We start from the raw sequence: 56,079 nt of genomic DNA on the forward strand, positions 1-56,079 counted from the left end.
TGTTGTTTTGTTTGCTTGATGTTGTCAATAAAGGAAGTTAAACGGTGTTAATGGCAAGGGTGAACACCTCTTATCCATTCCGAACAGAGTCGTTAAGCCCCTTAGCGCCGATGGTACTGCGGTCAAACGTGGAAGAGTAGGTCGATGCCGGATAACTATTATCACAAAAGCCTCTTAGAGTCAAATCTGAGAGGCTTTTTTGTGTTCAACTCCCAAGAGAAACCGGAAGGGGGGCTTGCCAAACTATTTGCGATGTTTTCTTGTTTTGGTTTTATGCTATTTTGACTTTATGTATTGTGTATATATGATTCAGGGACATCCGTGTGTGAATGATGCTAGTACAGGGGGTGATATCGGACTCCAAAGGGCAGACTCCAAGAAAATCAGCACTCTGTATCAAGGCTACCCCATTAATCGACTTTGTAGAGGCTGATGTTTATAGCCAAATGATGTACAAGACATACGCCCCCGTAAGGGTCTTACACTCAATGAAAACCCTAATGTGCTATGAATACTTCATCCCTTTAGGATATTAGGTACACGCACCGCTATTTAAAATCACTTGATAATAGTAATTTTTTTCGTTAATAAAAATATGAAAAATTAAGTATTACATCAATATAATAGTATGTTTCAAGCCTTGACTTATGGGTATCTCACTGCGGTGCTGTATTTTTTTAATACATTCAATGTCCAACAACATGTTCGAGATGTGATGACTACTAAGTTGCCAATTGTGGACACAACAAATTATTTAGCCCTCTCACAGGAACTCCTCTATGATGCCCGTACTTTCGAAGACTGTAGGGAGCATCTCATACAGTTGAAGAACGCATCGCCTGAGCAGCTTAAAACCCAATTAGCTGATGATGCCAAACGAAAGGCTTTTTGGATTAATCTATACAATGCGCATGTACAACTATCTTTGCAAATAGATAGCACACAATATCAACATAAATCACGTTATTTTGGTATCAAGCAAGTTGCAGTAGCAGGCTATGCCCTAAGCCTCGATGATATAGAACATGGGGTGTTGCGATGCTCCAAAGTAAAGCTGAGCTTAGGGTATCTGAGCAAATGGTTTCCATCCAAATTTGAGAGGGAGTTTAAGGTAGAAAAATTGGATTGGCGGATTCATTTTGCGCTCAACTGCGGGGCGAAGAGTTGCCCTCCGATTGCTTTTTACAAGGCAGAAATCATCGACAAGCAACTTGATTGGGCAACGGCTTCTTATCTCAAACAGGAATGTGTTTATGACACCAATACGAATACGGTCTGGATTCCGAAGCTATTTTTGTGGTTTCAGGCAGATTTTGGTGGTAGAGCCGGTATCCGGCAGATTTTGATGGATGAGCAAGTTATTCCCGAGGGCAAACGGCCTAAACTTCGATTCAAGGAGTATGATTTTTCTTTGGAGTTGGACAACTTTGCCGATAGCCAATAAGATACACAATGGAAATAATGCCCAAACAGAATTGCTTGGGGAAATGTGTGCTGAAAATCTTTGGGCATCAAGAAAATCAAACCCTGTGAATGCTGAAATCAAGCACATCTTGGTATAAAACAATTGTTTAGATACCTAACTCTAGTTGAAACATGACAAGTAGTCGGTTTTTGTAAATATAAGGCAGCCCTTCTTGTGTTTGGGGGTTGATACGGTCATCTAGTCCGACATAAGTTTGGGCTTTGATGCGGTGGGAGCGCAGGTAGTAGCTGTGTGCAAGTGCTTTGGTTTGATAAAAAGGCTGAAAATCTGGGTTTTCGGGATGAATGGCTGTATAGCGGATACTCAGCTCGTGTTTTTTCCCAATCATACGACCTAGCTGCCAATTGTAGGCATGCCCAGAAGGTACACGGCGGCGGTAGTCTTCTGTAGGCAACTCAAAGCCAGAGCTTAACTCCCACTGTCGGTAAAAATACTCTCCCAAAAGCGACCATCCTCGGTATTTGAACATCATATCGGCAATATAGGTCTGTAGGTCGATGGGAGTGTCGAAACTGCGACCTATCTGTCCACCGCTGCGGGTAGTACGGTGGTTGAAGCTATACGAAGTGCCCACAGAGAGCTTTGGGTGTGGCTCTCTTGCCAGATCTCCTTCGCTATAATCTCCCAAGTTGGCAAACTGACCCAGTGGCAACCATTCTAGGCGTGCGCTATAGGCCAGTCCAATATCTGTACCAAGGGCGTTACGACCTTCGCCACTGCTTACTACTCCGCGCAACTGCCACCATTGTTTTCCGAGAGGGATATTTTTGTAAATAAAAACCCCAAAATCACGATCGAGGTTAAAAAACTGGTTGGCTACTGAGCGGTCAGGCATCTGTAAATTGCCTGATGAAATCACCCGTTGGCGGTTGCCGGGCAGCTTGCTTTGACCAAATCCTAAGTAGAAATTATCGGTAAAAAAATAATAAACCATCGCATCACGAATGACTTGAGCTATTTCGCCATCTACCAAATCTTGGTCAGCTCTCGAAAATGAAAGTTGAATGTAATAGGCCAGCTTGGGAGAGCCCAAAAACCCGTCGATACGTAACCGCAGACGGCGCACGCGGGCATCAAAGCCGCCAATAGGCTCGCTGTCTAGTTGGTCGAAATAACCAAAGCGGTTTTGCATCCGGAAACGAAAATTGATTAAAAAGGTAGAGTCACGCCTAATGCTCAAACCTTGGCGCATATCGAGCAAAGGAGCTTGATCAGATTCAGTTTGCGCAAGCACGATAGAAGAAGATAAGCCTAGTAACAACCCGCTTATCAGAACACACAAGAGCTTTCTCATTGATTTTCAGGAAAAAATGGCCGCAAATTTACGCAAAAGCTGGTTTTTTTTCAACTTGTGATAAAGCTCACACACAAAAATTACTGTTTGTATTATATTTGAAAACAAGCTCTCTTGCATAGCTGATGCAAGTACCGCAGCTCCAGTATATTCGAACCTATTTCACCCTAAGCCAATGACCGTGATGAAATCAACCTTCTTATTGTTTTTGCTAGTATTTTGTAACAGCGCCTACTCATTTGCACAAGAACACAAGCACCATCAAGGGGAAGCCAATCAGTATATGCACCAAACCGAGTTTGAGGCATTGGTACAGCGTTTTGAAAGCCCTGAGCGCCGTGCTTGGCAAAAGCCTGAAGCGGTCATCAGTTTTTTGGGAAAGCTGAAGGGAAAAACGGTTATGGATTTGGGGGCAGGTACAGGGTATTTTGCCGTACTGGCTGCCAAAGCTGGCGCAAAGACCGTCATCGCTGCTGATGTAAACCAACAGTTTTTGGACTATATTGCTGTGCGTTCCCAACAAGAGCAATTGCCTCAAATCCATACCCGAAAAGCCGCCTATGAGCGAGCACCACTAACCCAAGCTGAGGTTGATTTGCTTTTTATGGTCAATGTGTATCACCATATCGAGCGCCGAACGGCCTATTTTGAGGAAGTGGCCAAGGGCCTAAGAAAAGCAGGAGAGGTAGTAGTGGTTGATTTCAAGCGGGGAGATTTGCCCCACGGCCCACCAGATAGGCTCAAGTTATCTCCTCAGCAGGTACTCGAAGAGCTGACCCTTGCTGGGTTTGAGTTGGTCAGTTTAGACGAAACAACCCTTCCGTATCAGTATATGCTCAAGGTGCGTAAGAAATAATATTTACATAAGCCTCAAGGTAAGAATAGCCAGAGGCCTTTGTCATCAGCCTAACACTACACATTCCTATGAATATCAAATACTACTGTCTGCTTGTATGTACAATGATCATACTTTTGCCGGCTTGCCAATCGACCACAACCGATAAACAACAGGCTGGAACGCAGGCTTCCCCCATAGATTCGACCCTGAGTGATTTGGAGTACCTTACAAAAGCAGATACCATTGCCTTGGCAGCACAAAAAAGGCTCATACAAGCACTCTCCAAGGCCATTGATGAGGGCGGGATACCATATGCGATTGATTTTTGCCATACCAATGCCCTAGTTATCAAAGACTCGCTTTCGGGTATTTATGGGGCAGAAGTAGCCCGTATTTCAGCACATTATCGCAATCCGGTAGACAAACCCAACGCAGCAGAGCTGGAAATATTACAGGCTTGGCAACAGCTTCCTGAAGGAGAAACCCTTGAAATGAAGATACACTATGCCACACAAACGGTAACGGTATACAAACCGATTCTGATTGGGATGCCCACCTGTCTCAAATGCCACGGAGGGGCAGAAGATATGGATGTGGATACACGTGTAGCCATTCAGCAAAAATACCCCGAAGATCTTGCCACGGGCTATCGCTTAGGAGAACTGCGGGGAGCTTGGAAAATCAGCTTTAAGAGATAATCAAGCACTAACAACGCCAGCCAAGCCATAAGATATCGTCCCTTTGGAGGGTATCAGCAGCGTGATGCTCTAAGAGAGAGATGATGGCCTGGGCTTGTTTATCAGGCGGATATGTGTGATATTGCTGCATTAGGTAAAGCAGTGCGGCTTCACCCAAACGCTTACGTTTTTGGTCGTTTTGGTCGGGAAGGCCGTCGGTACCCAGATAGCACATACTGCCTTTGGGCAAGACAATGGTTTGACATTCGAACTTCTTACGTTCATTTTGCCTCCCCCCCAACAGATTTGCGTGTACCTCTAAAAGTGATTAACTCACCATTACGCTTGTTGAGGGTGTGTAGGCTGAGTTTGGCACCAGAAAACTGAAGTTGTACCCTAGTATTGTCTATGGGTTGGATAGCCACCACGGCGATATCCATCCCGCTATTGTTGCGGCTTTCAGGTTGCTTGAGCAAGGCCTGAATCTCATAATGCATACAATCAAGAACCTCCGCCGGATTGGCAATACGCCCCATCTGTACAATTTTGTCGAGTAGGGTATGGCCTATGAGTGTCATAAAAGCTCCAGGGATACCGTGACCGGTACAATCAGCCACAGCCAAGAGGGTGGTATCGCCGAGCTTGTGTAGCCAATAAAAATCTCCAGAAACCACATCTTTAGGCCGATTGATGACGAAAAAGTCCCCAAGTAAGAGGCTAGCCTTGTGTGTTTCGGGCAAGATTGCTTGTTGAATCGCTTTGGCGGCTTGTATACTATGTCTTATTTGTTGGTGTTGTTCTTGGAGTTGTTGGTTGCTTTGTTCAATAGCCTCTTGTTGGTTCAATATCTTGGCCTGTTGTTGGTGTAGGGCTTCGTTTTGAGCCAATATTTCTTGTTGCTTTTCTTGCAAAAGTATATAAGTACGTTTTTTGTATTGATAGTTGTTGTACAAAATTGACAACAAGGCCGATAACAAGCCTATGATGGCAATGCTGCCAATGCTCAAGAAATACCAGCGCTCTATCTGAGCCTTGTTCAACGCTTGCTCTTGCTGGAGACTTTCTATTTCGAGTTGTTGTTTGGCTACGCCAAAAGCTGTTTGGATATTGGCTAGCGCAAGTTTTTGTTGGAAAGTGCGGATGGAGTCTTCTAGCTGCATCCACTGGCGCGTCCAGCGGTAAGCCGCAGCATAATCACCTATTTTGGCATAATATTCAGCATATCGCTTGGGGACATTGAAATGTGCAGGTAATTTTCGTTGTTGCAATGCCCAAGCGCTGTCAAGATAGATTTTAGCCTTCTTGAAATCCCTCATGGCCATATAGGTCTCTGAGAGCATAACGGCGGCATTGCTGGCACTTTGCCACTCGGATGCTTTCATACTGAGGTAAAGATCTGTTTTCAGCGCTGTGATAGCCTCTGGATAATTACCTTGAGACAAGAACACACTTCCCATATTGCCGCTCAAAATCCCTATCCAAGTACTATCGTTTTTTTGTAAAGCAATTTGTAGCGCTTGCCTAAAAAAATAAAGTGCAGAATCTTGAGCGAGGCTGCTTGAGGTCTTGCCCTGATGACGAAAAGTCATCCCAATACTATTGAAGGTATTGATATACACACGAGAGGGCAGGCTGTCTATAGGTATACTACAGACTTGCAGAAAGTGCTTTTTTGCTTGTTGGTAATTTTGGCTGTCATACAATAAGCCTCCGGCCTCATAGTGTAGCTGAGCCAATAAAGCCTGATAAGGGCTGTTATGGAGTAAATGTATTGCCTCAAAACATTTGTTTAGTGCTTGGTCATATTGATAATAGGTCTTATACCAATCTATTTGTTGTTGAAAACATCTGGCTTTCCAATATAGGTGTTGAGCTTGGGAGGCCTCTTGGTGTGCTAAATGAAGAGCTTCTTCGGCTAGAGCAGTGAATTTATATTTTTTGCTGAGGTGTATAATCAAAAAATAGGCCTGCACGCGGTTAGTCCAAAATGGATTTTGTGGGATTTTATCCGCAAAGTATTTCAAATGCTGGTGTAGAGCTGTACTATCAAGTGCTTGTGTTTCTTTCTCAAAGCGCTGGAAAACAGCAGCATGGTCGGGGTATACCTCACGCGCCAAAGCCCTAAGCCAATCTTCACTAAGGGAGGTCTGAGCAGTCAACCCACTGCTCAAGAGGCACAAATACAGGAGTTTTTGCCAAAAGCTGCCTAAATTCCTCATCATAAGCATTTATCTAATAGGGTGGTTTGTCCTGAGCAAGCGCCTATTTATTCGTCTATTGTTTGGCCTGTGTTGTACTTTGAAGCTCAAAAACTTACAACACCTCTCGGTTTTTACCCAAAAATACCGTTTTTTGTAAGTTAATAAGAACGCGCTTACCAACCAAAGTTTTATGCTCTCAAAAAAAGCTAAATACGCTATAAAAGCCCTACTCGTATTGGCAGATGCCTATGGCCAAGGGCCATTGCTGATTTCGGCAATTTCTGAAAAAGAAAGTATGCCGAAAAAGTTTTTGGAAATTATCTTATTAGAGCTCAAAAATGCCGGTATACTTTCGAGTAAAAAAGGTAAGGGAGGGGGGTATTACCTACGTCAATCTCCCCAAGAGATTAATTTGGCACAAATCATCCGATTAGTTGACGGCCCTATTGCGCCCACACCTTGTGTGTCGCTCAATTACTACGAACACTGTGATGACTGCCCCGATGAACACGCTTGTCGCCTGAGGCAAGTGATGATACAGATACGGGACGCTAACCTCAGTGTGCTCGAAAACACTAATTTACAGGATATGCTCAACCAACCTGATATGCCACTAGATACCAATACCGAGGACTAGGCTTGCTGAAAAATAGGAAATTTTGACAGATCTTTGGGTGTTTTCAGTATTGGTGGGTAAAGCTCCTGCTTTGCGCTATTTTCTGAAACTGTCCAGAGGTCTGATATGGGTTGGGTGGAGTAGCAGCGTTATTCGGAAAACAAACATTGTGTTTAAACATTCAAGCCAACTTGGGGGTTATATTCAAGGCACACTATTTTTTCTATCGCTATTTTTTAAACCCCTAATTCTATGCGCGCTTATTATTTCCAACAAACTTTCGGAGAGTTGTATCACGACACCGACAAAGACTATTATGTAATCGCTCCTAAGGGCTTTCTCAATCTCGACAAATGGAAGCAGTTGATGACCGCGACGCTCAAATTGGTAGAAACCAAAAAGTTCACAAAGGCTTTGGCAGACCATCGTCAGATGGAAATCATTAACCAAGAAGGGCAAAATTATATCGCTGGAGAAGTATTCCCGAAGCTATTCCAGCTTGGATTGCGGTGTGTGGCAGTAGTCGAAAACGAAAATGTGTTCAGCCAAGTAACGGCTGATAAGGTATATGAACAAGCCGAGCAAAAGGCGGCTAAGAGCAATATCAACTTTCAAGAGGCGCGCTTTGTTACGATACAACAGGCCGAAAATTGGCTCAATGCGGCCCAACTAGCCAAGGCTATTTAGCCAAACAGCTGAAGTTGCCCGTGAAATGTTGTCAAGCAAGGGGCTTTTTGGGGAGAGGCTTCAAAATTAGAAACCTGTAAGCCCAAAAGCCTAATCCCTACGCCACGATTGGGGATACGCGGTACGAGCTGCGCAGCCGCTTGAAAGAGCGCATTGTTATCAGAAAGCGGTTGTTGGAAAGTCTGGCTGCGTGTGATTTGCACAAAATCTGTAAACCTTACCTTGAGTGTCAACGTATGGCCGCAGAGTTGTTTGGCAGCCACTTGTTCGCCCAACAAACCACTTAGTTTGCTGATAGTCTGAAGGATTTCGGCCTCTTGATAGAGGTCGGCTTCAAAAGTTCGCTCTGTCCCGATTGATTTGCGGATGCGCTCAGGGTTTACTGGCCTGTCGTCTACCCCGTGGGCAAGGTGATAGTAGTTGCGCCCTGCTTTACCAAATAATTGCACCATTTTTTCGAGGGGTTGGGTGCAAATATCGGCTCCTGTATGAATGCCTAAGACAGCCATTTTGGTAGCGGTAGCCTTGCCTATGCCGTGGAATTTGTGTACGGGCAAGTTTGCCAAAAACTCTGGAGCTGCCTTGGGCGTAATAACGAAGAGACCATTGGGTTTACGATAATCAGAGGCGATTTTGGCCAAAAATTTATTGTAAGACACCCCGGCAGAGGCTGTCAGTCCAGTTTTTTGTTGAATTTGTTCCTTGATTTCAGCCGCTACAGCTGTGGCAGTACATTGTTGTTGGGCGCAATACTGGCTTACATCCAAGTATGCTTCATCAAGAGAGAGCGGCTCTACCAAGTCGGTATAGGCTAAGAATATTTGTTTGATTTGGGCAGATACCAGCCGATAAACCTCAAAGCGAGTGGGTACTATTACCAGTTGGGGGCATTTGCGCAGAGCTGTCTGGGTAGGCATAGCCGAAAAGACCCCAAAGGCGCGCGCCTCATAACTGGCTGCGGCCACTACTCCCCGCTTACGGGAGCCACCTACAGCCACAGGCAAGCCTCGCAGCGCGGGATTATCGCGCTGCTCGACTGCCGCAAAAAAGGCATCCATATCAATATGTATGATTTTGCGCACTAGGCTTGGCTATTATTCTCAAAAACAGCAATTTACCCCTTCATATTCCACTCATTGAGAATGCTGAAGCTGTGGTAGGCAGTCATATCAAACTGACAAGGCACGACAGAGACGTAGTTCTGACTGAGGGCAAACTCATCGGTATCACTACCTTTGTCTTCGTTGAGGAAGCGACCTGTCAACCAATAGTAACGACGGCCATAGGGGTCTACCCGCTCGTCAAATTCCTCACCCCAGCGCCCCTTGGTTTGGCGGCATATTTTCACTCCTTTGATAGGCTCATCGCTCAATGCCGGAATGTTGACATTCAAGGCGATGCCTTTGGGAATACCCCGCTCTAGGGCTTGCTGTGCAATTTGTTTGATGTAGGGGCGGGCGTGCGAAAATTCGGCATCGTGGCCATAATCGCAAAGCGAAAAACCTATTGCCGGAAGGCCTTCGATGGCAGCTTCGATGGCGGCAGACATCGTGCCCGAATACAATACACTGATAGAGCTGTTGCTCCCGTGATTGACTCCGCTGACGACTAAGTCAGGAACACGGTCGCCAAAGATATGATGTTTGGCCAATTTGATGCAATCGGCCGGAGTTCCTGAGCATTCGTAAGCAATTACACCATACTCTGCAAAAATATCAGACTCATCTAAACGAAGTGCATTGCCAATGGTAATGGCGTGGCCTTTGCCTGATTGGGGGCTATTGGGAGCTACCACAATGACCTGACCCAGCTCACGCATTACTTCTACCAAGGTACGTATACCCTTAGAAGTGATACCATCATCATTAGAAATTAAAATTAGTGGAGTTTTTGCCATAAAGTCTACCCGTAGGCTATTTGTTAGAAGTATCCAATATTTCTTTTACATCTGCCATCAGCTTGTTGATGAGTGCATTGGCCGGAGTAGGGGACTCGGCTTCGGCATAAATCCGTACGATAGGCTCGGTATTGGAGCGGCGGAGATGTATCCACGCAGTATCAAAATGGATTTTGAGCCCGTCGATGGTATTGATGGGTTGTTGCTTGTATTTTTCTTGGAGTTGTGCCAGCAACTGATCGAGGTCTACCTCTTCGCCAAGGGTGATTTTATTCTTGACGATGACATATTTGGGGTATTGGCTACGCAACATAGCCGCTGATTTGTTGCTGCGAGCCATATAACTCAACATCAGCGCCACACCTACTAAGGCATCGCGGCCATAGTGTAGTGCAGGATAGATAACCCCTCCGTTACCTTCACCACCAATGACCGCCTCAACCTCTTTCATCTTCGCCACTACATTGACCTCGCCCACAGCAGCGCTGTAATAGGGCTGGCCGGCTTTTTCGGTGATATCACGCAGGGCCTGGGTAGAGGATAGGTTCGAAACCGTGGCTCCGGGAGTATGTTGGAGCACATAGTCGGCGATGGCCACCAGTGTATATTCTTCTCCAAACAGGCTGCCGTCTTGACAAACAAGCGCCAAACGATCTACATCTGGATCTACGACAATACCGAGGTCATAATTGCCGCGCTGCATCTCGCCGGCAATGTCTGAGAGATGTTCGGGTAGAGGCTCCGGGTTGTGTGGGAAATGACCAGTAGGCTCACAATATAGTTCTTGTATCTTTTTCACACCTAGAGCCTTGAGTAGCTGAGGGATAGCAATGCCGCCGCTAGAGTTGACCCCATCGACAATGATGCTAAAGTTAGCTTTCTTGATAGCTTCTACATCTACCAAGGGTAGCGCCAGTATTTGCGCTATATGCGCCTCCAACGCAGCCTCGTCAGTAGTATATTTGCCGAGCTGCTTTACTTCTACAAAGTCGAAATCTTCGGCCTCGGCGCTGGCTACAATAGCGGCACCTTCGGCAGCCGAAATAAACTCTCCTTTGGCATTGAGCAGTTTGAGGGCGTTCCATTGTGCGGGGTTGTGGCTGGCCGTAATGATGATACCGCCACCGGCTTGGTGAGCCACCACGGCCATCTCTACCGTAGGAGTGGTCGAAAGACCTAGGTCTATCACATCAATGCCAAGTGCTTGAAGGGTAGCGGCTACCAACTGGCTGACCATCGGCCCCGAGAGGCGCGCATCGCGGCCTATTACCACGGCCTTGGAGGCGGAGGGCTGGGCGCAGAGCCACTGCCCATAGGCTGCCGTAAACTTGACTATATCCAAGGGGGAGAGGGTGTCGCCAGGGCGACCGCCGATAGTACCACGAATACCAGAGATTGATTTGATTAGGGTCATATGGGGTGTTGTTGGGAAAATCTACTTTGGCGGGTTTCATTGGAAATAAGGCCAAAATGATTTCCAAAATCGTAACTGAAACAGGCTTGGCCAACAGTGATTGGTTGGAGCTTAACATATATACTACTCAGCTGCCAACCTGAAGGCCTACCTTTTGCGAAAGGTTTGACCGCCGTTAGTTGCCTGTATTTTTTTTGGTCGATGGTAGTTCTGTCTCACAGGTGCCTACTTCTTTGCCACAAACACCGCAGGTGATGCCGTTTTCGAGCAAAACGGCGCTCTTAGAGGCGCAAGTACCAGTTAGGGGTTTGTTTCTAAATATTAGCCCGATATTGAGCATTACAGCAAACATAAGCATGATGCCTATGGCCAATCCGATAGTCATTAACATATAACAAAGGGTTTGGTTTCAAAACAGACAGGAGTTAGTCCCCTGTTTTGTATGTAAAACGTTACAAACTACAGAATAGTTTGCTTTGCAAAAATAGCCATTCCCTTAACCTCAGACAAAAAACTGGCAGGATAAATATTGGTTTGAGGTTGCGCAAGCCAACTAAACAGGATACAATCAGGAAGTTAGGCACCTCTGAGTGTTTTATAAAAATTGCCCAAAGCTTTAGCTTCAGGCAATGAGAGATTTTAGAGGCCTCATTTTTGGGGTAAAATGAGACTAAGCCCACAGTTTTAACTGTGGGGTTTGAAAAATGTCCAGTGGCGCAAAGTCAACCTGAAAAAAAGTTAGAGTACATCCTGCCGCCAGCGCACGAGTAGTTTCTCTACTTCAGGCAGTAGATGCAGCTCTTGGGTACACATTTTCTCGGCTTCGCCAAAGAACTTTTGCATAAACACCTCAACAGTGCGGCGATATTGGTCGCCTCCAGCCCAGAGGCGATACAGCCCCGGGATAACTGCACGAGGAGTATAGCCCATTTCTATCAAGATAGTTTGGGTTACGGTATGCATTGCCGCACACCACCCGAAGGCCATCTCTACGCCACTGCGTTCGAAGAGTTGGTCAGATGCACGCAATATTTCACGCCCCAGGCCCTTTTCTTGATGGTCTACGTGGCTGGCGATGACGAGGTGCTCCCCACGGCGCAACATTTTGGCCAAACTGCTGATAAGGCAGCAAGCCAGCTTTTGGGTGGCTACATGCTCAACGACCAACATAAAGTTGTTACCTTTGTTGAAGGCAGCACCTTCGCCCAAAAAAATAGGGAAGCCTTCAGGCCTAAAAAGTAGTTCGAAATCACAACCTCGCAAGGCCGGAAAGCCGCTGGCATATACCTCGGCGGCTTGAGCCAGTTCTTCGGGGGTATTTCGGGCTTCGCGAATCACATATTCACCGTCCAAAATGGTTGTTTCGGGGAGGGGAGCCCAATCGATGGGCGTGGCATCAGTGCGAGTGTGTACATCGGAGGGCATTTCGAGCCAAGCCTCGTACATTGTTCTGTGCGTCATGAGTGAAAGCGGGTTTAATTATTGGAAAGAAAAAGGACAAGGTAAGTGTATAGATGTTGTGATGCTTTGATACCCAAACAAAACTAGTTGGGGCAATATATGCAGTGCAAATCTGGGCATATCAAGAAAATCAAATCCTGTAAATACCCAAATCTTGCGAATCTTGGTATAAAATAAAGAAAGCCTATGGCGGGTAAGCGTCTGAAATACCAGCCATAGGCTTTTCCTATTGTTGAAGCAGTATGATTATGCTGTCAACCATTGACGTGCTAGCTTTTCGTTTTCAAAGTATTGTACCTGAAAGGCTCCGGAGGCTTCTTCTTCCATCAGTTGTTCGATAGAAACTTGGGCAAAAATATCTTCTGTTACGAGGATGGCGGCTTTTTTTACACCGGCCTCAATACATTGAGGAAAAACATTTTGGGCGTGCCACTCTTGCACATCCGGCGGGATGGCAAAGCGCATTTCCTTGTTGTTCACAATAGCGCGTAGAGGCTTGTGCTTTGTAAATAAAGCCACATATTGTTGCATTTCTTCTTTGAAAAGCGAGTTGGTAAGGTACTCACTTCCTGGCTTAAAAATATGTGAGAAGATGCTGTTTGCCTCATCCCAATCAAAAATGGAGTACTGACTTTCGTAAACTACCATAACTCAAAAATTTTGTGATAATCAAAAATACCATTAGCAAGATAGGCAATAAGTGCCAATAAAATGGGTTAAGGTAAGTTTTTCTAAAAAATAGTCCCACAAAAAATAAAGAGAGCGTTGTATACTGCAGAGATGATGGAGCGTGAGGTCTTAGGCCAAAAGCCATTCTTTGGCCAGCTTGGCATCTTCAAAATACTGTACTTCAAAGGCTCCGCTGCTTTCTTCTTCCATCAATTGCTCTACAGAAACTTGGGCAAAAATATCTTCTGTTACGAGGATGGCGGCTTTTTTTACACCGGCCTCAACACATTGAGGAAAAACATTTTGGGCGTGCCACTCTTGCAAATCAGGAGAAAGGGCAAAGCGCATATCCTTATTATTGACGATGGCGCGCAGGGGTTTCAAGTTCTTAAAATGCTGTACATACGTTTGCATTTCTTCTTTGAATACGTCATTGTTCAAGTCCTCGCTTCCGGGCTTGAATATGTGCGAAAAGATGCTATTGACCTCATCCCACTCCATGTAGGAGTAATCACTTTCAAATACCTTCATAATCTTGTTGATTTGGGTTAATGTGAATAAATTAGTTGTCTCACAAGATACGAAATTAGAAAAGGGATAGCGGGGATAAGTAAGTTTTTTTTTGAAAACTTTCAAAACCAATAAAATAACAAAAAGACATACATAAGCTACTTGCTTCTAAAACATAGTAAGATGCTTCTGTAATGTTACAATCCCGTAAATGTGTTGTATGGTTGTTGGTATACAAACAGTCGAAAGCCAATTATTTGCAGCAAGGCTAGCCATCGCTTTGGCTGTTTATTGTGAGGTGGCAGGTGTTTTGATGAGGCGTACATACATTGCCGGCGGGCTGACAGAGTCGTCCATCCGGGTTTCGAGCATATACTGATAGTCATTCAAAAACAGGGATAGTTTACCATATCGGATACCTTTTTTGCGTAGGTAGGCCCCTACTTCGGCCAAATTTGTCCAGCCGTCAGGGGTGTTGGTAGAGTGTTGGATGGCTTCGCCAATCAAATCCTCAAACAATGCTTTGTTACTCATTACCTTAGGTGTTTTGTGAAACAATAATCTTGTGGAGGGTTTTGTCAGGTAGAAGTCAAAAAAGGTTTGGGTTGGCTTTGTCGTGTGTGAAAATACTATTTTTCACTAAAAAATACAAGTATCAAGAAGTTATTTTATAGGCTGGGAGAGGTCTCGGAGGCGTAGGGTAAATACCGATTTTTTGGCCTCTGCTTGTTGTCGAAGGGCTTGGTGGAGTGTCCAGCCATTGAACTCACTGTGTTCTAAGTACAAGAGTGGGGCTTTGACTGCCTGGTTGGGCCAGAACGATACGATGCGGTATTGTGTCCATGTGGGGGCGTAGGCCTGGGTTTGTTGGACAATCGACGCATAGTCGTCTTCCAACAAATAACGGATACCTAGGCTGAGGAGGCTGTCTTCGCCAATATCGGGAGAGATTAGCAACACCTCTACTCCATATAATTGCCCCCAGGCTACAGCGCTCAGATTGGCTGTGGGACTAGCCACGCGGTAAATATTTTCTGCCGATAGTTGGGCAAACATCTCCGGATGCCCTTGTGTTAGGTAAGGCGCTGTATTGAACTTGAAGTGTTGCTGATACATATGGATATGTAGGAAAAAAGTAGTCCAAAACAGTAAGATTAACAAGCCTGTAGAGGCTAACTGAGGCCATTTGTTAGAAGCCGGTATCGGAAATTGGTATATGAGTTTGTAAATATGTTGGTGCCCAAACATAAAGCTAGCCCAATACAAGGGGAAGTATGCCCATAGTATCCCTCTAGGCGCTTTTATCGACAAGAGACTCATCCCGAATAGCGTACCAATCCCTATCCAGCTCATCAGTACAATGGGGCTGTGTTGGCGGGGGGACTTCAGCAGTGCCAATAAGGGTAGAAAGCTAAGCAGCGCACAAAGGTTTTCGTACAATACCCAATATTTTAGGTAAAAAAACAGGTCAAAGCTGGCAGCTTGTAGCTTGCCCGGTGTCTGCCAAAATAAGGCTACCAAGGTAGCCGGATATTGCCAAAACGACAACCCCATCAGGCTGCCCAAACTCATGAAGGTAAGCACACACACCACGGCATCTAAGGGAGCCAGCCACCAACGACCAGAGAGGCGCAACGCCGAGGGTTGTACCCATAACACATAACTCCCTACTAGGGGCAACAGCAGCAGGGCTTTGTAATTGAGCAATACAATCAGCACCCAACTCAAGGCTAAGTGTGGCTGCCAAAGGGTTTGTTTGTGAGACAGGGCGTGCGAAATTTGCCAGAACCAAAGCCAAGCAAGGGCAGCGCTGGGGGCTTCTATCGAAAGGTAGAAGCTGGTGTTGTTGATAAAAAAACTGCTGTGCATCCACAGCAGCAGAGCCAAGCACCAAACCAAGGTATAGCCGGACGAAAAGTACTTAGCCCCTTGATAAATGGCCACCCCGATAGCCAAGGCATTGCTCAATACCGAAACCCAAAGCAAGGGATACCAAGGGATAGCCGTCGAGAAAAGCAGATAAACAGGGTAATAAATAAGAAAAAGCAGCGGTGAAGCGTGATGAAAAAAGTCTTGCCAATGCCCCTGAGCCATCGCTTTTACAATCAGGAAATTACGGGCCGTATCATAGTCAGGCAGGGCAGCTTGTTGGATAAGGTAGCTCCCCCATACCGCAGCACCGGTAGCCCCCAAGATGGCCATACTCCATAGAATTTTAGCATCTTTGCGGCGTGTAGTATCTAAATCAAACAAAAGCATATTCGGTATGATTGCAGTAGTACAACGGGTTTCGGAAGCTGTCGTGAGGGTAGAGGGGGAGATAGTCGGCCAAATAGGTCTCGGAATGCTGGTCTTGTTGGGGGTTGCACAACAAGATTCAGACCAAGACATCGACTGGCTGGTACGCAAACTGGTAGGGTTGCGTATTTTTTCTGACGCAGCAGGGAAAATGAATAATGCCTTGCCCGACATCGATGGCGAGGCCTTGATTATCAGTCAGTTTACCCTATTGGCTTCAACCAAAAAAGGAATGCGCCCTTCGTTTGTAGAAGCAGCGCCACCCGCACAAGCCATCCCTTTGTATGAAGCTTTTGTAAGGCAATTTGAAGCCGCTCTTGGCCGCCCTGTGGCAACAGGGCGGTTTGGAGCAGATATGAAGGTTAGTCTTTGCAACGATGGGCCAGTAACTATTGTGATAGATACCCAACAAAAACGCTGAGCTTCATCGAATTGCCTAGGCTTGCTGTTGGGCTACCTGTGCAGCAACAATCGCAATCCCCTCGGTAAAGCTGCGGGGCTGATAACCGAGTTGCTGGATGGCCTTATCAATGACGAAACCCGTTTTGGGTGGGCGGCGGGCAGTTTGTTGAAACTCTGAGCCATCTGTACGAACAATCAGGCCTTTGTCTAAGCCAAAATAATCGGCTGTAGCGATGGCCATCTCATAAGGTGTCAGCAAGTCCTTACCTGAGATATTGAAAACACCAGAGGCCTTCTGTTGGGCTATCAACAGGCAGCCTTCGGCCAAGTCTTCGGCAAGGGTAGGGGTGCGCCATTGGTCGTCGACCACACGAATGGTTTGCCCATTTTCGAGCGATTTTTTGACCCACAGAATAATGTTGGAGCGGCTCATCGCCTCGGCTACTCCATATACCAGTACTGTACGGGCGATAGCCCAAGGGCTGCGCATCTGACGGACAAGCTCCTCGGCGGCTAGCTTGCTCTCGCCATAATAGCTGATAGGGTTGGGCGTATCGTCTTCGCGATAGGGACCTTGGCTGCCATCAAAAATAAAATCGGTAGATAGGTGAACAAGGTGGCTGCCTTGTACATCACAGGCATCGGCCAAGTGTTGGGTGGCTACTACGTTTTGTTGCCAACAGGCCTCGCGATCGGTTTCACAATCATCTACTTGGGTCATAGCTGCCGTATGAATGACCGCATCGGGGCGGGTTTGGGCAAAAACCTCCATCACAGCCGCCTTGTTAGTAATATCAAGTGAGTGAAACTCAAAATTTTGGGCTGCTAGGCGGTTTTGCCCTCTGGCCGTAGCAATGAGGTGAATCTCTGGAATTTGGCCTAGGCGATGAACCAGCTTTTGCCCCAAAAGTCCATTGGAGCCTGTAATCAAAATGCGGAGCGGATGAGCCATAGGGATATATCTGTCAAAATGAAAAAAAGCTTTGGGGCGAAATTAGCACATAATCCAAACAAAGCCGAAAAATATTTCTTAGCTTTGGTCTATCGTTTATCAAAAACGACCTAATTTTGCCTTGGATTCACCTGAAACCATATACAATGAAAAAAATACTCACAATCAGCCTCTTGTGGGGAGTCTTGAGCGCGTGTGGCTCAGGAAGTGAGGCTACCACCGAAACCAATACTACCCCTCCGCCAGATAGCAACAGCCTAAGTAACAGGGTCTTGTCAGATAACAGCAAGCCTACACAGCAACACCGCATCCAAGACCTCTATAGCCTAGAAGCACCCATCACAATGATGACCACGGATGCGCTCAACGAAGAGGCTTCTTTTCAATCTGCTGACGAAACGGGTGAGGTATATTTTTTTGTCGTACACGACCGCAAGGACGAGCTGGAAGGCAAGATAACACTCAAAGATTATTACAACTTTATGCAGGGAGCTATTGTGGCAGGCTTACCAGACCCAAAGCCCTCAGATATAGAGGCCTTTAACCTAGGTAATCTCAAGGGACTCAAGTCAAGAGTCAGCACTACTTTCAACAACTACGGAATCATCTACCAGATCATTGCTTTGGAGGGCGAAGAGCATTTCTACCAACTAATAGGTTGGACAATGGCGCGCAATACCGAAGGTATCGATGATCTAGAGCGGATGATTCGCAGTTTTAAGGAGTTGTAAAAGAGGCGGGTCTGAGGTTGGGAAGTTGAACAAAAACCTTGGTACCCTCGCCAAACTTAGAGTGTAGCCACACACTGCCTCTAAGCTTGCGGACAGTATCTCTGACGATATATAAACCCAGACCAGAGCCGCTTTTGCGCTCAGTAGCACGATAAAACATCTCAAATACTTTTTGTTGGTGCTCTTCTTTGATGCCGATACCGTTGTCAATTACCCGTATTTCTGCCTCATTGGCTCCCACATTGACCAATACGCTCACCTTGGGTGAGGGTTGATTGGGATTGTAATAGCGCAAGGAGTTGTAAACGATGTTGTTCAGAATGACAGACAGGCGGTCTTCGTCGGAGTAGAAGGGCGTTGGGGCTTGAATGACTATCTCTTTTTCAATGTCTTGGCTGCCTTCTACAAAAGCATACTGCTCAAAAGTCTGCTGGATGAGATTTTCCCAATTGATGAGGTCTTTCCTAACGGCTAGGCGTTTATTGCGAGAATAATCCAAAATATCGCGGATAAAATTGTCCATACGTTGCATACTGCGCTCTTCCATCTCAATCAGTCGAAGGCGCTCTTCGGGGTCTTCACTGAGACGGTGCAGCTGCAACAAACCCAGCACAGAACTGATAGGCGCACGCAAATCGTGTGAAACACTATAGACAAAACGGTCTAACTCAGCATTGATTTGGGTCAGTTCGGCATTGGTTTCTTCCAAACTATGGTTGATTTGCCGCAGTTCTTCTTCGGCACTTTGGAGCTCGGCTTCGCGTTTGCTAAGGGCATAATTGAGCTGTTGTTCCCGTACCAAAGTCTTGCGTAGGGCTTCTTCTTGGGTGCGGCGCTTGGTGATATCTAGCGCTATACCATTGATAATCATTAAGTTATCCTCTGAGGTTTCTAGTACTTCTGTAGCCACAGTAGCCTTTAGAAACAACCAGATATAGCCCTGAGCCTGAGGAGGCTTATAGCGTACCTCGGCTTCAAAGGTATCATATTTGCCCGCAATAACCCCCTGATAACGCACCAGATATTGGCGGATGTCTTCGGGGTGGAGGTTGGCCATAATGGCATTTGCGCTTTTTCGTAGTAGCCCTTCGGGCGAAAGCCCCAAGAGCTGAGCAGCATTGGCACTGATGTAGGAAAAAGTATGCTGTGGGCTTTCGGGGGTGCTTTGGAGCTGAAAAAGCACTAGGCCCGGCACGCTGTTGTGGATATTGCGCAACATTGCTTCTTGGCTTCGGAGGCGCTGCTCGGCGCGCTTACGGTAGGTGATGTCATGGGCAATGCCCACGGCCTGCTCTAGGCGCTGAGTTTCGGGGTGGCGTTTGAAGGCCTTATAGCTGAGCGCAACCCAAATCCAATAGCCCTGCCGATGCCGAATGCGCAACTCCATCTGGATAAGCTCTTGTTGTCCGCTAAAGATTCCCCTAAGCCTTTGTTCAAACTCAGGCAAATCAGATGGATGGACGACCAAGGTCTGTATGTCATTATTGTAAACCTCTTCTACCGAGTAGCCTCCGAGGTTGGCGCCGTAGCGGTTGATATAAATGGTGGATTGGCTGGTATAGTCAAACAAGAACACTGAGAAAGGAGCCGTTTCGGTGATTTTTTCGACCAGATAGCGGCTTTCGGCCAAGGCTTGTTCTTGTATTTTTTGTTCGTGAATATCGAGAGTAATCCCTTCAAATCCAGATACTTTTCCGTCTTTATTGAGTTGTAATCGGGCTTTGAGCATAGCCCAACGATAACTTTGGTCGGGCTGTTGGTAGCGTAATTCGAGCTGTAGCGCGTCTTGGTTGTTTTGGGGAACTTGTTTGAGCAAAGTCTCTCCTTTTTGTATCAGTATTTTCCAATCTTCGGGGTGGATGAGGGTTTGGATTACTTCTAACGAGGGCTCCGGAGTGTTTTCAGGCAAGCCAAAAGCACGGGCCACTTCTTTCGACCAGCTCAAGCTCAGCTCAGGCACACTTAGAGACCAGTTGCCCATTTTGCCAAAAGCTTGGGCCTCTTCTAGCGCATATTTGACCTGCAACAGGCGGGCTTGTGCTTCGTAAAGTGCTCCAATATCGTGATTATATCCTACGATGCCTACTTTCCGGCCTTGGTCGTCAAGAATAGTAAACAGACGGATTTGCAATACACGAGCTTTGTAATGGATAACTTGTTCAAACTTGCCCGAGTCAAGCGTTTGTTGATAGGCATTGCGCCAGAAGGACTCGCTTCGCTCTGGTACACCTTTGAAAACACTAGTACCCAACAATGGAGAGTAATGGTAGAGCTGCTCGAAGTCTTGCCCAAACTGGCGGTTGTATGCCATCAGGATGAAATTAGTATCTACCGCCCAGAGGCTTTGGTTGATGCTGTCAATCACCGACTGTAGGTAAGTTCCTTTGGCTCTAAAGTGCTCATAAAGACGTTCGCGGGCGGTTACATCTTGGGCCGTAATCACCAACACCCAAGAGCTTCCCAGTACTTGATGACTCAGGCTAATCTCGACAGGGTAAGCCTGCCCGTCACGGGGTTGATACTGGCTACTGAATTTGAGAGGAGTGATATTGCGGACTTGTAGTTGAAACCAACGCAAGTATTTGTCTATCAATGGGCTTTCGGTATCCGAAATTTCGACATCTATCTGGCCCAATGAGCGTTGTTGCAACTCTTCAAGGGTATATTGCAAGCGCAGGCAAGCGGCCTTGTTGGCTGCCAAGATATGGCCATTTTGGCCAATATCCACCACCAACACCGCATCTTGACAGTGCGCCAACAGTGCGCCAAAGTGATGTTGGGTAAAAGCATGTAAGTCCCATACCTCTGTGGGTGAGGCGCTGAGCAAGTAGTATTGCTCTTGGTGGCAATAAGTCAGGTGTATGCGCAAAAAGCGTTTTTCTTCATTATACACCACCCCTTGCCAGGTGGTATTAGCCGATATCTCGGTACAGATGCGCTCCCAAGTATGGGGTGCTTGTGGTTGCAGCGCAGTATATACATTGGCATCCTCCGAAAATAGCGCTAGCTGTTCCCAAAGGTGGTTGTGTGCCAATGGCTTACCATCTTGGTCAAAGGCCAAGATGGCCCAACGGTTGGCAAAAGTTTCCCCTAGAATATCAAGCGTGAGCTTCTTGGCCTGCATAGGTTATGGGCTAAAAAATGGGAAATACAACTTGTGTAAGGAAAATATGAAGATACGAAAACAGTTTGAAAAAGATATGTTTGCTGAGGCCTTGTTTTCAGAAACGATAAATCAAGCCCATCCCGTAGGGCTGTGGATAGAGGCTGAGGCGCTGCTCTAGGCTATCGTGATGTTGGAGGCGGTTGCGGCGGTGGCGTAGGTACATCCATAAATCATAACCCAACAGAAATGCGCCTTGTGCCATTATTGATTGCCCAAAACCTACAAATCGAGCTTCTTGCGCTGGTTTATCGCGGCTACTCAGCCGGCTTAGGTAATAGCCCCCGGCTACATAGCCCAAATCTAAGCCTGCATTGATTAGGAAGATGCGCTCTATCTTACGTTGCTCCAGCAACGACTCCCGAGGGTTGCGATATTGTGGCTGCCGCCCGGGGCGGGCGGCTATAAAGCCTGGCACAGCCAATGCAAGATTGACGATATTCCAATAAGCATTCATCTCATAGAAATGTTGGGTGCTGCCGTTTGTTTGCGAAGCCATTGCCAACCCACTGCCGATATTGAGCAAGGCCCAACTACCCAATACTGCGCTGCCACTGCGCTGTAGCTCACGCCGACGCTCCTCAAAAGGCTGCCATAGCTGTTGCTCCTGCGCCCACAGCTGACCAGCCCCAACCACCCAGCAAAACAAGCTTAGATATATGTAGTACTTTTTCTTTGCCATACCTCAAAAACGAGATATTCAGGGGATTGTTTCGGCACAAGAGTGTGGTGGTTAGGCGTAGTAACTCTCTTTATGTCGATATTTGTTTGAGAATTCACAAGATTTAATTCTCTTGATGCCCAAGGGTTTCCAGCACATACACTTCTCAAACCAATTTTGATTGGCTACACAAGGCCATCAATGTCTGTTAGGTCTATGGTAGCCGCTTTGCTACATTACTTACCGCTTTTCCTCTTTTGATGCTGCATTTTTGGTGCAACAACCCTAAAAGTCCAAGAGAGCACTTGACATTGTCGTTTTTTTTTGGCAATTTGTAAATGCAGGAACAAGGGAGTTAGCTTATGAAAATGACCGACGACGCAGCCCGCGCACTACAAACATATCTCGAACAAATTTTATCCTTACACCATCAACAAACACCTGAGCAAGGGGTCTTACTTACCCAAACAGAGCTCAAAGCCTTGGCCTTACAGGCAGGGCTTAGTGAAAGTGACTGGCAACGTGTGGAGCGTACCCGTGAGCGTTATTTTGCCAATGGGCGAGAGGCTTTCCGCCTACAAGATTGGGATAATGCCATTTATCTACTTACCCAAGCCGCAGCGCTGTGTCCTTATGAACCTGAAGTGCTTCATTCGCTAGCCACAGCACACATTCAGCGTTGGCAAGAGGAAAGACGTATCCACGACCGCCTCAGTGCGGAGCACTATATTGGGCGCTTACAACGAATCAACCCCCGACATAGAGGGGCAGCCCGCTTACAAGCAATGCTCAATAAAGGCCATAAGAAGCCACAACGACATCGTAGCCAACTCAAAATCATCTTGGGAGTGGGATTAATTGGCGTGTTGGCGTTATGGATTTGGGTTATGGTCAGCATACGGTACACAACCTACCGCTTGGAGAAAGTCAGGGAAGCATTTCAGCAGCTAGAAATGGCCTATCTACATCGGGAGAGTTTGTTGACAATGGCGCAGCGGTTTCAGGTAGCCAATGATCCTGTTCAGGTGCGGTTGTTTGAGGAGCTACAGCAAACCGAGGGTTTGCTCCACACCCAGTTGGCCAAAAAAATCTTACCGCTTGCCCATCAGACCAATATTACCGCTGAAGTACAGTGGGAAGAGCTGCTTACACAGCTAAGTGTTTTTGTAGCAAGTACCAATGGAGAGGCTGCTTTCGATGAGTTAGAGCAAGAAGTGATGATGGTTCAGCGCCGCATCACCCTCAAAAGCCGGCAGTACAACCAAGTATCCAATCGATACAATACACATTTAGCGTATCCACCTCAATGTTGGCTCAAACAATTCCGCCCACAACCACTCTTCAACGAATAACCATCTACCATCCCAAATCGTCAATTTATCTAATTTTCAACCGTTGACCAATGCGTAGGCTGGTGCTTATGCTGATTTGGTTGAGCTGTGCCAAAGACGCTACCGATACATTGTAGCGGCGGCTAATGCTTTCAAGTGTTTCTCCTACACTCACTTGGTGGTAGATGTTGGTGCGTACTTGGTTGCCATAATGCCTGAAATGCTCAGGCAAGAGCATAAAGCGTTCACTACGAATAGCAGGGCTGTAGCGGTTATTGAAATCAAAAATCAGCAAGGGGTCTATAGAGTTACCTTCATAGCGTACCTCAAAGTGTAGGTGTGGCCCGGTACTCCAGCCTGTGCTGCCGCCAAGGCCAATGAGTTGGCCAGCTTTTACGGCCTGCCCGCTTTCTATTTTGCGCGCACTCATATGGGCGTAGAGTGTTTCAAAACCGTTGTAGTGCCTGACAACCACAAAGTTGCCATAACCACGGTTGAAGGTAGCTATCCTGACAATACCGTCAAAAACGGCAAAGATAGGTGTGCCAATTTGGAGGTTGAGATCAACGCCGTGGTGGTAGCGCCCCCAGCGTGGCCCAAACCGCGATGTAATCAAAGTCTCCTTGAGGGGCGATGCCCAGAGCAGGCCTCGTGCGGGTTCGTATAGCTGGATGGTTAGAGGAGCGTTGAAAGCCTTCGGGTCACGCCCATAGGGGTTGATATGGTTGATATCCCACACACTGTAGTACTCAGTAGCATAAACCCAGGCACTGTCTTGGCCGATACGAATTTCTTCGCTTACTTTTACGATAGCAGGCACCCCCATGTCGATACTCAATTCGTCAAGCTCACGCACCATTGCAGGGCGTGTATCGAAAAGGTCAAAAGTTACTCCTCCGCTGGCATTGGTCAGGTTGTTGCGATCAGTATTTTGTGCTTTGGCACTGTCTTCGGCACGGAGTCGGAGTTGTTGTTCCTTTACTTTTTGGAGACTATCTTTTTGATAGGCAGGTATTTCTACGTTGTTAGCATTATTAAAACGCTTATCTTCTTGTGATTGTAGGGCGGCTACAGGCACAAGAATACAGAGCATACATACCAGAATATATGAAGATATATTCATCGAACAGGGATTACGAACAATTCAAAAATAAGTTGTTGCTATGCTTGAAGCTGAACACCAAACATAGCAACATCAATTAAATAGTATTAAGCGTGGCTTAGGGCTACCTCGCGGGCGGCAAGGTAGCGCTCTGCGTCCAAGGCGGCCATACAACCTGAGCCGGCAGCTGTGATGGCTTGGCGGTAGTTTTTGTCTTGTACGTCACCACAGGCAAATACTCCTGGGATGTTGGTATGTGCTGAGCCTGGCTTGGTTAGAATATACCCTTGCTCATCCATATCCAAAAATCCTTTGAAGATATGGGTATTGGGTTGGTGCCCGATGGCAACAAAAAAGCCCGAGGCATTGAGTTCGGTCAGCGCTTGGGTTTTGTTATTGCGTATACGCACTCCGGTTACCTCTTCTTCTCCCAACACTTCTTCTACTTCGGTATTCCAATGAATCTGGATATTGGGCAAGTTTTTGACACGGTTTTGCATAATGACAGAGGCGCGCATTTCGTCTTTGCGCACCAACATATGAACCTTACTACAAATCTTGGCCAAGTAAGAAGCTTCTTCTGCGGCGCTATCGCCGGCTCCTACAATCACTACTTCTTGATTTTTGTAGAAAAATCCATCACAAACCGCACAAGAAGACACACCACGGCCTTGCAGCTTTTTCTCTGAGTCAAGTCCTAGCCACTTGGCCGAGGCTCCGGTAGCAATGATGACGCTGTCGGCTGTGATTTCGTGGCTATCATCGATGATGACCTTATGAGGGGTGGCAGAGAAATCGACTTTGGTAGCCAAACCGATGCGTATGTCTGTACCGAAGCGTTTGGCTTGCGCTTGTAAGTCTTGCATCATTTGTGGCCCCATAATACCTTGGGGGTATCCCGGAAAGTTTTCAACTTCAGTGGTAAGCATCAACTGCCCGCCTGGCTCAATACCTTGGTACAGCACTGGGTTTAGCCCGGCGCGTGCGGCATAAATGGCGGCGGTATATCCAGCAGGGCCGGAACCGATGATGAGGCAGTGTACTTTTTCTGTAGTCATAACATTGTTGTTAATATTCAAAATTGGGTAAAATTTAGCTCTCAAGCAATACCTTGCCAAAAAGAAGCGTGGTCTAACTTTGAGCTAAATCTGTAGAAGCAACAAAAAAGCCCAAGAGTTTAGTTTCTTGGGCGTGGCATCGTGCCAATAACAGAGGATGTTTTGTTTAGCCCAGATATGGTTTCAGGGCTTTGCTGCGAGAGGTATGGCGCAGGCGGCGGATGGCCTTTTCCTTTATTTGGCGCACACGCTCACGTGTAAGGTTAAACTTCTCGCCAATCTCTTCGAGGGTCAAGGCTTGTTGACCGTTGAGGCCAAAATATAGTGTTACTACGTCGGCTTCGCGTTGGGTTAGGGTAGATAGGGCGCGTTGTACTTCCTTGCGGAGCGAATCATTGAGCAGCTCTGCGTCGGGGGTTTCCTCACTATCATTTTCCAATACATCTAGCAAGCTATTTTCCTCACCTTGGATAAAGGGCGCATCTACTGATACGTGTCTGCCTGATATTTTGAGGGTATCAATTACTTCAGAGGTGGTTACGTCTAGTACTTCGGCCAGCTCGTCGGGCGAGGGTTCGCGTTCGTACTTTTGCTCCAGCTCTGAGAAGGTCTTAGAAATCTTATTGAGGGAGCCTACGCGGTTGAGTGGCAATCGAACAATACGCGATTGTTCGGCCAGTGCTTGTAAGATAGATTGGCGAATCCACCATACGGCGTAAGAGATAAACTTGAATCCGCGTGTTTCATCAAAGCGTTGGGCGGCTTTGATAAGGCCGAGGTTTCCTTCATTAATCAAGTCTCCAAGCGAAAGCCCTTGGTTTTGGTATTGTTTGGCAACAGATACCACGAAACGCAGGTTGGCCTTGGTAAGCTTTTCAAGGGCGAGTTGGTCGCCTTCGCGAATGCGCTTGGCCAAATCTACTTCTTCGTCGGGCGTAAGCAGGTCTACCTTGCCAATTTCTTGCAAGTATTTGTCCAAAGATTGGCTTTCGCGATTGGTAATCTGCTTGCTTATCTTGAGCTGTCTCATCTAGCTAATGGGTGTGGAGAGGTTATAAACGATTGTGAAAGCGTGCTTTCACCGGAGCATCTACTGAAGGCTAATGTATAACGGTGTGTTCGTACAAAAGGTTCCGTGCTCCGGTGTTGGCTAACCAAAACTATGCCTAAATTTAGTACTTAGGTGGGCGTGGCAAGAGCACCTTTCTAGACAAACGATACTTGCCGCTCTTTTTGTCTATATCTACTAGTTTTACGGTTACTTCTTCTCCTATTTCGAGTACTCCTTCCATAGATTCGACACGCTCCCACTTGATTTCGGAGATGTGTAGCAAGCCGTCTTTGCCTGGCATAAACTCGATGAAGGCACCAAAAGGCGTAATGGTTTTGACCTTGCCTTCATACACTTCTCCTATCTCAGGCTCTGCGACAATCATTTTTACGCGGGTGCGTGCTGCATCCATCGCTGTTTGATTGGAGGCAAAGATATTGACTACACCCATACCGTCTTTTTCTTCGATAACGATAGTTGCGCCAGTTTCTTTCTGAATTTCTTGGACAATTTTACCACCGGGGCCAATCACTGCGCCTATCATATCTTGAGGAATGATGACCTTGCTGGCACGTGGTACGTGGGGTTTGAGGTCGGGGCGTGGGGCATCTATGGTGGCGGTCATGCGAGAGAGGATATGTAGGCGACCTTCACGGGCTTGCGCCAAAGCCTCTTGCAAAACAGCATGTGTCAATCCATTGGTTTTGATATCCATCTGTACGGCAGTGATACCTTCGGTAGTACCAGCTACTTTGAAGTCCATATCGCCGAGGTGGTCTTCATCACCTAGAATATCAGAGAGGATGGCATACTTGCCAGTACTTTCATCTGTAATCAAGCCCATAGCGATACCAGCCACAGGAGCTTTGATAGGGATACCTGCGTCCATAAGTGCCAAAATACCGGCGCAGACCGTAGCCATGGAAGAAGAACCATTTGACTCTAGAATATCTGAAACGATACGGATGGTGTAGGGGTTTTGGTCGTCTGGGGGCAATACGGGCTTGATAGCGCGGTAGGCAAGGTTACCGTGTCCTATTTCGCGTCGTCCGGGACCTCGGTTGGGGCGTACTTCTCCGGTTGAGAAGGAAGGGAAGTTATAATGCAACATAAAGCGCTGGTATCCTGTACGGGTAGCGCCGTCTATTTGCAGCTCATCGAGCTTAGTCCCTAAGGTTACGGTAGTCAGTGATTGGGTTTCGCCACGTGTAAAGACCGCTGATCCGTGTGCTGAGGGGAGATAGTCTACTTCGCTCCAAATATCACGAATTTGGTTGAGGTTGCGGCGGTCAAGGCGGCTGCGCTCATCAAGTATACAGTTGCGGCAGGCATCTTTGCGAATTTTGTAGTAGTAGCGGTTGAGCAGGGTATCATTCACCTCTTCTCCTGCGGCCTCTTTGGCGGCTTTTTCGGCCTCTACAAACTGGTCAAACAGTGTCTTGAAAGCCTCACTGCGTGCGTTTTTGTCTTCTGGCGGGTTTTTGGCTATATCGAGCATTGCTGGGTAGAGCGCGTCATACATCCGCTTTTTGAGATCCTCATCATCAGGGAGTTCGTGAGAGTAAGTGCGTTTTTCAGTCTTGCCTACGGCTTGTGTGAGTGCTTTTTGGAGCAAACACTGTGCTTTGATGGCTTCGTGACCTACCCGAATGGCTTCGAGCAATACTTCTTCGGGAACTTCCTTCATTTCGCCCTCAATCATCACAACACTATCATAAGAAGCTCCAATCATCATATCCAGATCTGCACGCTCCAACTGAGAAGTAGTAGGGTTGACTACAAAAGCGCCATCTACTCGGGCTACGCGCACTTCGGAGATAGGCCCGTTGAAGGGGATATCCGAAACGGCAAGTGCCGCAGAAGCAGCAAAAGCAGCAAAAGCATCTGCCGGAATCTCAGGGTCTGCCGAAATCAAAAAGATATTGACTTGGGTGTCGCTGTGGTAGTCATCAGGGAAAAGCGGGCGTAGCGCACGGTCTACCAAGCGAGAGATAAGAATTTCGTGATCAGATAGGCGCCCCTCACGTTTGAGGAAACCACCGGGGATGCGGCCAGAAGAAGCAAATTTTTCTTGATAGTCAACAGATAGCGGCAGAAAGTCGATACCTTCGCGGGCGTTTTTGTCAGACACTACTGTCGCCAGCAGCATCGTTGCGCCGGCTTTCAGTACTACAGCGCCATCAGCTTGGCGTGCGAGTCGACCGGTTTCGAGCGTAACGGCAGTACCGTTGGGCATCGTGATGGTTTGGGTGATGATTTGTTGTGAGGGCATGAGGCAGTTATTCTATTGTTGTAACATCGGACATAAAAGCATACAGACAGAAGGCGAGTATACGGGAATACAAACAGCGGCAGCTTGAAAAAAATTAAGAATGAAAGCAGACTTCATTCTTAATTTCTTTACGTTTCATCAAGTCGATAATAAGATATTGGAGCTTCGGATTATTTACGCAAGCCTAGCTCGGCGATGATGGCGCGGTAGCGCTCAATATCCGTTTTGATGAGATAATTCAGGAGGCGACGACGCTTACCCACGAGCTTCAAAAGACCCAAACGGCTTGAGTGGTCTTTTTTGTTGCTTTTCAAGTGGTCTGTCAAGTGATTGATACGGAATGTGAAGAGTGCAATCTGTGATTCGGGAGAGCCGGTATCTTTAGCGTTTTTGTTACGACCGCTTTCTTCAAAAATGCTTTGTTTTTTTTCTTTGCTTAAGTACATATTTTTTTGATGAAAATAAAATACGTTGGTGATTGATATTTGCTTACAATTGGCAAAGGTAGCTAATCTCACATTAGGAAGCAATGATATCTTTGTTTTTTTGGCGCACAAAGTAGCCTTTTATTCGGTTGAACAACACATAGTAAGCGTCGGCTTCGAGTAGTCGGGAGTCGTTGCGGGCTTGGCGCAAGAAAAACAGGCCTACACCCAGCATCAGGAGATGGGGCATCCACATCCCAACCAATACAGGCACAACATCTTCTTTGGCCCATTTTTCGCCAGTCATTGTCATGATGTAGAGCAAGACAAAGAAAAGGATTGAAATCAAGATAGGAACTCCCAGCCCACCTTTCTTGATAATGGATCCTAGTGGGGCGCCAATCAAGAACATCGTAAAACAGGCAAAGGCTTGGGTAAACTTGCGCCATTTTTCGATTGTAAAGCTGTTCTTATCTCGGTGTGTGTTGTGGTACATCATCTGCCTTGTGTTGACTAGGCTTTGTAGGTTTCGGGCTTCGTTATAGGCTTGTTCGAGAAGTTGTTTTTGGTTGAGGGCTTGTTCGAAGCTCTCGTAAGGGTCTAAAGAAGCTACTTCTTCTTGCCAATCCTTGAGGGTCTGCGCTTTTTGCCTGCGTATTTGAAAGACAGTATCGTTGCGGTCGGCAAATTTATAGCGATAATAAGGAGTGATAGAAGCATACATAGAGCTTAGTTGCTTCTGCTCAGAACGCTGTAACGAGTCTATATCACCGTTGAGTTGACTCACATTGCGCATTACTTTATTACTGCTAAAGAGATTTTCGTCAGTACGCTTGAGGTCAAAAGACTCTAGGCTGAAGACAATCTTGTTTTTGTCAAAAACGCTACGCATAAACTCGTCGGTCATAGGTGTGTTATTTTCGCCAAAGTTTTGGTGGTAGCTTTTGCCGTCAAAAAGTTCCAAGACTAGGTATGTATCGTTTTTGATGGTATACATCTTTCCCGACTTGGCCACATACAGTTCGTTGTTGCCTCGATCTTTGGTATGGTTATAAATAATGACATCTTGCAGGCCTTGTCCATCAGCTAATTTTTTGCTTACTCGCACGCTGTAGCCTGGCAGTCCGGCATAAAAGGCACCTTCTTTGAGGTCGAGTGAAGGCTTTTTCTGTCGAATATCGTACAACAAGCTGTAGGCCTTGAGGTTGGCCCAAGGCATCACTTTGTTGCTAAACCAAAAAGAAGCCACTACCAAAAGTAGCGAAATGATAAAAATAGGCACAAGCACCCGCAACAGCGAAATTCCCGCACTCTTGATGGCTGTAAGTTCGTAATGTTCTCCTAGGTTGCCAAAAGTAATCAGAGAGGCTATCAGGATAGCCAAGGGCAAGGCCAATGGAACTAGGTTGAGGGCAAAATAAAACATCAGCTGCCCAATCACATCGAAGGTCAAGTCTTTCCCGACTAGGTCTTCCATAAAGCCGACCATGTTCTGGGTTAGTAGGATAAACACTACCACTGAGAGTGTGATAACGAAAGGCCCTAAAAAGGCCTGCAACATTATTTTGTCAATCTTTTTAATCATGGGCAATGCAAGGCGCAGCAACACGCCTCAAAGGTTATCAAGGCGCAAGTTACATCTTTTACACGATATAGCCACAAGCTTAGCCCCCAACAATCTCGCGCAATTGATGCACCAAACCCTCCCAGAGCGAGTCGAGGTCGTTCTCATCACTGACTTCGGAGTAGTCTACGACTTTGAGAAAAGTGGTATTGGTCATCTCATTTTCTTGCAGGCGCAGCTCTATATAGGCAGGGGAGGAGTCATCCTCGGTTTCGGTGTTTTCAAACTCAAACTTGATTTGCTTGTTACTACGCATTACGACCACCTTGGCATAATGATCTTCATTGTCCCAAACAAAATGCAGTTTTTTTTGCCCCAGCTCGCGCACACTATCAGCAAACCAAGTCTGTAGGCCTGATGCTGTAGACAAATAAGGAAAGAGCATCCTTGCTGAGGCTTTTAGCTCAAACTCTTGGGTATATTTGAATTTGGACATAGTTGATGACATCACATTAGTTTGGAATAGTGTTAAAAATTTTTCGACTTGGTTTTGGTTTATCAAAAAAAAGTCGCTATGTTTGCATCCGCTTTGGCGAGGTAGCTCAGATGGTTAGAGCGTCGGATTCATAACCCGGAGGTCGAGGGTTCGATTCCCTCCTTCGCTACACTTCCTCTTAAAGGCCGGTAAGTTATCACTTATCGGCTTTTCTCTTGCCCTATACCCAACTACGCAACCTTAGTGTCAACGGCCTGATGGCAATATAGTGGCAAAGCTGGAATATGCACAAATTTTTTAGCGTTTTTTGTGAATATCTCGATTAGATATACCTGAGCAGCCTCTCATAAGGGCGTGCATCATCGGGCAACAACGAACAAACTCACCATTGGATATTTTCAGAAAAGTACCCCCCCGACCGTAAAGCAGCACTAACCTCCAACTTTGGGGGGAATTTGTTACAAAAATGAAATTCTTGTAGCATTGTGATGTATGCTGAGCTATAAAATTTCAAAAATATCCTGTAGTGTAACGAACAAAACCAATCCCGAACCAAGCGCGTAGGAAGATTGTTAAACAGTAATAGACGGGCTGTAGCTCGGTGTGCAATAATCTTGAGTAGGTATTTCTAATCAGGAAGCCAATGATTACAAAACAATAGCTTTTGTATAAATGGCTGTTAGTCAGTATACACAGCGGTTTTTAGTATCTATAAAGCAGCTCGTTGAAGAGCTAAAAGCCATCAACAAAACAAAAAATAAGCACAATTATTTTGTTTTGTTCCAAAAAGCAACTACGTTTGCAGCCCTATTTGGCGAGGTAGCTCAGATGGTTAGAGCGTCGGATTCATAACCCGGAGGTCGAGGGTTCGATTCCCTCTTTCGCTACATTTTCTTTTTCAAAAAAACCGGTAAGTACGCTTATCGGTTTTTTTGTGCCTTGCAATTGGATTTTATCGTACACCACTGGATATTTTTGAAAAAATAGCTTAGCGCTCCAGTTTCGAGACAAGCTGAGGCCTCATTTTGGGGGTAAAATGAGACTTAGCCCGCAGTTTTAACTGTGGGGTTTGAAAAATGTCCAGTGGTGTGAGTGAATCATAACCCTATTTTTTACGTTCATAAAAATCCACTTGACTATCAAAAGCCTATGTATTCAAAAATACACCTACTGAGTGCAATATTATTGTGCGTATTCTTCACACCTATTTATGCTCAACAAAACGCCCAAGACTACTACCGCAAAGCTTGTCAACATCTCAAGGGCAATGAGTATACCCTTGCTTTAGAGGCCATCGACCAAATTATAGAGGGGAAGCTCCTACAAACCCACCAGCTGCCCGACCGGGTCGATATGCCTAAAATAACAGCCCAAAATTGGACAATCAATCAAGGCCAACACCTTATTGTTACGCAGTATAATGGGCTAAATGTACAATTGATGGATATAGACCTTGAGGTTGATTTTTTGGCTGACGATGACGCTGCTGCGGCCACCGGCCCAGACCAGCTAGCCTCTAAGCAATATTTGGCTTGGGCGCAGGTTTTTCAGAAGCGAGGAGAAATCTTGCTCAAAATGAAGCGTTTCGAAGAAGCGCTCGAAAGCTTTGAACGCGTTTGTGCTTTAGCGCCCGATAAGGCTGTGGCGCATTTCTACCGAGCCAGGGCGCTTTCTACCAAGGCCGAAAGGCTAGACCAAGCCCTAGAGGCTGTTAACGAAGCTATCCGTCTCGATGACAAACAAGCTATTTTCTACAACTTTAGGGGCGTACAACACCGCAGCAAAGGAAACCATCAAGGAGCTTATGATGACTACAAAAAGGCACTCGTACTAAATCCCACCTTTGCGATGGCAGCCAAAAATCTGGCGCAGTTATACCAACTAGACAAGAAGGAGGCCGAGGCGCTCAAGGTGCTTGAGCAACAAGTAGCACTCGGGGTGGAGAATAAAGATGTATATATTATGCTGGCTTGGCTGTATACAGATGCTGGCAATAACGAAAAAACCCTTATCTATGCCGCCAAAGCCGCTGATATGGGAGTAGGCGAAGGTTGGCTTTTGCAAGGGAGGGTTTATTCGCGCAAGGATAGCTACCGGGAAGCTATCCCTTACTTCAGGGAGGCGGTCTTGTTAGACCCCAAGCTGACAACGGCTTATGTAGAACTTGCCGTAGCAGAGTATATGACCGGAGACCAAGAACAGGCCTGTGTCAGTATTCAAAAAGCATTGGATGTATTGCTACAGAATGGTGAAGAGCAAACCTCATCTTCGTTTCAAACAGTCGAAAAAATCAAGCTGCAAGTGGGGTGTAAATGATGTTGATTATACTACTTTCACCCGCCCTTAGAAAACCAAAAAGCCTGTCGGTGTGGTATCCAACAGGCTTTTGATGGTTGTGCTAGTCAGGAGACAGGCTTATTGCGCAGGAGCTGCCATATACCCCACACGGCGCGCCATTAGTGCATCTCTTCCGAAGCTCTTTAGGCAGCGTTGATGTGATACAAGCGCGCCCCAAAAGGTTTTATTTTCGATATAAGGCACCCCACATTCTTCGGCAGTCTGTTTGACGATATCCGAGATAGCGCGGTAGTGTATATGACATATTTTGGGAAAGAGGTGATGTTCTATCTGAAAATTAAGCCCTCCACAGAGGAAATTGGCCAGATAGCTTTTGCGTGCGAAGTTGGCCGTGGTATGCATCTGATGTACGGCCCAGAGTGCTTCCATATTCCCATCATCATTGGGCAAGGGGAAATCAGTTCCCTCTACCACGTGCGCTAGTTGGAAAACCAAGCCTAAAACCACCCCTTCGGCAAAATGCATCACCAAAAAGCCAATGATAAACTGCCACCAAGTAATAGGCAATAACCACAACGGAAGCCCAATAAAGAGCACATAATACACTGCTTTGAAGAAAAATAGATTAAAAGCAGGTTGCCAACTGTTGCGACGATTATCATATTGGCCAATTTTCTCCTTAAAAAACTTTACATAATCCTTACGAAATACCCAAGTAAGAGAGGCAAAGCAATACAAGAAAAAGGCATAAATATGCTGATAACGCATAACAGGCTTGAGCTGATCGTGGTGTGATAGGCGTATTAGACCGGGGGCTATTTCTATATCTTCGTCATGGCCGGCTATATTGGTGTACATATGGTGTACGTTGTTGTGTGTTACTTTCCAGACTTCCACATTGGCTCCAATCAAATAAAAGCTACTACCAACGAGTCGGTTTACCCAGTTTTTGGGGGAATAAGCGCCATGCATTCCATCGTGAGAGATATTGAAACCAATAAAGGCCTGGAACATCCCCAACAGGGCAGCCAAACCTAACATCGCCCAAAGTCCGAAACCTCCCCACAAAATCAGGCTATACAACAAGACCGCACCGCCCATAAAAAAGAAAGTTTTGAACACCATGGCAGCGTTGGCGTGTTTGGAAAGGTTATTGTCATTGAAATAGGCTTGCACACGCTTTTTGACAAGCGGGTGAAATTGTTGTTCGGAGTTGGTTTTAGCAGTTCGGCCAAACTTTAGGGTAGTACTCATAAATTGTAAAGGAAAATAAAACGGAATAGGTGTGTAAGTGAAAGAGCGGTGCTGTAAATAGCCCTATCGCCAAGCCTAAGGTTATTTTTGTATGGCATTAATGAAAACATTAGGGTTTCATCGAAAATAAGTCTTGCTTTTGCTTGGTTGGCTAAAGTTGTTGATATTTTTTGTGAAAACCTATTTTAGCCAAAAAAAATTTCTCGTTTATTTTCTTTTAACCAACCAACATACTGTCGAAATACAACAACAAATCGGGCTGACTGCTGATTTGAAAACAAACTCCTAGTGCATCAATTGCCATATTTCGCCATTATTAAACTCAAACCGAACAAAGCCTTCGGCGGGTGTGTAGTACATCAGGCGGATATCGGTAGGTTCGGTAAAGAAAGTTCGGATTTCATAGACATTCTGATACTGATACCCCTCAAGGTCGAGTTTTTGATGTGTAGGAGTCTTGTAAGTATAACGTTGGCGATAGTACTGAAAAACCAGCTCCACTCCTTGGGTTTGTTGAGCATGTTTATATACCATTACTGTTGGCCACTGGCGGGCTTGGGCCAGTGCGGGAGCGGCTAGGTTACTGCGTAGACTTGCTCCGTCGGTATGGGGGGCGCAAGTGGGGCTGTTACCGTCTTCGGCCAAAGGGGCAGCTGCTTCGACACGGTGCGTATCGGCAGGTTGTTGGGTAGCCAGATAGCGTACAAAAAGCTGTGAAGTATCGGTTTGGTAGGCCAAAAGTGCCCGTTCTTGTGGGGTAAACTCCGCCTTTATCGGAGTACGGGTATTGCACATACAACAGATGCAAGTAAAACCCGCTAAAATACAATTTAGCAGCAGCTTTGAAGGCCTGATGTGTTTTTTGAAGTTTGAGGTGTGCATATTGAGGCAGTTTTTATACATTTGTTCTAACAACAAAACGCAAGAGGCGTATGTCGAGTTGCTTTTTCGCATATTCACAGCCATACTTACGCAGATACTGAACTTATGACCACACTTTTGATATTTCTACCCTTTTTGGTAGTTTTTGGGCTGGCTGCGGTATATGCCGAGCGTAAAATATCGGCCTATATCCAAGACCGGATGGGACCGATGGAGGTGGGGCCACGAGGCTTACTCCAAACAGTGGCCGATATTCTCAAACTCTTACAAAAAGAAGACATCACGCCACAAGGAGCTGATAAATGGCTTTTTACCCTTGCACCGATTTTGATTTTTACGGTCATCTTTGCAGGGTTTGCTGTGATTCCGCTTGCGCCAGAGCTGGTCGGTTCAGCGGCTTATGTGGGGGTGTTTTATCTCTTAGCCATCATCTCTCTCGACGTAATCGGCCTGTTGATGGCAGGCTGGGCTTCGGCCAGTAAGTTCCCCATTATCGGAGCGATGCGTGCAGTGGCACAAATTGTTTCTTATGAAATTCCGGCAGGCTTGGCCATCCTAAGCGTAGTGATGATTTGCCAAACCCTTGATTTACAGGAGATAAGCTACCAACAAGGTATCTGGGCAACCTATACTGCCCCCGGAAGCCGACAATACCTCTTTGGCTTGCCCGCCTTGGGCATCGACATTACGGGTGTAGGCGGATTTTTGGCTTGGAATATTGTACGTATGCCCTTGCTGAGCGTCGCCTTTCTCATCTATTTCATCGCTGCACTTGCTGAGTGTAACCGTGCGCCTTTCGATATTCCCGAAGCCGAATCAGAACTAATCGGCGGCTATCATACAGAGTACTCAGGGCTGAAGTTTGCCTTTTTTTTCCTCTCTGAATATGGGATGATGATATTGCTTTGCCTGCTGATGTCAGTCTTGTTTTTGGGTGGTTGGAATACCCCCTTGCCCAATATCGGGCCAGTGGCCTTGGCCAATTGGACTAGTGGCACCCCCGGTACTTGGTTTGGCTACCTCAGTGGTGCTTTTTGGATGCTCAGCAAGGCGCTAGTATTGTTTTTTGTACAAATGTGGGTGCGTTGGGTATATCCCCGCTTGCGCGTAGACCAGCTGATGTACCTCTGTTGGAAAGTACTCGTGCCTTTTGCTTTGGCCATTGTGTTGGCCTGTGGCGTATGGCGTTTGTGGATGGTCGGCTAAAAACAAGACAGGGAATAACGGAGTACCCAGCAGTTGTTAGGCGCGCTCCCGTAGCTGTGCTTGGCTGCGGGCTTGGTGAATAGCCGCGCTGTGGGCCTCGGCCCAATCGACAAGTGCTTTGAGATGTGGAATAAGGGTCTGGCCTATGGCAGTCAACCGGTACTCTACCTTGGGTGGGATGACAGCATAAGCTTTGCGGCTGACAAGCCCATCTTCTTCGAGCGCTTTCAAACTACTAGAAAGCATTTTTTGAGAGATGCTTTGGATATACTTATGTATTTCGCTGAACCGCAACACCTCTTCTTCTGCCAAGAGCAATAAAATCAACACAGACCACTTGTCTCCAAAACGGTCGACAATATTGCGGACGGGGCAGTTGGCTGCGTCCGCAAATTTTTTTAAATTTTCTTCGCTCATAAACGCTTGATTATCAGTTTTTCTAACTTTTTGGTAACTATCGTATACACAGGAAAGTTCTTGTGTGTACTGAAAATATTACTTACCTTTGTATTGTTGATAACCAAAAGTAAGTAACATCTAAAAAGTAACCAAATATGAGTGAGAAAATTTTAATTACAGGAGCCAATGGCCAGCTAGGCCGCGCTGTTATCGCCTATTTATTACCCCAAGTGCCTCAAGGTACTATAGCTGGCTTGGTACGCAAAGGCCACACGGCCAGTGATTTGGCCGCCTTGGGAGTAGACATTCGGGAGGGAGATTATTTTGACCAAGCCTCATTGACCAAGGCAATGCAGGGCATCGACAAAGTTCTGCTGATTTCTTCTAGTGATTTCAATGACCGTTTTGGACAACACCGCAACGTAATTGATGCCGCACATGGGGCAGGCGTAAAGCATCTGTATTATACCGGTGTTACTATCAAAGATATCAAGCACTCAGCCCTCAACCCGCTACTTGCTGACCATTTCCAAACCGAAGACTACATCAAAAGTAAAGGCTTCACCTATACTTTCTTGAGAAATGGGCTTTATGCGGAGGTCATCCCGATGTTTTTGGGAGAGCAAGTGCTCCAAACAGGGGTGTACTTCCCCGCCGGAAGCGGCTCAGTGGCTTTTGTGGCGCGTCAAGACCTCGGAGAGGCTACGGCCAATATCTTGGCCAGTGCCGGACACGACAACAAGACCTACTCCCTGACTTCGTCCCAAGTATATAGTTTTCAAGATGTTGCCGATATTCTTACCACACTAAGTGGCCAAACAGTAGGCTACTACAGTCCGGCATCGGAAGAGTACAAGGCGATGTTGAGCCAGCTTGGGCTGCCCGAGCCTGTCGTGATGATGTCTGTGTTGTTTGCCGAAGGTATGAAAAACAATGACTTCAATGAAGCAGACCATACCCTCGAAACGCTACTCGGACGCAAACAAATAGACTTGCAGACCTTCCTCAAAGGAGTGTATGGACTGTAAATATTGATTGACAAATCCCTGCTGACCCCACCATTGTGTGGGGTTATGGGTGTGCAATGCTGTTATACCCAACCAAAATTGGTTTGAGAAATGTGTGCGCCAAGAATCCTTGAGAATTCAGAAAATCAAATCTTGTGAATCTTGGTACGCCATTGGACATTTTTCACATCCCATAGTTAAAGCTGTGGGCTAAATCTCATTTTACCCCAAAATGAGGCCTCAGTTTGTCTTGTAGGTGGAGCTCAGGGCTACTTTTTCAAAAATGTCCAGTGGCGTGGGAAAATTTATTGCTATGAAGATTTCCGAGCTGTACCCCTATGTTGATTCTTCCATAATTTTTATTTTCGCCATAAAACCCTTAGCATTAGCAAACCTAACGCTAAGGGTATTTTTGAATGATTAAACAACAGAGGAGCCGGCGGTGATTTTACAAATCCAGTCCAAATTTTTGGGCATTGGCTTGGGCATCGGGGTATCCCGCGTCGGAGTGTCTGAAGATGCCCATGGCAGGATCATTATGGAGTACGCGCCGCAGGCATTGATCAGCACGTTCGCTACCATCGGCCACCACCACCATTCCGGCGTGTTGAGAAAAGCCCATTCCTACGCCGCCGCCATGGTGAAAAGAGACCCAAGTAGCGCCGCCGGCGGTATTGGCCATCAAGTTGAGCAGTGGCCAGTCCGACACTGCGTCGGAGCCGTCTAGCATTGCTTCAGTTTCGCGGTTGGGCGAGGCTACAGAGCCACAGTCGAGGTGGTCGCGCCCGATAACAATCGGCGCCTTGACCTTGCCACTGCGTACCAACTCATTGAAAATAAGCCCTGCCTTTTCGCGTTCGCCCATCCCAAGCCAGCAGATGCGTGCGGGCAAGCCTTGGAAAGCCACCTTTTCTTGGGCTTGGCGCAACCATCGGTGTAGGGCTTGGTCTTGGGGGAAAGCCTCCATCAGCGCTTGGTCAGTGGTGTAGATGTCTTCGGGATCACCGGAGAGCGCCACCCAGCGAAAGGGTCCCTTGCCTTCGCAAAATAGAGGGCGGATATAGGCAGGGGTAAATCCGGGGAAGTTGAAGGCATCACTTACGCCGCCTTGCCGAGCAAATTCGCGCAAATTGTTGCCATAGTCAAAGACAATCGCACCGCGTCGTTGCATTTCCAACATCGCCTCTACGTGGCGTGCCATACTCTCGATGGCGCGTTGTTGGTAAGTGGCAGGGTCTTGTTGGCGGAGGGCTTGAGCTTGACTCAGGCTGAGGCCGTGGGGGACATAGCCGTTGAGTGGGTCGTGGGCTGAGGTCTGGTCGGTCAAGATATCGGGCGTAAGGCCGTCGGCCAACATTTGGCGAAGCACATCGCCAATGTCACCTACCAAGCCCACCGAGATATTTTGACCTTGGGCTTTAGCCTCTGTTACCCATCGGATGGCCTCGTCGTAGTTGTCGGTCATCTTATCGAGATAGCGGGTATCGAGCCGCTTTTGGATGCGTGTCGGGTCTATGTCTACGCCCAAGAAGGTAGCACCTGCCATAGTGGCGGCGAGCGGCTGAGCGCCACCCATTCCACCCAAACCACCCGTAACCAGTAGTTTGCCGCGCAAGTCGCTTTGAAAGTGTTGTTGTCCACAGGCAACAAAGGTCTCATAAGTGCCTTGCAAAATCCCTTGTGTGCCGATATAAATCCAGCTGCCGGCAGTCATCTGCCCATACATCATCAGCCCTTCGGCGCGAAGCTTGTTGAAATGATCCCAAGTAGCCCACTGTGGTACAAGGTTGCTATTGGCTATCAACACTCGCGGAGCCTGGGGGTGGGTACGCACAATGCCCACAGGCTTGCCCGATTGTACGAGGAGCGAGTGCTCATCGTCGAGAGTCAGAAGGATTTCGATGATTTTTTGGAGCGACTCGCGGCTGCGGGCTGCCTGGCCTATCCCCCCGTAGACAACCAGCGCGTCGGGATTTTCGGCTACTTCACCGTCCAAGTTATTGAGCAACATCCTCAAAACAGCCTCTGTTGCCCAAGAGCGGGCGTGCAGTTGATTGCCAGTAGGGGCTTTGTAGTGCGGGTGCGCTGCATAGGTTTCCATAAATGTTTGGAGCGCTGTAGCACTCGAAGTAGGAGTATTCATAGCATCTGTGTTTAGTTGGTATATGTATAAAAGTTGGTGTTAGGCTATTTTTGAAAAATAATGTTTCATGCAATTGGTGTTTTCGAGTAAAAAGTATAAAATTGTGGATTATTCTGTGATTTTAGCGCTCGAGTCATCGAAAATCTCCTTAGTGATAAGTTGGCAAACCTATCACTAAAGATTTGCGCCAAATTTACGGAAGCCCCAAATTGTGCAATCAATTTACCCAAACAGATGTTTTGTTACTAAACATTGTTCATCCCCCAAAACATTGGTCATCCCCCAAATATTAGGGGGCGATTGACGTACAACGCCAAAAGTTGAGGTGCTTTTAGGCCTCAATTCCATCACTATGTGGTAGTTTATGGTAAGACAAAGCTAACAAGCTTTTTTTACAAAAACCATTCAGAAACAAGATACAATGTCGCCAAAAATGTCTGAATTATGAAAAATCAAGTACAAAAGCACAACAATCAGGCGCTCTTAGACAACTTGCGCCGTACGCTCGATGATTTGCAAAAGGCACAAAAAAATACTCAGGGTTTGTTGGAGGTTGTGCACCAACAAACGCCGAGTATCAGCCTACCCAACAATCCGGCGAATTATTGAATTTGCATATAGCGCAAATCTTTGATGAAAGCCGTGAAGACATGTTGCCCGTCTTTGAGGCGGGCTTCGCTCAATGTAAGAAAAATGGGGACTAGTTCCCCGCTTTTGGTTAAGGCCTCCACCTTACGACCCTTTCCGATAACCTGGGGAACGTGTGTGGTCATATAGTTGTGTAGGTATTGATCGTGGTTGTGGCTATGTTCTTGAGGCATCAGTGTTTTGACATTCTTGCCCATTACCTCATTGCGGTCGTACCCCCAAAGGCGTTCAGCAGCTTGATTGAAGAAATCAATAATCCCTTCTTGACTGATACTGATTACACAGTCTACACAACCCTCCAATATCTGCTCATAGCGTGTTACAATCTCTTCTACTTCTTGTTGTTTGGACTCTACCATCTCTTGTGTTGCTTGGAGTTCCTCAAGGTTTTGACGTAGCTCTTCCTCTGCCGAGCGTAACATTTCTGTTTGTCGATAAGATTCTTCTAAGAGCGCCTTGGTGCGGGTATTGTTGTAGATGCTTTCAAGTGCTGTAGCAATATTTCGGGAGGCTACTTTGAGTAGTTCGAGATACTGTTTTTCTAGTTTTTGTACATAAATCACCTCCATCACTCCATAGACGCGTTCATTGAATGAGAGTGGCAATACCAACAGACTTGCTGCGCTGATTTGTGCTGCTCCGCTGGTTTTTATGAACACATTTTGCGCCGGTATTTGCTCAAAAAAATCACCTTGCCTGTTTCGGCAGCCTGCCCCACCAGCCCTTGTCCAAGAGTAACTTGCTTTTGGGGCAAATCTTCTATCAGCATCGCATAGCTGGCCAAAGGTTTGAGCAGGGTGGTTGCGCTGTCGAGGTGATAGAAAACCGCGCTAAGTGCTTCTGTGGTTTCTGCGGTATAGTTAGTGATGGCCTTGGCAAAGCTCTGTGTGTCTTGTGAGTAGTTGAGGCGAATCACCTCATCAAATTTAGCTACATTAGAATCGAGCCAGATGCGTTCTTGCATCGCTTTTTCTTTTTGCTCAAACTCTGCGCGGAGTTTTTCAAAGGCATCTTGTGTGTAGGTTTGTTTGGAGGTACTCATAGGTTTGTGAGATATAGAGTTTGTATAATAAGTTATGTTTTTTGTTTATGTATTTTTAGCAAGGCTTTATATTTTCAAGCCGACCAGTGTTACGTCGTCTCGTTGTTCGGCAGTGCTTTGGAAATTGCTCAAGACCCGTTCGATGTTATACTTTTGTTGGTTGAAAGTATAATTGGCCACAGTACGGATGAGGTCTTTGAGGCGATTTTTGCCAAAAGTTTTGTGCTGAGGGTTACAGATATCGCTTACCCCGTCGGTAGCAATGTAAAGTTGGTCTCCGGGTTTGAGGCAAAATTGTGTTTGGGTAAAGACCAGTTCCTTGTCTAAGCTCAGCCCTCCGATAGATTGCCGATCGCCTCGGTACTCTCGCAGGGTATGTCCACGCTCTTCGGGGAATATCTCACAGACCAACAAATCTATTTTGGCTCCCGAAAACACCACTTGTACCCCATCTATCAAGGCCGGCCTGAGGCGGAGGAAGCACAAAGTCAAACTGCATTACGGCTTTGATCTGCCCACGATTGACAATAGGTAGCGCAATCGTTTGGCTCAGGTATATATCAAGTGTATTGAATGGCACAATGGCGTGCTTGGCAGGAATGTCTCTAAAATGTTTGAGTACTTGTGTTTCGGCTACTTGGCCGAGTAAACCCTGCCCTATTTGTAATGGGGTGGTAGGGAGTGTTTGGGCGTAGGCCGCCACCGGATAGAGTACATTGTCATTTGCTTCGTAATAATACATCAAGGCCTGTATGCTTTGTAGGTTTTCAGCCAAATGATAAAGCACTGCCTTACAAAAAGCAGGGGTATCTGTATTGAAAAAATCGTGCAGAACTTGGTTAAGTGCCACTTTTTGCTGTGCTAACCAAGCAATCTGCTCGTCAGAAATAGTAGGAAGCATTTAATATCAGGCGCTTTAGGTGTAGTAGATAATGTAGTGGAGAAATCAGGCAAATATCAGCCTGATTCATTGATTATACTGTTGTTAAACGAAATGATGAATAAAACGTTTGTACAAAACCAATATTTCCACTTTTTATTTAAGCTACAAGCCTTGTGCCATATTTGTACCCAACCAAAAATGGTTTGGGACACACGCCAATGGATATTTTTCAAACTCCATAGTTAAAGCTATGGGTTAAGTCTCATTGTCCCCCAAAACGAGGTCTCAGGTTGTCTCGGAGCTCCAGCTCCGAGTTGCTTTTCCAAAAATGGTTTGGGAAATGTGTGTACTGAAAATCCTTAGACTAACTTTCTCTGTAGGCACACCAAAAAGCCACCTCGAGAGATTGGGTGGCTTCTGTGGTGATGATTTGGGTATTCTATACCAAGATTCGATTCCCTAACCAAGTTGGGTGAGGTATACAAAGCTCCTTGGGTTTTTAGATACTAAACCAGTCAATGCCTTGTTTGAGCTGGGCTAGTGTTTGGGCTTCGGGGCTATCGGCCTGGACTTGGTGGTTGTAACGCCAAGAGGCGTGTTGGGGGAGGCTCATCAGGATAGACTCGGTACGCCCGCCGGTTTCGAGCCCAAACTTGGTGCCTTGGTCCCACACCAAGTTGAACTCTACGTAGCGCCCACGACGGAGCAACTGCCATTCCTTTTGAGCCTCGGTATAGGGCTTATCTTTATTGAGGGCTATGAGGTGGGTGTATATCGGGGCAAAGGCGCGGCCTACATTCATTACAAATGTGTGTAGGGCGGTTTTATCACGTCGACCTTCTGGTTTGAGGCGGTCAAAGAAGATACCCCCTATACCGCGTGTTTCTTGGCGGTGGGGGAGGTAGAAGTAGCGGTCGGCCCAGGCCTTGAACTCAGGGTAGTAGGCAGGATTGTGTTTATCACACACTTGTTTGAGTTGTTGGTGGAAGTAGGCAGCTTGTTCGGGCACGATGTAGTGTGGGGTGAGGTCTATGCCACCTCCAAACCAAAATGTGCCATTGCTCAACTCAAAATAGCGGACATTCATATGGATGATGGGCACGTGTGGGTTGTGGGGATGCATCACGATAGAGACTCCAGTAGCAAAAAACTCCCCTTGGGGGAAGCCCATTTTCTGTTGTAGGGCCTCGGGCGTGTTGCCATATACAGCCGAAAAACCTACACCGCCTTTTTCGAGCACGGAGCCGTCTTGTAACACACGGGAGCGCCCGCCGCCGCCGCCTTCGCGCTGCCATTGGTCTTCGACAAATTTGCCACTACCGTCGGCAGCCTCAAGGGCTTGGCAAATATTGTCTTGGAGGGTTTTGAATTCGGCGCTGATGGTGTCTTTATCCAACATAGTATACTCAATGAAAATTAGTTTGGGGAAATAGATGTGCTGAAAATCTTGGAGAAGCAAGGAAATCAAATCCAGATATCCAGCAAATCTTGGTATAGCATAGGAGTTAGGGATTTTGTAGTGTTATCGGAAAAGCTACTCCTTGAAATGAATCAGCTCTGATTGTACGTGCTTGAGCATCGGGATGAGAGATTCTTCAAATGTCTCTACCCAACCCTCTACGTCTTCTTCATAAAAATACCATTTCAGCAAAACAGGATGTCCTTTGGCTGCTAACTCATCAAGTATTTTGAGCATATTGAGCAAGTACATACTGGAGCTGGTATTGTAATAGTCGAGGCTGATGGTGATGGTAGTTTGAGGCGCTGTGTGCTGATGGGTGTAGTTTTCGAGCCACAGCAGCAACTGACTGTAAAACGCAAAAGCATCCTCAGGAATAGAGCGCCCCGTAATACTCAATTCGCCCTTGGTAAACTCAAAAGAGACGGCGGGCGTACGTTTGTTGGCTGCGATGATGATATTCTCCATAAAACGCTAGGTTGTCCACAGAGCAGATAAGTAAGATGTGTGACAAAAATACAAAAAATATCAAAACGGATAGCCAATCCCGATGTTAAGTAGTAGTTGGTTGTTGCTAAAGGGGCTTCTCCAATCAAAATCGAGGATACTCCAACGCAGCGCATCGCGGGCGGGCAGGCCAGGGTTGTAGACTTTCAGGCCGGCATCGAAACGTAGGATAAGAAAAGAGAAGTCAAATCGTAAACCAAAACCAGTTCCGATGGCTATTTCTTCATAAAAGCGATTCACCTCAAAGTTGGCTCCCGGGCGCGTAGGGTCAGGGCTTATCATCCAAGTATTACCTGCATCTACGAAAAAAGCACCGTGTATGAAGCTAAACATCGGGAAGCGGTACTCTATGTTGGCTTCTAAGATAATTTCGCCGGGTTGTTCGTTGGTATAGCTCAAGCGCCCCCGCTCATCAAACTGAGCATAAGAGCCCGGGCCCAAGCGTCTTGGTTGCCAGGCGCGAAGGCTGTTGGAGCCCCCACCAAAGAAGAACTTTTCATACGGAAGCGTATTGGAAGTATTGAAGGGCGCAGCAATACCGCTGTGTACTCTGAAGGCCAGTGCTTTTTTGTTGGGGTAGCTGTGGCGGTAATGTCCGGTGAGGGTCAAGCGCCAAAATTGGAAGTACTTGAGGTTAAACAATTGCCCCGGCTCTGCGCCTGTAGCATTGCTGAGTAGGTGCGGAATATTTCCCCCTAGCTCCACCAAGGTACGCAAATAGCGAGGGTGCTTCACGCCTTCTTTGCCTTCTTCGTTGTAGGTATAGGTGAAATAAGTGCTGGATACAAAGGCGCGGTCAAAGCTTTGGCGGATAGGGTTGCCTTGGCGTTCTAGGTTGCGCAGGAGCAAGTCAAAATCCCTGCTGATACTCAAGGTATTGACTACGTTTAGCTCTACCAAGGTCAGCTGGAAGGTAGATTGCCGCAGGGTTCCCAAGTAGTTGATAGAAGTCTGAACCCCGGAGCGGGTATACTCGGGGCGTTGAGTATAATTGACCCCAAGGGAGAGTCGTGTTTGAGGGTTGAAGCGGTTGAACTGAAACCTCAGCCGTGAGGGAAAGAGCACTTGTGGAAAGATGAGCGATGTCGTAACATTAAACTCTTGGCTGGTATAGAGCAGACCTGCGTCTTGCTGTTGGCTGAAGCCTGCTTGCGCATCTAGGCTGTATTGTACTTTGGCCTCCAAAATCTCACACCCCTGAAAAAGGTTTCTATCACGGATACTGAAATTGACAAAAGGAGCAGGCACACGTGCGCCTTGTGTAATATTCATCCCTGTTTCGGCACTGAAGTTAAACTTCTGCAATGGATTGGTAAAAATATTTACTGCAAAGCGTGTGGCTGTGGTGTCAAAGCTCATATTCACGAACTTGAACATGTCCAAGTTGGCCATTGCCCGCTGTGTCTGTGAGATACGGTCTTGGCTGTAGCGGTCTCCGGGCTGAGTTTTTATCCTGGTACTCAGTACCTTGGGAGAGTAATAAATCTGCTCGCTTTCATAAGTATAACTGACCTGATGGAGGCTGTCGCGTTCGGGGTAATATTCTACACGGCGCTCGGAGCGGCGGCGGCGGCGTGGGTCATTAGAATAAAATCGGATATCAGAAATATAATGTATTTTGTGATAAACCTTAGGGGCTATTGGGTTGATCAAAACCGTTACATCAATGAGTTTGCGCTTGTCTAGGCTGTCTGTAACAGTGGTATCGAGCTTGAAAAGGATGTATTGTCTTGAAAAGTTAAAATATCCATTGTTGCGCATTTCTTGTTCTATGCGCACGCGTTCAGTGCTAAAGTTACTTTCGTCATAGGGCTGCCCGGGCTTGAGTTTGGCGCTTTGGCTATGGGCTTTCAACAAGGAGTCTAAGGCCGTATCGCCAAAAGTATTGTACTGAATATCACGGAGATACCTGCGTTCATTTTCTTGAACCTGAAATGTGATGGCCATCCGTTGTTTGCGTTCGTTGGGATGTTCTTCGAGTCGGACAGTATTGTCAAAAAAGCCCTTGGTGCGCAAATATGCGCCTACAGACTCACGGGTGGCCTCTGCCGCCGCACGGTCATAAAACACTGGCGGTTCTCCCATAATGCGCATCAACATATTGCCTTTTTCTTTGGCGGCTTCTAGGCGCGCCAGTTTACGGTCTTGCTTCTTTTCGAGCCGCAATACTTTTTTAGGCTGCTCCTTTTGTTCGGCTTCGCTGATAAGGGCGCTGTATTTGCTCTTAGCATTATCATAATTGCTATTGGCCTTTTCTTGGTTGTAGAAGCGTTCGCCAATCTGATAGAGCCAAACATAAGGTTTGGTAATTAGGATAGTAGCATTGGGCTTCTGACGTGATAGCTCGTACAAATCATAGCTAGAAACAGTTTTGTTGCCCTTAAACTCTTCTTTGACAAACATATAACTGCCCTCTTTCCAGGTCTTAGTACTAATACAACTGCCCAAGCCTAAGCTCAGGCCACACAAAACCGACAGCCAACGGAAGCGATTTTCTAAAATATGCCTATATTTCACCGCAAAATTGATGAGTAGTATCCAAACAAATAGATGATAACCAAAGCACAGCAGAAGTATATCAAAGCATTGCAAATTAAAAAGTATCGTAAACTACACCAAGCCTTTTTGGTAGAAGGTGAAAAAAGTTTGGTCGAATTGCTCACAGACACACGCTGGCCGGTCGAAACCTTGTACTGTACGGAGTTATTTTATGAAAAATATGCCACACTCATTCAACAGAGGGCGGCTTCATACATACTTACTACTGCTGATGACTTGGCCAAAGCTGGCACATTGACCAACAACCAGGCCGGCTTGGCTGTTGTGCCTTGGTTTGTGTGGCCTGATTTGGGTAACCCTACCCAAGGGCGGTGGCTTATCTTAGATGACATCCAAGACCCGGGCAACTTAGGAACTATCTTGCGCATTGCTGATTGGTATGGCCTCCAAGGCATCGTTTGCTCTATCGGTACAGTAGATGTATATAACCCCAAAGTAGTGATGGCCTCGATGGGCGCACTCCTTCGAATGCCTGTATACTACACTGATTTACAAGAATTTATAGCCCAACAATCCTTGCCCATTTATGCGGCTATGTTAGAAGGGAAAAACGTACACCAGTTCAACTTCAGCCCCCAAGGTGGTCTACTCCTGATGGGCAACGAAGGCCACGGCGTACAGCCCGAACTACTTCAGTATGTACAACACTCCCTACATATCCCCCGGTATGGCCTCTCTGAGTCTCTCAACGTCGCCATTGCCACCGCAGTGCTCTGCGACAACTGGCTGCGGGACTTTGGTGGATGACATACCAAAGGTGCGTGAAGTTGATCTTGAGCCAATACATTGCCCAAACTGATTTTGACTGAGCATCACAAACAACAAAACCTTTTTCAAAATGAAAAACCTAAAAGACAGACTTTATCAACACATTAGCTTTCTCACAGCAAGAGACGATACTTACAAAAATGTCTTGGCTTATTATGGAGTAACAAGTACCAAACGCATCGTCATAGGGGCGCACTATGATGTAGATGGAGAACGAGAAGGCGCAGACATAATGCCAGTGCTGTAGCTGGAATGTTGGCCATCGCTCAGTACCTACAAAGAACACAAACCGCTGCTGCCATATCAAATAGAATTGGTTGAGTACACCCTCGAAGAGCCTTCTTTTTTCTATACCAATCAAATGGGAAGCGCTGTACATGCACAAACGCTCAAAGCACAAGGGGTAGAGCTGGTGTTGATGATTTGTCTGGAAATGATTGGGTATTTTCCTGATGAGCCTAATTCTCAGAAGTTTCCAATGCCCGAGCTAGCACAACACTATCCTGATATAGGCAACTTTATCTGTCTTGTTGGACGAGTAGAAGAAGCCCAACTTGTTGCAAAAATGCAAAGCGCTATGCGTGGCCAGAACGAGGCAGATGTTCAGGTATTGTGTGCGCCAACAGCCTTCCTTAAATGACATTATCCGCTCCAATCATTACAACTACTGGCAGGCTGGTTATCCTGCAATAATGATTACAGATACCTCTTTCTTACGCAATCCCAACTACCACCAAGCGACTGATACCATTGACACCCTCGACTTTGAGCGTATGGCAGCAGTCATCGCGAAGGGCTTTTGATGTATATCAATGGTTTAGAGGCCTAAAACATCCACTGTTATTTCCGCACAAAATAGCAGCGTTTGATAAGGTCGCCTTCAATCTCATAGATGGCGATGATTTCCATTACTTGATCTTCGGTACCTGCTCTGCCTGTAACCTGTTCGTAATCAAGTACTTTGTTGCCTAATATGCTACGGTTTACGACCTTGCAATACAAGTTGGGAGAATTTTCAAACAACCGCTTGTACAGTTCATAGACCTCGGTCTTGCCTTGGGCAATGGGCTTGTCAACGCCTAGCGTATACAATACCGCATCTTCTGCAAAAAGCGCTGCAAAAGCTTCGATATCACGGTTGTTGTAGGCCACCAGCTGCCGCTCGGCTATTTCCTGTGGGGGCAGGGTGTTTTGTTGAGCCTGTGCAATGGTGGGCAGTATAAAAAACATCCACAGCAAGAGTAAGGATAAGTGCTTCATTAGTAGTGGTTTATATTTGGTTTGAAAAACGCTAGTCAACCTGATTTACAGACTGAGCGATGAGTTCGTACAACATTTACCAGATTTGCCCGAAAACCGCGTTGGCTTTCGGGCAGGGGTATTTATCGCTCAATCTCTATTTCGACCTCCTTAGGCTCCAGCACTTCGGTAAGCTCGCTGATGTCTATCTCCTCCAGCGCTTCTTCGAGCATCTCCTCTGTTATGGGTACAGCAAAGCGGTCAAGTCGGAAGTATTGGTATGGCGCAAGGTCGTCGTTATTGATTTCGGCCAGCTTACAGCCCATAATCCCCCCTTGGGCGTTGAGCTTGTCAATCTGTACGATGTGGTAGGTTTCTCCTTTTTTGACCCATCGCGACACCGGAATCTCATTAGGTCGCCCTTGGTCATTGATACATACAACTGCAATGTTGAGCATATTCTCTTGATTTGATTGTTTTTCTAAATCACTTAGCTATCCAAAATAGGCACTTTCTTTTTTATTGTTTGGGGCTTGCCCTTCGGGCCGGGGTCATCACCTGTAGTCCCTGAGCTCCAAGGACGCTACTTGGCTTTGAGCTATGCTTGCATTCTTCGTGCTCTCGTGCTCGAATGGTTAAGCCACTTACGCATGCAAGCACATGCCCAGACAGCCCCCCAAGCCTTATTCCTCTCCCAGATAGCGTTTGAGGATAGGCTGATAAGTTTCGATGCGTCGGTCACGATAAAACGGCCAATGTGTGCGGTAATAGTCCGATTCGGTGAGGCTGATGGTCTGTACATGCAGCGCCTCTTGGTCGTGGGGGGCTTGGTAGAGGATACGCCCAAAAGCATTGCTCACAAACGAGCCGCCCCAGAACACCATTTCTCCTTCTACCCCCGTACGGTTTACTGACACTACCGGCACGCCATTGGCTACTGCGTGGCTGCGCTGGATCGTCTGCCAGGCGTTGTATTGGTCTTGGTTTACCTCTGCGGCTTGGTGCTGTGCCCAGCCGATGGCGGTTGGGTAAAACAAAATATCGGCACCCATCAAGGCCGTGATGCGTGCTGCCTCTGGATACCACTGATCCCAGCAGATCAGCACCCCTAGCTTACCAAAGCGCGTATCGAAGACCTTGTAGCCAGTATCGCCGGGGGTGAAATAAAATTTCTCAAAGTACCCCGGGTCGTCGGGGATATGATTTTTACGATATTTGCCCAGATAGCTGCCGTCGGCATCAATCACGGCAGTGGTATTGTGATACAAGCCTTCGGCGCGCTTTTCAAACAACGAGGCAATAATCACAACGTCTAGTTCTTTGGCCAAGCCTTGGAAACGATCCGTCGTAGGGCCGGGAATGGCTTCGGCCAGTTGGAAATTGGCATAATCTTCTACATCACAAAAATAGAGTGACGAAAACAGCTCTTGCAAACAAATAATTTGCGCCCCTTTGGCAGCTAGGGTGCGGATATTGTCTTCAGCTTTGGCAATATTGGCGGCCTTGTCTGCTACGCAGCTTACCTGTGCCAGGCCTACTTGTACTTCTTTCATGGGCAAATGAATGATGGCAAAAAGTCGATGATTGGGCTAATTTTGCCACAAAGATAGCCAAAAACCACTGAGCTTGCAAGCCTAACCAGCGCTGCCTTGGTCTATAGCCTTGCGTATCAAGTCAATGATAGTCAGTTCATTGGCCAGCACAGCAGCCAGATCACTTTGTGTAAAGATCACCACCGAAAGCCCACGCACCCGATCGATGTAGGGATAAGTACCAAAAGCCCCCGGGCTGCTGATTTGCTCTACTATGTTGGTATTAGGGTTGACCACATCCTGCCAAGTACCGAAACCATAATAAACATTGCGGGCATTGTAGGGGTGCAATGGGGGATTAGGGGGGAGTGGCGAAAAGGCAATGGGTAGAGGTGTTTGCGGGCGGAAAAATGTTTCAACCATCTCTGTGCTCAGGACACGTTGTGTGCCCGAAAGCCCTTGGTTGCGCACCATCTCCAAGAAGTTCATATAATCTGTAGCGCTACAACGCAAATTACCTCCGATGCCGGGGTTACTGCTCCGACCAAAAGTAGCCCCTGCCATCCTGCAGGGTTGCGCAATGCGTTGTTGGAAGAGCTGCTCCCACGAGCTTCCCCCGGCTACTTCGGCTACCCGGCCGGCGATTTGCATCCCCACGCCGCCATAGTTCATGGTGCTGCCCGGTTCGAATACGAGGGGTGTTTCGGCAGCTATCCGTTCCACTACCTGAGCTAAAGTGCGGGTATTGTCTCTGAAAATACAAGTAGTTTCCAGCCCCAAGCACTCCTCAAATCCTGACTGTATCTGAAAGCACTGCCTTACGGTGGGTGCGCCTTTACCAAAGTTGTCGAAAACAGGTAGATAATACCCGATGTTCTTGTCAAGGTCAATACTTTGGTCTTGTGCCAAGCTCAGTAGTACTGCTGCAGCCACCCATTTGGTAGCTGAGGCCACCAAGATAACCTCTTCTGTGGGCATTCCGCCGACATTGCGCTGATAGATGGTCTCGCCTTCTTTTTTGACCCATACCACGGCTTTGCCCTGAAAAGCTTGTATTACATCAGGGCGTGCTAAAAAAGCGTCTAGTTCGTCAAAATTATATTTCATTGGGGTAGGAGTAGGGGATGGTTGACAAGCTAGTGAGACAAAACCTATAAACCAAAGTACTAAAAAGATGTTATTTTTCATAAATTGGACTGGGGGGGTGATGGGCTGCCTGTAGTGCAAGATACATTGAACGAAAAACGTTACTGACAGGCAAATGTTTAGCGCCTATATACCAAAAAACCCTTACTACTCAGCGAGCAGCAAGGGTTTTGTGTTGTGGTGATGTGTTTTTGAACCTAAAATCGGGGTTTAGCCCAATTTGAAGACGATAGGCAGCGACATACGTACTTTTACCGCACGACCACGTTGCTTACCTGGATTCCACTTTTTGGGGTACTCCTCTAGTACACGTACAGCCTCTTCGTCGCAGCCGCCGCCGATGCCCTTCACTACCTTGATGTCAGTGAGAGAGCCGTCAACATCGACTACAAACTGTACGAACACCTTGCCCTCAATGCCCATACGACGGGCTTGGGTAGGATATTTCATCTTCTTGCCGATATACTTATAGAACTCTTCCATACCACCATCTGGTGCTGGCTGATCTTCTACAATATCGAAGACTTCATCTGTTTTTTCTTCCTGTAATTTAGGAGCTTCAAACTTGATTTCAACCTTCTCTTGTTTTTTGAGAGGCTCGGCTACTTGGCTAAACTTGGTTTCAATCTCCTCCTCAATCTCCTCTTCATCAGGCACCTCGATGATTTCGGGGTCTTGAATGACAGGCTTTGGAGGAGGGGGCATCTCGGTGATTGGTGGCTCTTCCATCGTAGATTCCTCGCGGGCTTCTACAACTTCTTGATTGCCAGAGTCTACCTCGTCATAAGTACGCCATTCAAAGGCGAACAAGGTGATGGCGAGTGAGATAATCAGACCGATGTTGAAAAACATCCCGGTTTTTAGATTCACATCAACCTTAGGGTTCTTTTTTGCTTCCATACACTTGCAAGTGTTTTAATTGAACAAATAACACAACACCTGTATATACTCCGGAGTACATACGATATTACAAACATAACCAAAAAAAGATAAAGGCCAATGTTTTCGGGCATTTTGTGAAACAAAACAAAAGGCTTATCCGTAGTTGGCAAGCCTTTCAAATGCCTTATGACTTGATGTTTAGCTACTTCTTGTGTACCTCAAAACAATATGTTGTGCCTCACTGCAAAGGAAAAAACGAAAAACTGAAACTAAAACCAATGTAATTACGTTGTAATTACAATAAAATTAAAAATTTGACGACTATGCAGGTTTCAGTAATTCAAGTAGGTAACTCAAAGGGGATTAGACTAAGTAAAACCCTTTTAGAAAAGTACCAAATCACCGACAAGATAGAACTTGTTTTAGAGAATGATTACATTATTCTCAAACCAGTTGTCGAACCCCGAAAGAATTGGGAAGAAGCCTTTGCCAAAATGCACCGCAACGGAGACGACAAATTGTTTATTGACAGCGTGTTTGAAGACGAAAATTGGTGCTAAAAATGATAACTTTTTTGCAGTACGAAATTGTTGTTATCAATTTAGACCCAACAGTGGGGAGTGAAATCAAGAAAAAAAGACCTTGCCTCATTGTTTCCCCTAACGAGATGAACAAACACTTGGCAACAGTCGTAGTTTGTCCCATAACTTCGCAGTCAAAAAAATATCCAACAAGGGTAAGTTTTGATTTGGAAGGACAGGAGAGTTGGATAGTGATAGACCAAATTTGCACCATAGACAAGAGCCGAGTAACCAAAACCATAGGACACTTAGAAGACGAAATCATTGAACAAGTGAAGGCAATCATCAAAGAAGCTTATGTGGACTAAAAAAAACAGCGAAGGCACAACATTATGTTTGCGAACTGAAAGCCGGCGAAGCCAAAAGGCGGGCTAATGTGAGTGATTTAGGCTTTTGTGCTTTCTATAAACTTTGTGCTTAGGGCAAGGAAAGTGCTATCAAATCCCGCCCTTCGCAAACATTTTTCTGGTAAAGGCACTTTAAGTATTCTAAGTTTAGAGGAAAGACATTCTACACCGCTGGACACTACCGAGAAGCAGCCCGACGACGAAATAGCACTAAAGATAACTCCAGATTCGGAGCAAGAGGCTTTCAAAACCATACAGCAACGTAGAGTTGTCCTAGTCTGCATCAAAACCTTCTGTATCAGAGTCATCAAATTGAAAACCCGGCTGTACCAATGCCGGAGTATGCAAGAGCGACAAGGTAGGCAAGTGCTGTGGACGATGTATTTGGAGCTTGGTTTGTAGCAAAAAATCACTTACTTGGCCTAGTACTTCAAGCGTAGGCGTGGGCAGGTCGAGAGGGATTTTGTGCAAGCGTGGGTCTTGAACCGTAAAAGGAGGTGCTGCTTTGGCCTGAAACAGCCGATGCCATACCGGAGGGGTAGCACTATACCATATTTGGGAGGCTTGCGGAGCTACTTCCCATTCCAGCAGCTTTTGGTTGATGTCTTCAAAGAAGAGTATCGTTTCGGCGAGGCGCACACGAGACCCTGCCTTGGATTTGCCTCTGGTTTTGAGGTGATTGAGTTGTGCTTTACCTTGTTTTTTGCGCACCGTATAGCGGCGGATAATCTTGTGTTGTACCATCGCTCCTTCTTCCAAATAAGCTAGCCCTGCCGTACCCCCTGCTTCTAGCAAGAGTATGAGTGTGTTGGGTGGATGGGTGGGCAAGTGCTCCCAATGTAAGATGTTTTGATTTTGGAATAGTAGCGGTGGTGTGATTGTAGCCAAAAGCATCCCTGAAGCATCCGTGATTTGCCATTCACCCAAGGGGCTTATTTGCCAATGCAGGCCTGTTGAGGCAAATACTTCCTCAAGCCAAACACGACAAATGGCATAGGGAATTGGGTAATGTTCCACGATAGAGCAGAGGCCTTAGAGACAATGAGTTAGCGTTGGCTGGCGCGGAAGAGCTTCTGTTTTTCTTCCTTGCTGAGGCTTTCATAACCTGACACCGAAATCTTATCCAGAATAGCGTCTATCTCGGCTTGGTCGGGCACATGGCTACCTTCTCGTTGTTGAGCTCCTTTGGCGTTGTTGGTTTTTACAGTTACAGTTTGTTTGACACGTACCTTGCCTCTGTTTTGTTTTTTACCAAAATGGAAACCTCGTATACGTACCAAAAAATTAGCCACTGCATAAACAGGTGCCCCCCAATCGTTCCCTTGGCGCAGTTGTTTGATATATACAAACCCCAAAAGCGCGCCTCCAAGGTGGGCTATGTTCCCTCCTGCATTAGCCCCTAACAAACCAAGGTATGACATAATTACATAAAAAATAGCGATATAAACAATACGAACCGGCCCTAACAAGAAAAGATGGAATACGTGATTGGGCATAAAAGTAGCTGCTCCCACTACCACTGCATAAACCGCCGCTGATGCGCCTACCATATTAGACTTAGCTACATAAGGATGGTAGATGGGTAATAGGTTATAAAGTGCAACATAAAAAAGGCTTCCTGCCAATGCGCCCAAGATATAAAGCGCCAAAATTCTGCGATGCCCCAAGTATTCAGCAATCAGTCTGCCAAACCAGTATAGAAACAGCATATTAAATAAGATATGCCAAATACCATCGTGCATAAAGGCATAAGTCAACAGTGTCCAAGGGCGTGTGATGAGCGAAGGAATATGTGCAGGAATATGTAATAAGTGATAGAAAAACAGTGTTGATGCCTGGGTGTTGAAGAACACTGTAAACGTTACGTTAAGTATATTTACCCCGAGCCAAATCACGATATTGATAAGTATCAGTTGGATAAGGGTGTTATCGCTGCGCCGGAAGGCGTTTTTAAATTCATCGAGTATCATAAGCCTAGTATTTTCGGGGTATCTGCCAAATTTTTATTAGAATAAAGCCAACCAAAGCCCCACCTACGTGT

Annotated in this window: 59 protein-coding genes, 2 tRNA genes and 1 rRNA gene (1 of these 62 only partly in view); 21 read left to right on the forward strand and 41 right to left on the reverse strand. The window is 46.5% G+C overall.

Annotated features, from left to right (window positions below; translation table 11 throughout):
• Positions 1–40 precede the first annotated feature (40 nt).
• Positions 41–153 (forward strand): 5S ribosomal RNA (gene rrf, locus G499_RS0100005).
• A gap of 583 nt (positions 154–736) precedes the next feature.
• Positions 737–1,444 (forward strand): DUF547 domain-containing protein, encoded by a 708-nt coding sequence (locus G499_RS18140; RefSeq protein WP_161627656.1) that lies wholly within the window; start codon positions 737–739, stop codon positions 1,442–1,444.
• A gap of 127 nt (positions 1,445–1,571) precedes the next feature.
• Here G499_RS18140 and G499_RS0100015 read toward each other — a convergent pair whose 3' ends face one another.
• Positions 1,572–2,720, reverse strand: coding sequence for a porin (locus G499_RS0100015; RefSeq protein WP_161627657.1), 1,149 nt, complete (start codon positions 2,718–2,720; stop codon positions 1,572–1,574).
• Between the two features lie 244 nt (positions 2,721–2,964).
• On the opposite strand from G499_RS0100015, the gene G499_RS18145 reads away from it, so the two are divergent.
• Positions 2,965–3,636, forward strand: coding sequence for a class I SAM-dependent methyltransferase (locus G499_RS18145; RefSeq protein ID WP_051295778.1), 672 nt, complete (start codon positions 2,965–2,967; stop codon positions 3,634–3,636).
• A 68-nt stretch (positions 3,637–3,704) separates the two neighbouring features.
• A complete protein-coding gene (locus G499_RS18150) occupies positions 3,705–4,316 on the forward strand; it encodes a Tll0287-like domain-containing protein (RefSeq protein WP_051295779.1) in 612 nt (203 codons plus the stop codon).
• Between the two features lie 7 nt (positions 4,317–4,323).
• On the opposite strand, the gene G499_RS0100035 is transcribed toward G499_RS18150, so the two are convergent.
• Both G499_RS0100035 and G499_RS0100040 read right to left on the reverse strand, forming a co-directional pair.
• Positions 4,324–4,530: a SpoIIE family protein phosphatase gene (locus G499_RS0100035; protein ID WP_026998242.1), complete on the reverse strand. Its 207-nt coding sequence runs from the start codon at positions 4,528–4,530 to the stop codon at positions 4,324–4,326.
• 46 nt (positions 4,531–4,576) lie between these two features.
• Positions 4,577–6,517: a hypothetical protein gene (locus G499_RS0100040; protein ID WP_154658251.1), complete on the reverse strand. Its 1,941-nt coding sequence runs from the start codon at positions 6,515–6,517 to the stop codon at positions 4,577–4,579.
• A gap of 169 nt (positions 6,518–6,686) precedes the next feature.
• On the opposite strand from G499_RS0100040, the gene G499_RS0100045 reads away from it, so the two are divergent.
• Together G499_RS0100045 and G499_RS0100050 are read left to right on the forward strand one after the other, a co-directional pair.
• Complete coding sequence (locus G499_RS0100045; protein WP_026998244.1) at positions 6,687–7,133, forward strand: RrF2 family transcriptional regulator; 447 nt, start codon at positions 6,687–6,689, stop codon at positions 7,131–7,133.
• A 231-nt stretch (positions 7,134–7,364) separates the two neighbouring features.
• Positions 7,365–7,799: a hypothetical protein gene (locus G499_RS0100050; RefSeq protein ID WP_026998245.1), complete on the forward strand. Its 435-nt coding sequence runs from the start codon at positions 7,365–7,367 to the stop codon at positions 7,797–7,799.
• Here G499_RS0100050 and dinB read toward each other — a convergent pair.
• The 9 genes from dinB to G499_RS0100095 all read right to left on the reverse strand — a co-directional run bounded on the left by dinB (position 7,796) and on the right by G499_RS0100095 (position 16,009).
• Positions 7,796–8,881, reverse strand: coding sequence for a DNA polymerase IV (gene dinB / locus G499_RS0100055; RefSeq protein ID WP_026998246.1), 1,086 nt, complete (start codon positions 8,879–8,881; stop codon positions 7,796–7,798). The two genes, G499_RS0100050 and dinB, sit on opposite strands and share 4 nt — an antisense overlap.
• Positions 8,882–8,913: 32 nt before the next feature.
• Positions 8,914–9,696 (reverse strand): 5'/3'-nucleotidase SurE, encoded by a 783-nt coding sequence (surE, locus tag G499_RS0100060; protein WP_026998247.1) that lies wholly within the window; start codon positions 9,694–9,696, stop codon positions 8,914–8,916.
• A gap of 16 nt (positions 9,697–9,712) precedes the next feature.
• Positions 9,713–11,110, reverse strand: coding sequence for a phosphoglucosamine mutase (gene glmM / locus G499_RS0100065; protein WP_026998248.1), 1,398 nt, complete (start codon positions 11,108–11,110; stop codon positions 9,713–9,715).
• 175 nt (positions 11,111–11,285) lie between these two features.
• Positions 11,286–11,501 (reverse strand): hypothetical protein, encoded by a 216-nt coding sequence (locus G499_RS0100070; RefSeq protein WP_154658252.1) that lies wholly within the window; start codon positions 11,499–11,501, stop codon positions 11,286–11,288.
• Positions 11,502–11,848: 347 nt separating this feature from the next.
• Positions 11,849–12,571 (reverse strand): hypothetical protein, encoded by a 723-nt coding sequence (locus tag G499_RS0100075; protein WP_154658253.1) that lies wholly within the window; start codon positions 12,569–12,571, stop codon positions 11,849–11,851.
• A gap of 246 nt (positions 12,572–12,817) precedes the next feature.
• Positions 12,818–13,219 carry a hypothetical protein gene (locus G499_RS0100080; protein WP_026998251.1) on the reverse strand — a complete coding sequence of 134 codons (402 nt, stop codon included), beginning with the start codon at positions 13,217–13,219 and terminating at the stop codon, positions 12,818–12,820.
• A gap of 150 nt (positions 13,220–13,369) precedes the next feature.
• A complete protein-coding gene (locus G499_RS0100085; RefSeq protein WP_026998252.1) occupies positions 13,370–13,771 on the reverse strand; it encodes a hypothetical protein in 402 nt (133 codons plus the stop codon).
• A gap of 267 nt (positions 13,772–14,038) precedes the next feature.
• Complete coding sequence (locus tag G499_RS0100090; protein ID WP_026998253.1) at positions 14,039–14,284, reverse strand: LOTUS domain-containing protein; 246 nt, start codon at positions 14,282–14,284, stop codon at positions 14,039–14,041.
• Positions 14,285–14,413: 129 nt separating this feature from the next.
• On the reverse strand, positions 14,414–16,009 hold the full coding sequence (locus G499_RS0100095) for a hypothetical protein (RefSeq protein ID WP_026998254.1): 1,596 nt from the start codon (positions 16,007–16,009) through the stop codon (positions 14,414–14,416).
• Between the two features lie 7 nt (positions 16,010–16,016).
• Here G499_RS0100095 and dtd point away from each other — a divergent pair, with 7 nt between their 5' ends.
• Positions 16,017–16,469 carry a D-aminoacyl-tRNA deacylase gene (dtd, locus tag G499_RS0100100; protein ID WP_026998255.1) on the forward strand — a complete coding sequence of 151 codons (453 nt, stop codon included), beginning with the start codon at positions 16,017–16,019 and terminating at the stop codon, positions 16,467–16,469.
• A gap of 15 nt (positions 16,470–16,484) precedes the next feature.
• On the opposite strand, the gene G499_RS0100105 is transcribed toward dtd, so the two are convergent.
• Positions 16,485–17,402 carry an SDR family oxidoreductase gene (locus G499_RS0100105; RefSeq protein ID WP_035726120.1) on the reverse strand — a complete coding sequence of 306 codons (918 nt, stop codon included), beginning with the start codon at positions 17,400–17,402 and terminating at the stop codon, positions 16,485–16,487.
• Positions 17,403–17,548: 146 nt separating this feature from the next.
• Here G499_RS0100105 and G499_RS0100110 point away from each other — a divergent pair, with 146 nt between their 5' ends.
• Positions 17,549–18,133 (forward strand): hypothetical protein, encoded by a 585-nt coding sequence (locus tag G499_RS0100110; protein ID WP_026998257.1) that lies wholly within the window; start codon positions 17,549–17,551, stop codon positions 18,131–18,133.
• Here G499_RS0100110 and G499_RS20765 read toward each other — a convergent pair.
• Together G499_RS20765 and G499_RS18160 are read right to left on the reverse strand one after the other, a co-directional pair.
• Positions 18,120–21,257, reverse strand: coding sequence for a PAS domain-containing sensor histidine kinase (locus G499_RS20765; RefSeq protein ID WP_051295781.1), 3,138 nt, complete (start codon positions 21,255–21,257; stop codon positions 18,120–18,122). The genes G499_RS0100110 and G499_RS20765 overlap by 14 nt on opposite strands.
• A 97-nt stretch (positions 21,258–21,354) precedes the next feature.
• Positions 21,355–21,978, reverse strand: coding sequence for a DUF6992 family protein (locus tag G499_RS18160; RefSeq protein WP_051295782.1), 624 nt, complete (start codon positions 21,976–21,978; stop codon positions 21,355–21,357).
• Positions 21,979–22,319: 341 nt separating this feature from the next.
• On the opposite strand from G499_RS18160, the gene G499_RS0100125 reads away from it, so the two are divergent.
• Entirely contained in the window at positions 22,320–23,309 is a 990-nt protein-coding gene (locus G499_RS0100125; protein WP_026998258.1) for a hypothetical protein, read from the forward strand.
• 25 nt (positions 23,310–23,334) lie between these two features.
• On the opposite strand, the gene G499_RS0100130 is transcribed toward G499_RS0100125, so the two are convergent.
• From G499_RS0100130 to G499_RS0100160, 7 genes are all read right to left on the reverse strand, one after another.
• Complete coding sequence (locus G499_RS0100130; protein WP_051295783.1) at positions 23,335–24,411, reverse strand: peptidoglycan DD-metalloendopeptidase family protein; 1,077 nt, start codon at positions 24,409–24,411, stop codon at positions 23,335–23,337.
• Positions 24,412–24,497: 86 nt separating this feature from the next.
• Positions 24,498–25,448 carry a thioredoxin-disulfide reductase gene (trxB, locus tag G499_RS0100135; protein ID WP_026998260.1) on the reverse strand — a complete coding sequence of 317 codons (951 nt, stop codon included), beginning with the start codon at positions 25,446–25,448 and terminating at the stop codon, positions 24,498–24,500.
• A gap of 166 nt (positions 25,449–25,614) precedes the next feature.
• Positions 25,615–26,478, reverse strand: coding sequence for a sigma-70 family RNA polymerase sigma factor (locus G499_RS0100140; RefSeq protein ID WP_026998261.1), 864 nt, complete (start codon positions 26,476–26,478; stop codon positions 25,615–25,617).
• 142 nt (positions 26,479–26,620) lie between these two features.
• Entirely contained in the window at positions 26,621–28,771 is a 2,151-nt protein-coding gene (gene pnp / locus G499_RS0100145) for a polyribonucleotide nucleotidyltransferase (RefSeq protein ID WP_026998262.1), read from the reverse strand.
• Between the two features lie 170 nt (positions 28,772–28,941).
• Entirely contained in the window at positions 28,942–29,217 is a 276-nt protein-coding gene (rpsO, locus tag G499_RS0100150; RefSeq protein WP_026998263.1) for a 30S ribosomal protein S15, read from the reverse strand.
• Positions 29,218–29,290: 73 nt separating this feature from the next.
• On the reverse strand, positions 29,291–30,781 hold the full coding sequence (locus G499_RS0100155; RefSeq protein WP_051295784.1) for an LptF/LptG family permease: 1,491 nt from the start codon (positions 30,779–30,781) through the stop codon (positions 29,291–29,293).
• A gap of 79 nt (positions 30,782–30,860) precedes the next feature.
• On the reverse strand, positions 30,861–31,256 hold the full coding sequence (locus G499_RS0100160) for an START-like domain-containing protein (protein ID WP_026998265.1): 396 nt from the start codon (positions 31,254–31,256) through the stop codon (positions 30,861–30,863).
• A gap of 95 nt (positions 31,257–31,351) precedes the next feature.
• Here G499_RS0100160 and G499_RS0100165 point away from each other — a divergent pair.
• The 3 genes from G499_RS0100165 (at position 31,352) to G499_RS0100175 (ending at position 33,572) form a co-directional block, all read left to right on the forward strand.
• Positions 31,352–31,425 (forward strand) — tRNA-Met (locus tag G499_RS0100165).
• Between the two features lie 644 nt (positions 31,426–32,069).
• Positions 32,070–32,143 (forward strand) — tRNA-Met (locus tag G499_RS0100170).
• 262 nt (positions 32,144–32,405) lie between these two features.
• Complete coding sequence (locus tag G499_RS0100175; RefSeq protein WP_081413573.1) at positions 32,406–33,572, forward strand: tetratricopeptide repeat protein; 1,167 nt, start codon at positions 32,406–32,408, stop codon at positions 33,570–33,572.
• Between the two features lie 99 nt (positions 33,573–33,671).
• Here the strand turns inward: G499_RS0100175 and G499_RS0100180 are convergent, their stop codons facing one another.
• Both G499_RS0100180 and G499_RS0100190 read right to left on the reverse strand, forming a co-directional pair.
• Positions 33,672–34,808: a fatty acid desaturase family protein gene (locus G499_RS0100180; RefSeq protein WP_026998267.1), complete on the reverse strand. Its 1,137-nt coding sequence runs from the start codon at positions 34,806–34,808 to the stop codon at positions 33,672–33,674.
• A gap of 285 nt (positions 34,809–35,093) precedes the next feature.
• Positions 35,094–35,603, reverse strand: coding sequence for a hypothetical protein (locus G499_RS0100190; protein ID WP_026998268.1), 510 nt, complete (start codon positions 35,601–35,603; stop codon positions 35,094–35,096).
• 192 nt (positions 35,604–35,795) lie between these two features.
• On the opposite strand from G499_RS0100190, the gene G499_RS0100200 reads away from it, so the two are divergent.
• Positions 35,796–36,896, forward strand: coding sequence for a complex I subunit 1/NuoH family protein (locus tag G499_RS0100200; protein ID WP_026998270.1), 1,101 nt, complete (start codon positions 35,796–35,798; stop codon positions 36,894–36,896).
• Between the two features lie 36 nt (positions 36,897–36,932).
• On the opposite strand, the gene G499_RS0100205 is transcribed toward G499_RS0100200, so the two are convergent.
• Complete coding sequence (locus G499_RS0100205) at positions 36,933–37,313, reverse strand: winged helix-turn-helix transcriptional regulator (RefSeq protein ID WP_026998271.1); 381 nt, start codon at positions 37,311–37,313, stop codon at positions 36,933–36,935.
• Positions 37,314–37,450: 137 nt separating this feature from the next.
• On the opposite strand from G499_RS0100205, the gene G499_RS0100210 reads away from it, so the two are divergent.
• A complete protein-coding gene (locus G499_RS0100210) occupies positions 37,451–38,323 on the forward strand; it encodes an SDR family oxidoreductase (RefSeq protein WP_026998272.1) in 873 nt (290 codons plus the stop codon).
• A 427-nt stretch (positions 38,324–38,750) separates the two neighbouring features.
• Here the strand turns inward: G499_RS0100210 and hutU are convergent, their stop codons facing one another.
• Positions 38,751–40,445 (reverse strand): urocanate hydratase, encoded by a 1,695-nt coding sequence (gene hutU / locus G499_RS0100215; protein WP_051295785.1) that lies wholly within the window; start codon positions 40,443–40,445, stop codon positions 38,751–38,753.
• A gap of 444 nt (positions 40,446–40,889) precedes the next feature.
• On the opposite strand from hutU, the gene G499_RS21610 reads away from it, so the two are divergent.
• Positions 40,890–41,054 carry a hypothetical protein gene (locus tag G499_RS21610; protein ID WP_154658255.1) on the forward strand — a complete coding sequence of 55 codons (165 nt, stop codon included), beginning with the start codon at positions 40,890–40,892 and terminating at the stop codon, positions 41,052–41,054.
• Here the strand turns inward: G499_RS21610 and G499_RS0100225 are convergent.
• The 7 genes from G499_RS0100225 to tamL all read right to left on the reverse strand — a co-directional run bounded on the left by G499_RS0100225 (position 41,048) and on the right by tamL (position 47,501).
• The gene (locus G499_RS0100225; protein ID WP_026998274.1) at positions 41,048–41,752 is read right to left on the reverse strand and encodes a PAS domain S-box protein; all 705 of its coding nucleotides are present in this window, start codon (positions 41,750–41,752) and stop codon (positions 41,048–41,050) included. The two genes, G499_RS21610 and G499_RS0100225, sit on opposite strands and share 7 nt — an antisense overlap.
• Positions 41,743–42,135 (reverse strand): GAF domain-containing protein, encoded by a 393-nt coding sequence (locus G499_RS0100230; protein ID WP_026998275.1) that lies wholly within the window; start codon positions 42,133–42,135, stop codon positions 41,743–41,745. The genes G499_RS0100225 and G499_RS0100230 overlap by 10 nt, the downstream gene beginning before the upstream one ends.
• A gap of 66 nt (positions 42,136–42,201) precedes the next feature.
• On the reverse strand, positions 42,202–42,549 hold the full coding sequence (locus tag G499_RS0100235; protein ID WP_026998276.1) for a PP2C family protein-serine/threonine phosphatase: 348 nt from the start codon (positions 42,547–42,549) through the stop codon (positions 42,202–42,204).
• A complete protein-coding gene (locus G499_RS0100240) occupies positions 42,536–43,036 on the reverse strand; it encodes a GAF domain-containing protein (RefSeq protein ID WP_026998277.1) in 501 nt (166 codons plus the stop codon). Before G499_RS0100240 ends, G499_RS0100235 begins: the two co-directional genes overlap by 14 nt.
• Before the next feature lie 481 nt (positions 43,037–43,517).
• Positions 43,518–44,417: an oxygen-dependent coproporphyrinogen oxidase gene (gene hemF / locus G499_RS0100245; protein WP_035726142.1), complete on the reverse strand. Its 900-nt coding sequence runs from the start codon at positions 44,415–44,417 to the stop codon at positions 43,518–43,520.
• 135 nt (positions 44,418–44,552) lie between these two features.
• The gene (locus G499_RS0100250; RefSeq protein WP_026998279.1) at positions 44,553–44,945 is read right to left on the reverse strand and encodes a DUF1987 domain-containing protein; all 393 of its coding nucleotides are present in this window, start codon (positions 44,943–44,945) and stop codon (positions 44,553–44,555) included.
• Positions 44,946–45,005: 60 nt separating this feature from the next.
• On the reverse strand, positions 45,006–47,501 hold the full coding sequence (gene tamL / locus G499_RS0100255) for a translocation and assembly module lipoprotein TamL (protein WP_161627659.1): 2,496 nt from the start codon (positions 47,499–47,501) through the stop codon (positions 45,006–45,008).
• Between the two features lie 33 nt (positions 47,502–47,534).
• Between tamL and G499_RS0100260 the strand changes: the two genes are divergently transcribed.
• The 4 genes from G499_RS0100260 (at position 47,535) to G499_RS22200 (ending at position 49,114) form a co-directional block, all read left to right on the forward strand.
• A complete protein-coding gene (locus G499_RS0100260; protein WP_026998281.1) occupies positions 47,535–48,290 on the forward strand; it encodes a TrmH family RNA methyltransferase in 756 nt (251 codons plus the stop codon).
• 91 nt (positions 48,291–48,381) lie between these two features.
• Positions 48,382–48,558 (forward strand): hypothetical protein, encoded by a 177-nt coding sequence (locus G499_RS22190; protein WP_154658256.1) that lies wholly within the window; start codon positions 48,382–48,384, stop codon positions 48,556–48,558.
• A gap of 66 nt (positions 48,559–48,624) precedes the next feature.
• The gene (locus tag G499_RS22195) at positions 48,625–48,951 is read left to right on the forward strand and encodes a zinc-binding metallopeptidase family protein (RefSeq protein ID WP_051295786.1); all 327 of its coding nucleotides are present in this window, start codon (positions 48,625–48,627) and stop codon (positions 48,949–48,951) included.
• Positions 48,911–49,114: a M28 family peptidase gene (locus tag G499_RS22200; RefSeq protein WP_154658258.1), complete on the forward strand. Its 204-nt coding sequence runs from the start codon at positions 48,911–48,913 to the stop codon at positions 49,112–49,114. The genes G499_RS22195 and G499_RS22200 overlap by 41 nt, the downstream gene beginning before the upstream one ends.
• Before the next feature lie 37 nt (positions 49,115–49,151).
• Here the strand turns inward: G499_RS22200 and G499_RS0100270 are convergent, their stop codons facing one another.
• From G499_RS0100270 to G499_RS0100290, 5 genes are all read right to left on the reverse strand, one after another.
• Entirely contained in the window at positions 49,152–49,571 is a 420-nt protein-coding gene (locus tag G499_RS0100270) for a nuclear transport factor 2 family protein (RefSeq protein ID WP_051295787.1), read from the reverse strand.
• Between the two features lie 122 nt (positions 49,572–49,693).
• Positions 49,694–50,008: a hypothetical protein gene (locus G499_RS0100275; protein ID WP_026998283.1), complete on the reverse strand. Its 315-nt coding sequence runs from the start codon at positions 50,006–50,008 to the stop codon at positions 49,694–49,696.
• Positions 50,009–50,233: 225 nt separating this feature from the next.
• Positions 50,234–51,103: a carbon-nitrogen hydrolase gene (locus tag G499_RS0100280; protein WP_026998284.1), complete on the reverse strand. Its 870-nt coding sequence runs from the start codon at positions 51,101–51,103 to the stop codon at positions 50,234–50,236.
• A gap of 81 nt (positions 51,104–51,184) precedes the next feature.
• Entirely contained in the window at positions 51,185–52,189 is a 1,005-nt protein-coding gene (locus G499_RS0100285) for a serine hydrolase domain-containing protein (protein ID WP_026998285.1), read from the reverse strand.
• A gap of 249 nt (positions 52,190–52,438) precedes the next feature.
• Positions 52,439–53,128, reverse strand: coding sequence for an energy transducer TonB (locus tag G499_RS0100290; protein WP_026998286.1), 690 nt, complete (start codon positions 53,126–53,128; stop codon positions 52,439–52,441).
• A 305-nt stretch (positions 53,129–53,433) separates the two neighbouring features.
• On the opposite strand from G499_RS0100290, the gene G499_RS0100300 reads away from it, so the two are divergent.
• Both G499_RS0100300 and G499_RS0100305 read left to right on the forward strand, forming a co-directional pair.
• Positions 53,434–53,670 (forward strand): AbrB/MazE/SpoVT family DNA-binding domain-containing protein, encoded by a 237-nt coding sequence (locus G499_RS0100300; protein WP_026998287.1) that lies wholly within the window; start codon positions 53,434–53,436, stop codon positions 53,668–53,670.
• A gap of 2 nt (positions 53,671–53,672) precedes the next feature.
• Positions 53,673–53,999, forward strand: coding sequence for a type II toxin-antitoxin system PemK/MazF family toxin (locus G499_RS0100305; RefSeq protein WP_035726127.1), 327 nt, complete (start codon positions 53,673–53,675; stop codon positions 53,997–53,999).
• 312 nt (positions 54,000–54,311) lie between these two features.
• Here G499_RS0100305 and G499_RS20775 read toward each other — a convergent pair whose 3' ends face one another.
• The 3 genes in view from G499_RS20775 to G499_RS0100320 are tightly spaced (at most 29 nt apart) and all read right to left on the reverse strand, a layout consistent with a single transcriptional unit that may run on beyond the window.
• Positions 54,312–55,055 carry a hypothetical protein gene (locus G499_RS20775; protein ID WP_051295788.1) on the reverse strand — a complete coding sequence of 248 codons (744 nt, stop codon included), beginning with the start codon at positions 55,053–55,055 and terminating at the stop codon, positions 54,312–54,314.
• A 29-nt stretch (positions 55,056–55,084) separates the two neighbouring features.
• Positions 55,085–56,008, reverse strand: coding sequence for a rhomboid family intramembrane serine protease (locus G499_RS0100315; protein WP_026998289.1), 924 nt, complete (start codon positions 56,006–56,008; stop codon positions 55,085–55,087).
• A 4-nt stretch (positions 56,009–56,012) separates the two neighbouring features.
• Positions 56,013–56,079: the 3' portion of a rhomboid family intramembrane serine protease gene (locus G499_RS0100320; RefSeq protein WP_026998290.1), read on the reverse strand. The gene runs 728 nt beyond the window's last position; 67 of the gene's 795 nt are visible here — the last part of the coding sequence; the start codon falls outside the window, past its right edge — the gene reads right to left on this strand; it ends in the stop codon at positions 56,013–56,015.

Origin of the sequence: Eisenibacter elegans DSM 3317, assembly GCF_000430505.1 — a bacterium.
In the GTDB taxonomy this organism is placed as follows: domain Bacteria; phylum Bacteroidota; class Bacteroidia; order Cytophagales; family Microscillaceae; genus Eisenibacter; species Eisenibacter elegans.

Excerpts from the sequence above, each read along its gene's own strand:
- G499_RS18145 (WP_051295778.1), top strand. The coding sequence starts at position 2,965 with ATGAAATCAACCTTCTTATTGTTTTTGCTAGTATTTTGTAACAGCGCC.
- G499_RS18150 (WP_051295779.1), top strand. The coding sequence starts at position 3,705 with ATGAATATCAAATACTACTGTCTGCTTGTATGTACAATGATCATACTT.
- G499_RS0100035 (WP_026998242.1), bottom strand. The coding sequence starts at position 4,530 with ATGTGCTATCTGGGTACCGACGGCCTTCCCGACCAAAACGACCAAAAA.
- G499_RS0100040 (WP_154658251.1), bottom strand. The coding sequence starts at position 6,517 with ATGATGAGGAATTTAGGCAGCTTTTGGCAAAAACTCCTGTATTTGTGC.
- G499_RS0100045 (WP_026998244.1), top strand. The coding sequence starts at position 6,687 with ATGCTCTCAAAAAAAGCTAAATACGCTATAAAAGCCCTACTCGTATTG.
- G499_RS0100050 (WP_026998245.1), top strand. The coding sequence starts at position 7,365 with ATGCGCGCTTATTATTTCCAACAAACTTTCGGAGAGTTGTATCACGAC.
- surE (WP_026998247.1), bottom strand. The coding sequence starts at position 9,696 with ATGGCAAAAACTCCACTAATTTTAATTTCTAATGATGATGGTATCACT.
- glmM (WP_026998248.1), bottom strand. The coding sequence starts at position 11,110 with ATGACCCTAATCAAATCAATCTCTGGTATTCGTGGTACTATCGGCGGT.
- G499_RS0100070 (WP_154658252.1), bottom strand. The coding sequence starts at position 11,501 with ATGTTAATGACTATCGGATTGGCCATAGGCATCATGCTTATGTTTGCT.
- G499_RS0100075 (WP_154658253.1), bottom strand. The coding sequence starts at position 12,571 with ATGACGCACAGAACAATGTACGAGGCTTGGCTCGAAATGCCCTCCGAT.
- G499_RS0100080 (WP_026998251.1), bottom strand. The coding sequence starts at position 13,219 with ATGGTAGTTTACGAAAGTCAGTACTCCATTTTTGATTGGGATGAGGCA.
- G499_RS0100085 (WP_026998252.1), bottom strand. The coding sequence starts at position 13,771 with ATGAAGGTATTTGAAAGTGATTACTCCTACATGGAGTGGGATGAGGTC.
- G499_RS0100090 (WP_026998253.1), bottom strand. The coding sequence starts at position 14,284 with ATGAGTAACAAAGCATTGTTTGAGGATTTGATTGGCGAAGCCATCCAA.
- G499_RS0100095 (WP_026998254.1), bottom strand. The coding sequence starts at position 16,009 with ATGCTTTTGTTTGATTTAGATACTACACGCCGCAAAGATGCTAAAATT.
- dtd (WP_026998255.1), top strand. The coding sequence starts at position 16,017 with ATGATTGCAGTAGTACAACGGGTTTCGGAAGCTGTCGTGAGGGTAGAG.
- G499_RS0100105 (WP_035726120.1), bottom strand. The coding sequence starts at position 17,402 with ATGGCTCATCCGCTCCGCATTTTGATTACAGGCTCCAATGGACTTTTG.
- G499_RS0100110 (WP_026998257.1), top strand. The coding sequence starts at position 17,549 with ATGAAAAAAATACTCACAATCAGCCTCTTGTGGGGAGTCTTGAGCGCG.
- G499_RS20765 (WP_051295781.1), bottom strand. The coding sequence starts at position 21,257 with ATGCAGGCCAAGAAGCTCACGCTTGATATTCTAGGGGAAACTTTTGCC.
- G499_RS18160 (WP_051295782.1), bottom strand. The coding sequence starts at position 21,978 with ATGGCAAAGAAAAAGTACTACATATATCTAAGCTTGTTTTGCTGGGTG.
- G499_RS0100125 (WP_026998258.1), top strand. The coding sequence starts at position 22,320 with ATGAAAATGACCGACGACGCAGCCCGCGCACTACAAACATATCTCGAA.
- G499_RS0100130 (WP_051295783.1), bottom strand. The coding sequence starts at position 24,411 with ATGAATATATCTTCATATATTCTGGTATGTATGCTCTGTATTCTTGTG.
- trxB (WP_026998260.1), bottom strand. The coding sequence starts at position 25,448 with ATGACTACAGAAAAAGTACACTGCCTCATCATCGGTTCCGGCCCTGCT.
- G499_RS0100140 (WP_026998261.1), bottom strand. The coding sequence starts at position 26,478 with ATGAGACAGCTCAAGATAAGCAAGCAGATTACCAATCGCGAAAGCCAA.
- pnp (WP_026998262.1), bottom strand. The coding sequence starts at position 28,771 with ATGCCCTCACAACAAATCATCACCCAAACCATCACGATGCCCAACGGT.
- rpsO (WP_026998263.1), bottom strand. The coding sequence starts at position 29,217 with ATGTACTTAAGCAAAGAAAAAAAACAAAGCATTTTTGAAGAAAGCGGT.
- G499_RS0100155 (WP_051295784.1), bottom strand. The coding sequence starts at position 30,781 with ATGATTAAAAAGATTGACAAAATAATGTTGCAGGCCTTTTTAGGGCCT.
- G499_RS0100160 (WP_026998265.1), bottom strand. The coding sequence starts at position 31,256 with ATGTCCAAATTCAAATATACCCAAGAGTTTGAGCTAAAAGCCTCAGCA.
- G499_RS0100175 (WP_081413573.1), top strand. The coding sequence starts at position 32,406 with ATGTATTCAAAAATACACCTACTGAGTGCAATATTATTGTGCGTATTC.
- G499_RS0100180 (WP_026998267.1), bottom strand. The coding sequence starts at position 34,808 with ATGAGTACTACCCTAAAGTTTGGCCGAACTGCTAAAACCAACTCCGAA.
- G499_RS0100190 (WP_026998268.1), bottom strand. The coding sequence starts at position 35,603 with ATGTGCAATACCCGTACTCCGATAAAGGCGGAGTTTACCCCACAAGAA.
- G499_RS0100200 (WP_026998270.1), top strand. The coding sequence starts at position 35,796 with ATGACCACACTTTTGATATTTCTACCCTTTTTGGTAGTTTTTGGGCTG.
- G499_RS0100205 (WP_026998271.1), bottom strand. The coding sequence starts at position 37,313 with ATGAGCGAAGAAAATTTAAAAAAATTTGCGGACGCAGCCAACTGCCCC.
- G499_RS0100210 (WP_026998272.1), top strand. The coding sequence starts at position 37,451 with ATGAGTGAGAAAATTTTAATTACAGGAGCCAATGGCCAGCTAGGCCGC.
- hutU (WP_051295785.1), bottom strand. The coding sequence starts at position 40,445 with ATGAATACTCCTACTTCGAGTGCTACAGCGCTCCAAACATTTATGGAA.
- G499_RS21610 (WP_154658255.1), top strand. The coding sequence starts at position 40,890 with ATGAAAAATCAAGTACAAAAGCACAACAATCAGGCGCTCTTAGACAAC.
- G499_RS0100230 (WP_026998275.1), bottom strand. The coding sequence starts at position 42,135 with ATGAGTACCTCCAAACAAACCTACACACAAGATGCCTTTGAAAAACTC.
- G499_RS0100240 (WP_026998277.1), bottom strand. The coding sequence starts at position 43,036 with ATGCTTCCTACTATTTCTGACGAGCAGATTGCTTGGTTAGCACAGCAA.
- hemF (WP_035726142.1), bottom strand. The coding sequence starts at position 44,417 with ATGTTGGATAAAGACACCATCAGCGCCGAATTCAAAACCCTCCAAGAC.
- G499_RS0100250 (WP_026998279.1), bottom strand. The coding sequence starts at position 44,945 with ATGGAGAATATCATCATCGCAGCCAACAAACGTACGCCCGCCGTCTCT.
- G499_RS0100260 (WP_026998281.1), top strand. The coding sequence starts at position 47,535 with ATGATAACCAAAGCACAGCAGAAGTATATCAAAGCATTGCAAATTAAA.
- G499_RS22190 (WP_154658256.1), top strand. The coding sequence starts at position 48,382 with ATGAAAAACCTAAAAGACAGACTTTATCAACACATTAGCTTTCTCACA.
- G499_RS22200 (WP_154658258.1), top strand. The coding sequence starts at position 48,911 with ATGTTCAGGTATTGTGTGCGCCAACAGCCTTCCTTAAATGACATTATC.
- G499_RS0100270 (WP_051295787.1), bottom strand. The coding sequence starts at position 49,571 with ATGAAGCACTTATCCTTACTCTTGCTGTGGATGTTTTTTATACTGCCC.
- G499_RS0100275 (WP_026998283.1), bottom strand. The coding sequence starts at position 50,008 with ATGCTCAACATTGCAGTTGTATGTATCAATGACCAAGGGCGACCTAAT.
- G499_RS0100280 (WP_026998284.1), bottom strand. The coding sequence starts at position 51,103 with ATGAAAGAAGTACAAGTAGGCCTGGCACAGGTAAGCTGCGTAGCAGAC.
- G499_RS0100285 (WP_026998285.1), bottom strand. The coding sequence starts at position 52,189 with ATGAAATATAATTTTGACGAACTAGACGCTTTTTTAGCACGCCCTGAT.
- G499_RS0100290 (WP_026998286.1), bottom strand. The coding sequence starts at position 53,128 with ATGGAAGCAAAAAAGAACCCTAAGGTTGATGTGAATCTAAAAACCGGG.
- G499_RS0100300 (WP_026998287.1), top strand. The coding sequence starts at position 53,434 with ATGCAGGTTTCAGTAATTCAAGTAGGTAACTCAAAGGGGATTAGACTA.
- G499_RS0100305 (WP_035726127.1), top strand. The coding sequence starts at position 53,673 with ATGATAACTTTTTTGCAGTACGAAATTGTTGTTATCAATTTAGACCCA.
- G499_RS0100315 (WP_026998289.1), bottom strand. The coding sequence starts at position 56,008 with ATGATACTCGATGAATTTAAAAACGCCTTCCGGCGCAGCGATAACACC.